Source organism: Sphingobium sp. Leaf26, assembly GCF_001421665.1.
In the GTDB taxonomy this organism is placed as follows: Bacteria; Pseudomonadota; Alphaproteobacteria; order Sphingomonadales; family Sphingomonadaceae; genus Sphingobium.
In genome coordinates, this window is the sequence record NZ_LMKV01000031.1 from 115344 (window position 1) to 173014 (window position 57671).

50 protein-coding genes (2 of these 50 cut by a window edge) are annotated in these 57671 nt (G+C 64.0%); 16 read left to right on the forward strand and 34 right to left on the reverse strand.

Going from position 1 to position 57671, the window contains the following annotated elements; genetic code table 11:
• The 3 genes in view from ASE85_RS20100 to ASE85_RS20110 are tightly spaced (each overlapping or abutting the next) and all read right to left on the reverse strand, a layout consistent with a single transcriptional unit that may run on beyond the window.
• Positions 1–117, reverse strand: partial view of an enoyl-CoA hydratase/isomerase family protein gene (locus ASE85_RS20100; protein ID WP_056692956.1) — the beginning only. Its footprint begins 654 nt before the window's first position; the window shows 117 of its 771 coding nt (coding positions 1–117); the start codon lies at positions 115–117; its stop codon lies beyond the left edge, outside the window.
• Positions 114–536, reverse strand: coding sequence for an ester cyclase (locus tag ASE85_RS20105; protein ID WP_056692959.1), 423 nt, complete (start codon positions 534–536; stop codon positions 114–116). Before ASE85_RS20105 ends, ASE85_RS20100 begins: the two co-directional genes overlap by 4 nt.
• Positions 533–1657: an acyl-CoA dehydrogenase family protein gene (locus tag ASE85_RS20110; protein WP_056692963.1), complete on the reverse strand. Its 1125-nt coding sequence runs from the start codon at positions 1655–1657 to the stop codon at positions 533–535. The genes ASE85_RS20105 and ASE85_RS20110 overlap by 4 nt, the downstream gene beginning before the upstream one ends.
• A gap of 149 nt (positions 1658–1806) precedes the next feature.
• Between ASE85_RS20110 and ASE85_RS23245 the strand changes: the two genes are divergently transcribed.
• Genes ASE85_RS23245 through ASE85_RS20135 form a run of 6 tightly spaced genes read left to right on the forward strand, consistent with a single transcriptional unit; the run spans position 1807 to position 6569 of the window.
• Complete coding sequence (locus ASE85_RS23245; RefSeq protein WP_200928413.1) at positions 1807–1950, forward strand: hypothetical protein; 144 nt, start codon at positions 1807–1809, stop codon at positions 1948–1950.
• Positions 1947–2402, forward strand: coding sequence for a YybH family protein (locus ASE85_RS20115; RefSeq protein WP_056692965.1), 456 nt, complete (start codon positions 1947–1949; stop codon positions 2400–2402). The genes ASE85_RS23245 and ASE85_RS20115 overlap by 4 nt, the downstream gene beginning before the upstream one ends.
• On the forward strand, positions 2399–3232 hold the full coding sequence (locus tag ASE85_RS20120) for an oxidoreductase (protein ID WP_056692968.1): 834 nt from the start codon (positions 2399–2401) through the stop codon (positions 3230–3232). The genes ASE85_RS20115 and ASE85_RS20120 overlap by 4 nt, the downstream gene beginning before the upstream one ends.
• A gap of 3 nt (positions 3233–3235) precedes the next feature.
• Positions 3236–4207, forward strand: coding sequence for a hypothetical protein (locus tag ASE85_RS20125; protein ID WP_056692971.1), 972 nt, complete (start codon positions 3236–3238; stop codon positions 4205–4207).
• Positions 4204–5400, forward strand: coding sequence for a phosphotransferase family protein (locus ASE85_RS20130; RefSeq protein WP_056692974.1), 1197 nt, complete (start codon positions 4204–4206; stop codon positions 5398–5400). The genes ASE85_RS20125 and ASE85_RS20130 overlap by 4 nt, the downstream gene beginning before the upstream one ends.
• The gene (locus ASE85_RS20135) at positions 5397–6569 is read left to right on the forward strand and encodes an epoxide hydrolase family protein (RefSeq protein WP_056692976.1); all 1173 of its coding nucleotides are present in this window, start codon (positions 5397–5399) and stop codon (positions 6567–6569) included. The genes ASE85_RS20130 and ASE85_RS20135 overlap by 4 nt, the downstream gene beginning before the upstream one ends.
• Before the next feature lie 81 nt (positions 6570–6650).
• Here the strand turns inward: ASE85_RS20135 and ASE85_RS20140 are convergent, their stop codons facing one another.
• Genes ASE85_RS20140 through ASE85_RS20155 form a run of 4 tightly spaced genes read right to left on the reverse strand, consistent with a single transcriptional unit; the run spans position 6651 to position 10940 of the window.
• On the reverse strand, positions 6651–7835 hold the full coding sequence (locus tag ASE85_RS20140) for a CaiB/BaiF CoA transferase family protein (protein WP_056692979.1): 1185 nt from the start codon (positions 7833–7835) through the stop codon (positions 6651–6653).
• 1 nt (position 7836) lies between these two features.
• Positions 7837–8637 carry an enoyl-CoA hydratase/isomerase family protein gene (locus ASE85_RS20145; RefSeq protein ID WP_056692981.1) on the reverse strand — a complete coding sequence of 267 codons (801 nt, stop codon included), beginning with the start codon at positions 8635–8637 and terminating at the stop codon, positions 7837–7839.
• Positions 8624–10141, reverse strand: a complete 1518-nt coding sequence (locus tag ASE85_RS20150) for an acyl-CoA synthetase (protein WP_156358440.1) — start codon at positions 10139–10141, stop codon at positions 8624–8626. The genes ASE85_RS20145 and ASE85_RS20150 overlap by 14 nt, the downstream gene beginning before the upstream one ends.
• Positions 10142–10145: 4 nt before the next feature.
• Positions 10146–10940, reverse strand: coding sequence for an enoyl-CoA hydratase/isomerase family protein (locus tag ASE85_RS20155; RefSeq protein WP_056692987.1), 795 nt, complete (start codon positions 10938–10940; stop codon positions 10146–10148).
• Between the two features lie 97 nt (positions 10941–11037).
• Between ASE85_RS20155 and ASE85_RS20160 the strand changes: the two genes are divergently transcribed.
• Both ASE85_RS20160 and ASE85_RS20165 read left to right on the forward strand, forming a co-directional pair.
• Complete coding sequence (locus tag ASE85_RS20160) at positions 11038–11799, forward strand: glucose 1-dehydrogenase (RefSeq protein ID WP_056692990.1); 762 nt, start codon at positions 11038–11040, stop codon at positions 11797–11799.
• Positions 11800–11812: 13 nt separating this feature from the next.
• On the forward strand, positions 11813–12553 hold the full coding sequence (locus ASE85_RS20165; protein WP_056692993.1) for an antibiotic biosynthesis monooxygenase: 741 nt from the start codon (positions 11813–11815) through the stop codon (positions 12551–12553).
• Between the two features lie 15 nt (positions 12554–12568).
• On the opposite strand, the gene ASE85_RS20170 is transcribed toward ASE85_RS20165, so the two are convergent.
• Positions 12569–13480, reverse strand: a complete 912-nt coding sequence (locus ASE85_RS20170) for a LysR substrate-binding domain-containing protein (protein WP_056692995.1) — start codon at positions 13478–13480, stop codon at positions 12569–12571.
• A gap of 246 nt (positions 13481–13726) precedes the next feature.
• On the opposite strand from ASE85_RS20170, the gene ASE85_RS20175 reads away from it, so the two are divergent.
• The 4 genes from ASE85_RS20175 (at position 13727) to ASE85_RS20190 (ending at position 20558) form a co-directional block, all read left to right on the forward strand.
• Positions 13727–16924 (forward strand): efflux RND transporter permease subunit, encoded by a 3198-nt coding sequence (locus ASE85_RS20175; protein WP_056692998.1) that lies wholly within the window; start codon positions 13727–13729, stop codon positions 16922–16924.
• Positions 16917–18110, forward strand: coding sequence for an efflux RND transporter periplasmic adaptor subunit (locus tag ASE85_RS20180; RefSeq protein WP_056693001.1), 1194 nt, complete (start codon positions 16917–16919; stop codon positions 18108–18110). Before ASE85_RS20175 ends, ASE85_RS20180 begins: the two co-directional genes overlap by 8 nt.
• Positions 18100–19512: an efflux transporter outer membrane subunit gene (locus ASE85_RS20185; RefSeq protein ID WP_056693005.1), complete on the forward strand. Its 1413-nt coding sequence runs from the start codon at positions 18100–18102 to the stop codon at positions 19510–19512. Before ASE85_RS20180 ends, ASE85_RS20185 begins: the two co-directional genes overlap by 11 nt.
• Before the next feature lie 293 nt (positions 19513–19805).
• Entirely contained in the window at positions 19806–20558 is a 753-nt protein-coding gene (locus ASE85_RS20190; RefSeq protein ID WP_056693008.1) for a MucR family transcriptional regulator, read from the forward strand.
• A gap of 40 nt (positions 20559–20598) precedes the next feature.
• Here ASE85_RS20190 and ASE85_RS20195 read toward each other — a convergent pair whose 3' ends face one another.
• The 11 genes from ASE85_RS20195 to ASE85_RS20245 form a co-directional block, all read right to left on the reverse strand.
• The gene (locus ASE85_RS20195; RefSeq protein ID WP_056693010.1) at positions 20599–22470 is read right to left on the reverse strand and encodes a bifunctional sugar phosphate isomerase/epimerase/4-hydroxyphenylpyruvate dioxygenase family protein; all 1872 of its coding nucleotides are present in this window, start codon (positions 22468–22470) and stop codon (positions 20599–20601) included.
• A gap of 21 nt (positions 22471–22491) precedes the next feature.
• On the reverse strand, positions 22492–23364 hold the full coding sequence (locus ASE85_RS20200) for a shikimate dehydrogenase (protein ID WP_056693014.1): 873 nt from the start codon (positions 23362–23364) through the stop codon (positions 22492–22494).
• Positions 23365–23435: 71 nt separating this feature from the next.
• A complete protein-coding gene (locus ASE85_RS20205; protein WP_056693018.1) occupies positions 23436–26387 on the reverse strand; it encodes a TonB-dependent receptor domain-containing protein in 2952 nt (983 codons plus the stop codon).
• Positions 26388–26485: 98 nt separating this feature from the next.
• Positions 26486–27784 carry an MFS transporter gene (locus tag ASE85_RS20210; protein WP_056693020.1) on the reverse strand — a complete coding sequence of 433 codons (1299 nt, stop codon included), beginning with the start codon at positions 27782–27784 and terminating at the stop codon, positions 26486–26488.
• Positions 27781–28239 (reverse strand): type II 3-dehydroquinate dehydratase, encoded by a 459-nt coding sequence (locus tag ASE85_RS20215; RefSeq protein ID WP_056693025.1) that lies wholly within the window; start codon positions 28237–28239, stop codon positions 27781–27783. The genes ASE85_RS20210 and ASE85_RS20215 overlap by 4 nt, the downstream gene beginning before the upstream one ends.
• Before the next feature lie 98 nt (positions 28240–28337).
• A complete protein-coding gene (locus ASE85_RS20220; protein ID WP_056693147.1) occupies positions 28338–29423 on the reverse strand; it encodes a hypothetical protein in 1086 nt (361 codons plus the stop codon).
• 11 nt (positions 29424–29434) lie between these two features.
• Positions 29435–29965 carry a DUF3237 family protein gene (locus tag ASE85_RS20225; protein ID WP_056693030.1) on the reverse strand — a complete coding sequence of 177 codons (531 nt, stop codon included), beginning with the start codon at positions 29963–29965 and terminating at the stop codon, positions 29435–29437.
• A 4-nt stretch (positions 29966–29969) separates the two neighbouring features.
• The gene (locus ASE85_RS20230) at positions 29970–31574 is read right to left on the reverse strand and encodes a carboxylesterase/lipase family protein (protein WP_056693033.1); all 1605 of its coding nucleotides are present in this window, start codon (positions 31572–31574) and stop codon (positions 29970–29972) included.
• Positions 31574–32554, reverse strand: a complete 981-nt coding sequence (locus ASE85_RS20235) for an alpha/beta hydrolase (RefSeq protein WP_056693036.1) — start codon at positions 32552–32554, stop codon at positions 31574–31576. Before ASE85_RS20235 ends, ASE85_RS20230 begins: the two co-directional genes overlap by 1 nt.
• 256 nt (positions 32555–32810) lie before the next feature.
• Positions 32811–33467, reverse strand: coding sequence for a TetR family transcriptional regulator (locus ASE85_RS20240; RefSeq protein WP_082462946.1), 657 nt, complete (start codon positions 33465–33467; stop codon positions 32811–32813).
• A gap of 294 nt (positions 33468–33761) precedes the next feature.
• Complete coding sequence (locus ASE85_RS20245) at positions 33762–34634, reverse strand: Rossmann-like and DUF2520 domain-containing protein (protein WP_056693040.1); 873 nt, start codon at positions 34632–34634, stop codon at positions 33762–33764.
• 95 nt (positions 34635–34729) lie between these two features.
• On the opposite strand from ASE85_RS20245, the gene ASE85_RS20250 reads away from it, so the two are divergent.
• Positions 34730–35368, forward strand: coding sequence for a hypothetical protein (locus ASE85_RS20250; RefSeq protein WP_056693043.1), 639 nt, complete (start codon positions 34730–34732; stop codon positions 35366–35368).
• Between the two features lie 22 nt (positions 35369–35390).
• Here ASE85_RS20250 and ASE85_RS20255 read toward each other — a convergent pair whose 3' ends face one another.
• Genes ASE85_RS20255 through alr form a run of 3 tightly spaced genes read right to left on the reverse strand, consistent with a single transcriptional unit; the run spans position 35391 to position 38120 of the window.
• Positions 35391–35735, reverse strand: coding sequence for a RidA family protein (locus ASE85_RS20255; protein ID WP_056693046.1), 345 nt, complete (start codon positions 35733–35735; stop codon positions 35391–35393).
• 16 nt (positions 35736–35751) lie between these two features.
• The gene (locus ASE85_RS20260; protein WP_056693049.1) at positions 35752–37008 is read right to left on the reverse strand and encodes a D-amino acid dehydrogenase; all 1257 of its coding nucleotides are present in this window, start codon (positions 37006–37008) and stop codon (positions 35752–35754) included.
• Entirely contained in the window at positions 37005–38120 is a 1116-nt protein-coding gene (gene alr, locus ASE85_RS20265) for an alanine racemase (RefSeq protein WP_056693152.1), read from the reverse strand. The genes ASE85_RS20260 and alr overlap by 4 nt, the downstream gene beginning before the upstream one ends.
• Before the next feature lie 121 nt (positions 38121–38241).
• Here alr and ASE85_RS20270 point away from each other — a divergent pair, with 121 nt between their 5' ends.
• Positions 38242–38706, forward strand: coding sequence for an Lrp/AsnC family transcriptional regulator (locus ASE85_RS20270; protein ID WP_056693052.1), 465 nt, complete (start codon positions 38242–38244; stop codon positions 38704–38706).
• 291 nt (positions 38707–38997) lie between these two features.
• Here the strand turns inward: ASE85_RS20270 and ASE85_RS20275 are convergent, their stop codons facing one another.
• The 11 genes from ASE85_RS20275 to ASE85_RS20325 form a co-directional block, all read right to left on the reverse strand.
• Entirely contained in the window at positions 38998–39996 is a 999-nt protein-coding gene (locus ASE85_RS20275) for a 4-hydroxyproline epimerase (protein ID WP_056693055.1), read from the reverse strand.
• A 12-nt stretch (positions 39997–40008) separates the two neighbouring features.
• Positions 40009–40923 carry a dihydrodipicolinate synthase family protein gene (locus ASE85_RS20280; protein WP_056693058.1) on the reverse strand — a complete coding sequence of 305 codons (915 nt, stop codon included), beginning with the start codon at positions 40921–40923 and terminating at the stop codon, positions 40009–40011.
• 89 nt (positions 40924–41012) lie between these two features.
• Positions 41013–41411 carry a hypothetical protein gene (locus tag ASE85_RS20285; RefSeq protein ID WP_156358441.1) on the reverse strand — a complete coding sequence of 133 codons (399 nt, stop codon included), beginning with the start codon at positions 41409–41411 and terminating at the stop codon, positions 41013–41015.
• A gap of 28 nt (positions 41412–41439) precedes the next feature.
• Positions 41440–41979, reverse strand: a complete 540-nt coding sequence (locus ASE85_RS20290) for a hypothetical protein (protein WP_056693062.1) — start codon at positions 41977–41979, stop codon at positions 41440–41442.
• Entirely contained in the window at positions 41976–42545 is a 570-nt protein-coding gene (locus ASE85_RS20295) for a hypothetical protein (protein ID WP_156358442.1), read from the reverse strand. Before ASE85_RS20295 ends, ASE85_RS20290 begins: the two co-directional genes overlap by 4 nt.
• Positions 42546–42624: 79 nt before the next feature.
• A complete protein-coding gene (locus ASE85_RS20300) occupies positions 42625–45351 on the reverse strand; it encodes a TonB-dependent receptor (protein WP_082462947.1) in 2727 nt (908 codons plus the stop codon).
• 206 nt (positions 45352–45557) lie between these two features.
• Positions 45558–47123 carry a family 43 glycosylhydrolase gene (locus ASE85_RS20305; RefSeq protein WP_235523628.1) on the reverse strand — a complete coding sequence of 522 codons (1566 nt, stop codon included), beginning with the start codon at positions 47121–47123 and terminating at the stop codon, positions 45558–45560.
• Positions 47113–48819, reverse strand: a complete 1707-nt coding sequence (locus ASE85_RS20310; RefSeq protein WP_056693157.1) for a DUF885 domain-containing protein — start codon at positions 48817–48819, stop codon at positions 47113–47115. Before ASE85_RS20310 ends, ASE85_RS20305 begins: the two co-directional genes overlap by 11 nt.
• 62 nt (positions 48820–48881) lie before the next feature.
• Complete coding sequence (locus ASE85_RS20315; RefSeq protein ID WP_056693073.1) at positions 48882–49907, reverse strand: Ldh family oxidoreductase; 1026 nt, start codon at positions 49905–49907, stop codon at positions 48882–48884.
• Positions 49904–52273 (reverse strand): glycoside hydrolase family 127 protein, encoded by a 2370-nt coding sequence (locus ASE85_RS20320; RefSeq protein WP_056693076.1) that lies wholly within the window; start codon positions 52271–52273, stop codon positions 49904–49906. The genes ASE85_RS20315 and ASE85_RS20320 overlap by 4 nt, the downstream gene beginning before the upstream one ends.
• 108 nt (positions 52274–52381) lie before the next feature.
• Positions 52382–53269, reverse strand: coding sequence for a LysR family transcriptional regulator (locus tag ASE85_RS20325; protein ID WP_056693078.1), 888 nt, complete (start codon positions 53267–53269; stop codon positions 52382–52384).
• A gap of 103 nt (positions 53270–53372) precedes the next feature.
• Between ASE85_RS20325 and ASE85_RS20330 the strand changes: the two genes are divergently transcribed.
• On the forward strand, positions 53373–54869 hold the full coding sequence (locus tag ASE85_RS20330) for a CoA-acylating methylmalonate-semialdehyde dehydrogenase (RefSeq protein ID WP_056693079.1): 1497 nt from the start codon (positions 53373–53375) through the stop codon (positions 54867–54869).
• A 42-nt stretch (positions 54870–54911) separates the two neighbouring features.
• On the opposite strand, the gene ASE85_RS20335 is transcribed toward ASE85_RS20330, so the two are convergent.
• Positions 54912–55679, reverse strand: coding sequence for a FadR/GntR family transcriptional regulator (locus tag ASE85_RS20335; RefSeq protein ID WP_235523629.1), 768 nt, complete (start codon positions 55677–55679; stop codon positions 54912–54914).
• Positions 55680–55809: 130 nt separating this feature from the next.
• Here ASE85_RS20335 and ASE85_RS20340 point away from each other — a divergent pair, with 130 nt between their 5' ends.
• Positions 55810–57671, forward strand: the 5' portion of a protein-coding gene (locus ASE85_RS20340; RefSeq protein WP_056693081.1) for a S9 family peptidase. 490 nt of this gene lie beyond the right edge of the window; the window shows 1862 of its 2352 coding nt (coding positions 1–1862); it begins with the start codon at positions 55810–55812; the stop codon falls past the right edge of the window.

A 57671-nucleotide genomic window follows, 5' to 3' on the forward strand; every position in this document is an offset into this window, starting at 1 on the left:
ATCCTCGAACGCTTCCCATAGCTGGCGGCGCATGGCGTCGGTGATCGCATTCTTAGCGTGCGGCCGATCCAGCATCACCAGCGCCACCGCGCCCTGTCGCTCCACCCGGACCGTCATGCCAGCGCCTCCGCATTCAACTGCGTCTTCACCGCGCCGCTGTCATAATAGTCGATCACCGACTGGATCAGCCCACCGGGCGCAAGGCGGATCAGCGCGACGCCCGGCCCGGAAAAACCAATGCCGGTAGGCGGGCGGCCATGATAGGTGCCGGTCTGCCGTCCGCTGAATCGCCATTCCAGACAGACGTCGTCGCCCGCCTGGAAAACGCGGGGGAAATCCATGCGAATGTCGGAAATGGCGGCGACGAAATGGGCGTGAAAGGCGCGCAATTGCGCATGGCCCTCATTCAGGCGGCCGACCTGATCGTCGCGATAGACGGCATCGGGCGCGAACATGGCAACGAAAGCGTCGCTGTCCGGATCGGCCCAGGCATCGCCATAGCGGCGCGCGAAGCTCTCGACCCTTTCCCCGCTCATGCCAGCATCCCGCGCGCGATCGCGACCTTCTGCAATTCATCGGTGCCGGCATAGATCCGCTGGATGCGCGCGGCGGTCCACATGCGGGCGATCGGGTTTTCGTCCATCAACCCCGCGCCACCGAACAACTGGACGCAGCGATCCAGCACCCGCCCCTCCATCTGCGTCGCCCATAATTTCAGGATCGCGCCATCCTCGAACGTGAATTCCTTGTTCCGCAACCGGATCATGGCGGTGTCGACCATGGTTTCGGTGATGCGAATGTCGGCGCGGCAATCGGCCAGCATGAACTGGCTGTTCTGGAAATCGATCACCCGCTGGTCGAACACCTTGCGCTGCTTCACATAGTCGAGCGTCAGCTCCAGCGCCTTCGATGCGGCGCCCAGGCAGCGGGCTGCGATCTGGATGCGATCCTCCAGGAACGTATCCATCAGGATCTTCATCGCCCCGCCCTCGACGCCGACCAGATTGGTTACAGGCACGCGGACATTGTCGAAATTGAGCGCGCCGGTGTCCCCCTGCCGCCACCCGATCATCGGGATTTTCGACTGGGCGACGCCGGGCGTGTCGGATTCCACGATGATGACGCTCATGCCGCGCCCGCCCTTGGCCGGATCGGTCTTGGCAACGACGTAGAGCAGGTTTGCGCCAGCGCCGTTGGAGATGAAATATTTCTCGCCATTGATGACATAGTCGTCGCCGTCGCGCTTCGCCGTCGCCGCGATGGCGGTGGCGTCGCTGCCCACGCCCGGTTCGGTCAGCGGCATGGCCTGCGTCCATTCGCCGGACAGGACGCCGGGCAGATAGCGATCCTTCTGCCCCTGCGTGCCATGGCCGATCAGGATATAGGTCGCGACGTCCGCCATCAGGGAGCTGCCGGTCGTGGCGCTGCCGGCGGTGCGGCCCAGTTCCTCCGCCATGATGGCGTAATAGGTGAAATCCCCCTCGCCCGTGTGCGCCAGCCCCAGAAGGCCGGCCGCACCCGCCTTCTTCCAGAAATCGCGGTCCAGCCCGCCCTTCGCTTCATATTGGCGCAGATAGGGCTCATGTTCCCGGTCGAGGAAGCTGCGCACCGTATGCCGGAACGCCTCATGTTCTTCGCTATATCCCATGCGCGCCATAGTGCAGCCATCCTCCCATCATCATGAATATCGTTATGTAGAGCATTATATGCTTGCGATCTAATCTGGTCGAGACAAAAATCACGACCGAAAGATGATTCGATGTCGCTCCTCGATCGCGGGCGTCGAACGGCAGGGGAGTGGAGGAAATGAGCAACCGCTTCTGCGAACTGGTGGGCGTGAATTTCCCGCTGGTCGCATTCAGCCATGGCCGCGATGCGGTCCCTGCCGTCAGCCGCGCGGGCGGTTTCGGCCTGTTGGGCGCCAACAATGGCAAGGAGACAGGCGCATGAACGACGCCCCCGATCCCCAGATCGCCGTGCTGGCCGAACGGCTGGAGGCATATCGACGCCAATATGACGGCAGCGGCGGTGCGCTGGATCGCGCTTCGGTCGAGCATCTCTACCTGATGGACGAGCGCTTCACCGCCTATGACGTGGCGCCGCCGCTGGAGGGCTATATCGGCTGGGACGCCTATGCGGTCGGCTGGTACAAGGTGCTGGAGAAATATGGCAGCATCCGCTTCATATTTCGCGATAGCCCGCGCATCTTCCGCAAGGGCGATGTCGCCTGGATATCGGTTGCGGCCGACTGGTTCGGTACGTCGAAGGGCGGCGACGATTTCGCCAAGCAGTTCCGCCTGACGCTGATCTGGCTGCGCGGCGAGGACGGGCAATGGCGGATCACCCATGAACATGGTTCCAGCCCGCGCAGCTTCACCCTGGCCGGGGGAGAGATTGTGTGAGGACATGGTTCGTCACCGGGGCTTCGGCGGGCTTTGGCCGGGCGCTGGCGCGGGATATCGTTTCCCGCGGCGACAGAGTCGTGGCCGCCGCGCGCAGGCCCGAGGATGTGGCCGATCTTGTCGCGCTGGCGCCCGACCGGTGCATGGCCGTACAACTGGAGGTGACATCGGCAGCGGCGATTGACGCCGCCGTGGCGGCCGCGATCGACCGCTTCGGCGCGATCGACATATTGGTCAACAATGCCGGCTATGGCTTCCTGTCCACCATCGAGGAAGCGGATGCGCAGGCAGTGGAAAGGCAGTTCTCGACCAATGTGCTGGGGCCGGCGGCGCTGATGCGGGCGGTGCTGCCCGGCATGCGAGCGCGGCGGAGCGGCTTCATCGTCAACATATCCTCCACCGCCGGCGCGCGTGGTTTTGCCGGGTCGGGCTATTATTCCGCCAGCAAGGCGGCGCTGGAGGCGATGACGGAAGCGCTCGCAGCCGAGGCGCGCGATCTGGGCATAAGGGCGATGATCGTCTGCCCCGGCCCGTTCCGCACCGATTTCTTCGGTCGCTCGCTCGACCTGCCGGGCACGGAGATCGCAGACTATGCCGGCACACTGGCGCAACGGCGCGCCTATGCGGCAGCCAACGGCACGCAAAAGGGTGATCCGGTGCGCGGCGCGCAGATCATCGTGGATACCGTGTTGGGCGAAGCGCCGCCGCTGCGGCTGGTGCTGGGCGCGCAGGCGCATCCCACCATCGTCGCGGCCCATGAGGCCAAGATTGTCGATCTTCAGTGGAGCGAGACGGTCGCACCGCTGGCCGATTTTCCGGAAGGCGAATGACGCATGACAAGCATCCATGACGACCTGCCCCACCCCGTCCCGGCTTTTGCGCAACTGCGCTACAAGGAGAATTATTTCTTCATCCTGATCGCGCCGGAAAGCGACGCCTTCGGCGTCTTTCACCTCAATCATGAACCGGGCCATGACCGGGCGCGCTACACCGCCAATCTGGAAGTGGCGGGACAGTCGATCCGCTATGCCAATATTACCCCCTTCCCCACCGATTTCGAGCATCAGCGACGGATCGGCGATGGCGCGCTGTCGCTCCATTTCGCCGAGCCGCATCGCCGGTTCGAACTGGCGCTGAAGACCGACGAGGTCGACCTGACGCTGGCCTTCACTGCGCGGCGGGCAACGTTCGATTATGCCGCCTGCCGGACCGTCGGCAACCCCGCGCCCTCCTTTCAGGAGGTGATGACGCTGGGCCTCAACCTGCCCTATAATCACCAGCAGCAGGCGCTGGACGCACAAGGGCGCATCCGCTTTGCCGACGGCCAGGAGCGGGCGATCGGCGGCAGCGGCTATCGCGACCATAGCTGGGTGATGCGGTCCGATTCCGGGGGGCTGACCCACAATTGGTGCGGGCTGAATTTCCCCGGCCGCAGCTTCGGCATCAAGACCATTTCCACCACCCACCGGCCCGGATTCGTCGCCAAGGAAGGCTATGTCGTGGACAGCGATGGTCCGCGCGCGCTGCGGCGGATCGAGGTGCGGACGGAAGGCGAGATGGCCGATGGCCTGTGCGCCAGACTGATCCATGAAGTCGAGGATGTGTTCGGCGCGCGCTATACGATCGAAAGCGACATAGCAGGCCGGTTCGCCCATGTGCCGCTGGTGTCCGAAGCGCCGACCGGCAAGGCGAGTTTCCACATAGTCGAGAATTTCTGCCCGTTGCGCCTGATCGAAACCGGCGAGCGGGGCGAAGGGCTGGTGGAAATCGGCCGCAGTTCAACCTTGGGAGGGCCTTATTCATGAGCATCGGCACCGCCAATCAGTTGCGGCTGGTCCGCGACGCCGTCGGACGGCTGGACGCCGACGCGGCGGCCAAGGATGCCATCGCCATGCTGCTGGGCGACATCATCACGCAGGAGGCGCTGATACTGCCGCGCGGGTCGGTCGCGGACGAGATGGCCTATCAGCGCACTTTCGAGCAGGTAGCGAACAGCGAAAGAGGCAGCCGAAAGCCTGGCTCGACCGATGAGGCGCTCGATCGCGCCGCGCTGGCCGACTTCCTCAATCGGGCGATACCGCACGAAGGCGACATCACCGTGCGATCGGCACAGACGGTATCGCGTGGCATGTCGAAAAAGACGGTGCTGGTGACGCTGGACGGTGCGAAGACATTGCCGGCCGACCTCGCCCTGCGGGTCGATCGCACTGCCAATAATTATCTGGGCACGACGGTGATCGACGAATGGGGGCCGCTGCGCCTGCTATGGGATCATGGGGCGCGCATTCCCCAGCCCTTCGTACTGGAACCGAGCGGCACGGTGATCGGCGATCCCTTCATCGTCTTCGCTCGCGCATCCGGGGCGCCGGTAGGCAGCATCTATGTCCCGCCCGGTCCCAATGCAGCATTGCTGGCCGATACCGCCGGCTGCATGGCGAGGATTCATGCCGTCCCGGTGACCGACTGGCCCCGCGCCGACCAGCCGCAGGGCGACGCCTTTTTCGACGCGCAATTCTTGGAATATCGCGCGGACTGGCACGCTCTGGGCGCAGGCAATGCGGTCATGGATGCCTGTTTCGACTGGATCGACCGGCATCGCGCGCAGGCCTATGGCCCGGCGGCGCTGACCCATGACGACTTCAACTATAACAACATGTTGGTCGAAGGCGACCGGGTGGCAGCGGTGCTGGACTGGGAGTTCGCTCATGTCGGAACGCCGGCGGCGGACCTCGCCTATCTCTGGTATGCGGCGCAAAGCATGGGCAGCTTCGGCGATTTCCTGAAAGCCTATGCGGATGCCGGCGGCTGGCTGCCACCGCAGGAGCAACTGGATTTCTATTTGCTCTGGGGCCAGTTGCGGCTGGGCGTGATGGGACACAAGGCGGTGCGCAATCTGGAGGAAGGGCATTTTGACGATGTCCGGTTCGGCATGGCGCGCTGGCATCGGCGACAGGCGCTGTTTCGTCTCGGCGACCTGCTGGATCGGCTGGGGGCATGAGCATCTATCCGCCGCCGCTCGACGCTGCGCAGGGCAATGCCATCCTGCCCTTCACCCTCGACGTGCCGCAAGCCGCGCTGGACGATCTGGCGGCCCGACTGGCACGGATACGCTGGCCGGACCGGGAGACGGTGGACGACTGGTCGCAGGGTGTGCCGCTGGCGCGGATGCGCGTGCTGGTCGACCATTGGCGGGGCGCCTATGACTGGCGGCGATGCGAGGCGGCCGTCAATGGCTGGCCCAATTATCGCACGGCGATAGACGGCCTCGGCATCCATTTTCTGCATATCCGGTCGCCGCATCCAGACGCCATGCCGATGATCTTGAGCCACGGCTGGCCCGGCACGTTCCTGGAATTTCTGGAGGTGATCGGACCATTGACCGATCCTACCCGTCATGGCGGCCGAGCGGAGGATGCCTTCCACATCGTCATTCCATCACTGCCTGGTTATGGATTATCCGATAAGCCTATCGCGACCGGCTGGACGGTGGAGCGGATCGCGCGCGCCTGGGGCACGCTGATGCAGCGGCTGGGCTATGATCGCTACGTCGCGCAAGGCGGCGACTGGGGATCGGCGATCACGCGGGCGATGGCGGTGCAGCGAGTACCGGGACTGGTCGGAATCCATCTCAACATGGTGGTCTGCTTCCCGCCGCCGGACGAGGATTTCACCGACGCGGAGGCGCAGGAGGCTCGCGACGTGGCCGAAGCGCACAAGCAGACCGGACTGGGCTATTCCACCCAGCAGAGCACGCGGCCGCAGACATTGGGCTATGCGCTGGCGGACTCGCCGGTCGGGCAAGCGGCGTGGATCTACGAGAAATTCCAGGCATGGACCGACCATGATGGCGATCCGGAACAGGCGCTGGATCGTGATGCGATGCTCGACACGATCATGCTCTACTGGCTGACCGACAGCGCGGCGTCCTCCGCGCGGCTCTATTGGGAAAGTTTTCGCAGTGCCTTCGGCAATGCGCCGATCGACCTGCCGGTGGCGTGCAGCATCTTCCCGGCGGAAATGCGCCGCCCGCCGCGCCGCTGGGCGGAGCGGGTCTTTTCCGACATCATTTACTGGAACCGCGCGGCCAGAGGCGGGCATTTCGCCGCCTTCGAACAGCCCGCGACCTTCGTGGAAGAGGTCCGGGCCGGACTGCGCAGCCTCCGCTAGACTGCGGTGACTTTGCGTTGACCCACACCGTCATTGCGAGCGCGGCGAAGCAATGACGATTCAACCTCACGTCATCCCGCTCTAAATCACCCCGGCGGCGCGCAGGCCGGCAATTTCCTCCGGCGCAAACCCAGCCTCCGCCAGAACCGCGTCGCCATCCTCGCCGGGGCGCGGCGGTCCCTTGCGGATTTCGCCCGGCGTCTTGCTGAAGGTGACGGGCGGCTTCACATAAGGAAGCGGCCTGGCCAGCCCCTCCACCGGTACTTCGACCAGAAACTGGTCCCGCACATGGGGATCGTCCAGCGCCTCCTGCGGCGTCAGCAATGGACCGGCGGGAATGCGGTTGACCTCCAGGATCGGCAGGATTTCGGCATTGCCATATTGCCGTGCCCAGTCGGTCACGATGGCGCTCAAGACCGCGCCATTTTCGGCACGCAGTTCGTCATTGGCGAAGCGCGGGTCGTCCACCAGATCCTCCCGCCCGATCATGCGCATGAAACGGCGGAACATGGGGTCGCCCAGCGCCACCATATAGACCCAGCCATCCTTCGTCTGAATGAGGTCCGCCGGGCCACCCGACTGCGCGCGGTTGCCGGTGCCGACCCGGTTGGTCTGGTTGCAATATTGGTCGAACAGGAAATAATTGCCGACGGTCAGCGCGGTCTGGAGCAGGTTGGTTTCGACCTTCTGGCCCTCCCCCGTGCGGTCGCGATGGTGCAGCGCCGCCATCGCCCCGAACGCGGCGAGGAAGCCGGTGCTCATGTCGACCCAGGCCGAGTTGTGCTTCATCGGCTTGCCGGGATCGCCGCTGATATGGGTGAGGCCGCTCATCACCTGCGCGATCGCATCGAAGCCCAGCCGATCGGCATAGGGACCGTCATTGCCGAAGGTCGTCATATGGACGAAGATGATGTCGGGCTTGATCGCCGCCATCCGCTCATAGTCCAGGCCAAGCGATGCGGCCGTCCGGCGAGGCAGGTTGGCGACGACGATATCGGCGGTCGGCAGCAGGCGATCGAACACCGCCCGCCCCTCTTCCTTCGACAGGTCGAGCGAAAGGCCTCGCTTGTTACGACCCAATTGGGTGAAGCCGACGCCGCCATGGAACCCGTCCTTGAAGGGCAAGGTGCTCCGGTCCTCCGCGCCGCCGGGGGTTTCGATGCGGATCACGTCCGCGCCCAGATCCGCCATCAGCACCGTGGCAGCCGGCCCCGCGACGAAGCGGGTGACGTCCAGTATCCTGATCCCGTCCAGCAAGCCTGTCATGTCATCGTCCTTTGAAATTGGGGGCGCGCTTTTCAGTGAAGGTGGTGACGCCCTCCGCGAAATCCTGCGTGGCGGCGCACAGGCCGGCGGCCCGCCCCTCCAGCGCCAGTTGATCGGTCAGGGCGTTGCCCGACGCGGCGTTGAGCAAGAGCCGGGCCTGCCCCAGCGCCACGGTCGGCGCGGCGGCAAGGCGACGAAGCAGCGCCTCCGTCGCCATGTCCAGTTCAGCATCGGGATGCAGCCAGGTGGCAAGGCCGCAATCCAGCGCCTCCTGCGCGCTCAGCCGATCGCCCAGCAGGCACATCTGCTTCGCCTTGCGCATGCCGACGATGCGCGGCAGGTGCCAACTGGTCGCGCCGTCCGGGCTGGTGCCGATCCCGGCATTGGCCACCATGAAAAGGGCGGTGTCGGAAATGATCGCGAAGTCGGCCGCCGCGACATAGCCGATGCTGGCCCCTGCGCAGGCGCCACGCACCTTGGCGACGATCGGCTTTGGCATCCGCTCCAGCAGGGCGAAAAGCGGCAGCGTGTCGAGAGCCAGCGTTTCGAACAGGGCACCGCGCTCTTCGGGCACGATATCGGCACTGCGCGCGAAGGCCTTCACGTCGCCGCCGGCCATGAAATGATCGCCTGCCCCCGTCAGCAGGATCACGCGCACATCGTCGCGCCGCTCGCACTCCCGCAGGAAGGCGATCATGCCCTCGACCATGGCCGACGTCAGCGCGTTGCGGGCGGCAGGACGATTGAAGATGATGCGGGCGATGCCCCCGTCGATGTGCGTGAGCAGTTCAGGCTCTGACATGCGCTTCTCCTGATGACGCCGGCCAGTAGCGCGCCTTCAACAGGCGTTTCAGCAACTTGCCGGTGGGTTCGCGCGGCATGTCGGCTTCGAAGTCGATGCTGCGCGGGCATTTGTTGGTGGCGAGCCGTTCGCGGCACCAGCCGATGAGTTCATCGGCCAGCGCCGGACCGACCAAGGCGAGATCGCGCGGCTGGACGACCGCCTTCACTTCTTCGCCATATTCGGGGTTGGGAATGCCGAAGACGGCGACGTCCTGTACGGCGGGATGGGTACTGAGCAGGTTTTCCGTTTCCTGCGGGTAGATGTTCACGCCGCCCGCATTGATGACATAGTCGCGCCGGTCGGTGAGGAAGAGATAGCCGTCCGCATCGACATGCCCGATATCGCCGAACGTCGCCCAGCCGCGCGCGTCATAGGCGCGGCCAGTCTTGTCCGGATCATTGTGATAGGCGAAGCCACCGCAGCCTTCGAACATGACGAGGCCGGTCTGCCCGGCACCGAGTTCGCGCCCGTCATCGTCTACGATATGCAGGATGCCGCGCGTGGCCCGCCCGACCGACCCTTTCCTTTGCAGCCATTCCTGCGGGCCGATCGCGGTCTGCCCGACGGATTCGGAGCCGCCATAATATTCGTGAAGGATCGGTCCCCACCAATCCATCATCGCGTCCTTGACCGGTACCGGGCAGGGCGCGGCGCTGTGGATGGCGAAGCGGTGGGCGCTGTCATCGAAACGGCGCTGATCGGGGTCCAGTTGCAGCATGCGCACGAACATGGTGGCGACCCACTGACTATGGGTGACGCGATAGGTTTGAAGCGCACGCAGGGCTGCGGCGGCGTCGAATGTCTCCATGATGATGGCCGTGCCGCCGGCCTGCTGCACCGCCATCGTCCATTTGAGCGGCGCGGTATGATAAAGCGGCGCGGGCGACAGATAGACGGTGTCGCGATCCAGTTGGAACAGATCGACCAGCGTGGCGGTGAGCGGGTGCGGCGCCCCGATCGGTGCGGGGATCAGATGGGGCGTGATCCCCTTGGGACGCCCGGTCGTGCCGGCGGAATAGACCATGGCGCTGCCGCGCGTTTCATCCGGGATCGGCGTGGCAGGCAGCGGCGCGATGGCGCGATCGTAGCTGTCGCCGAGGAGGAGCAGTTCGACGTCGGCGCCGAGCAGCGTGGCAATGCCGTCATGATCGACCGAGGGCGATGCGAACAGCAGCGTGGCCCCGCTGTCGCGGACGATATAGGCGGCCTCATCCGCCTTGAGCCGCGTGCTGATGGGGACGAAGAGCAGGCCGGCATTATAGGCGCCCCAGGCGATCTCATGATAATGGGGGCTGTTGTCGATCCAGAGGGCAACGCGGTCGCCCGGTCGCAACCCGCGCGCGCGCAGCAGGTGCGCGACGCGATTGGCGCGCTCGTCCAGTTCGGCGAAGCTGACCGCCTGCCCGCTGCCCGCCATGATGATCGCGGGGCGGCTGTCCTGTCTGTAATCGCGCGGGTGCATGGGTTCAGCGATTGTTGAAGCTGGCCTGGCGCTTCTCCTTGAGCGCGGCGAGGGCTTCCTTCAGATCCTCGCTGGTCATGGCATATTGTTCCAGCGCCATGGCGAATTCGAAATGGTCGAGCGCGGCGCGCTGCATGCTGTGGTTGAGCGCGCGCTTGGTATATTGGACCGCGAGCGGCGGCAGCGCGGCGACCTTCGCCGCCAGTTGCTGCGCCAGTGGCAGTGCCTGTTCCGGCTCGTCCACCAGTTCGCTGATCGCGCCAAGACTATGCGCTTCCTCTGCGCCGATCGGGTCGCCGGTCAGCAGATGACGCTTGGACTTGAGCAGGCCGAAGGCAGCCGGCCAGACCAGCGTGCCGCCATCGCCCGCGACCAGACCGACCTTCACATGCGGATCGCCGATCCTGACATTGCGTGATGCGACGATGATGTCCGCCGACAGCGCCAGCGACGTGCCGAGGCCATAGACATCGCCTTGCAGTGCGACGATCACCGGAACGGCGATTTCCGCCATGCCATGGATCACCCGGCGCCCATTGTCATAGGCGTCCATGCGCGCGTCATAATCCTCGATCAGGCGATGAATCTCGTCGAAATTGCCGCCGGCCGAAAAGCAGCGACCAGTGGACGCGATAACGAGCGCGCGCAGCTTGCCGGGACGGCGCAGCCTTTCGATCACCGACACGATTTCGCCGGTCATCACCTCGTCCATGGAATTCAGCACATCGGGGCGATTGAGCGTCAGCGTCGCCACATGGTCCTGCTCTGCATAGATGATGGACGTGAAATCGCTGGCCATGTGCCCTCCCCAAATTTTGATTGTCTGTGTATGATAATCTTGCGAACTTATTTTGCAATCCGTATCGTTACCTTAAATCGGATCGTGGAGAGGATATATGGCAAAGCGGTTTGACGGGCGCGTCGCGCTGGTCGTGGGCGGTACATCGGGGATCGGTTTGGCGACGGCGCAGGCCTTTGCGACGGAAGGCGCGAAGGTGATGATCGCCGGGCGGCGCGTGGCGGAGGGTGAGGAAGGCGTCTCGGCGATCCGCGAGGCCGGCGGCACGGCCGGTTTCGTGCAGGCGGATATCACGCAGCCCGAATCGGTCGCGGCGATGGTGGCCAGGACGGTCGAAACCTTCGGCGCCCTACATGTCGCCTATAATAATGCCGGCATCACCGGCACGGTGAACCTGTTCGTGGAGGATGCCGACCTTGTCATGTTCGAACAGGTGATGGCGATCAACGTCACCGGCACATGGCTGGCGATGAAATATCAGGTGCCCGCCATCCTGGCGTCCGGCGGCGGCGCCATCGTCAATTGCGGATCGGTGGCGGGGCTGCGCGGCAGTCCGGGATGCAGCGCCTATTATGGCAGCAAGCATGCGGTGCTGGGCATGACCAAATGCGTGGCGCTGGAAAATGCGGCGCGGGGCATTCGCGTCAATGCCGTCTGTCCCGGTCTTGTGATGACCGATCTGGTCGAAGCGGGCTTTGCCGGCGCGGAGGCCAAACTGGCGATGCTGACCGCGAGAATCCCGATGCAGCGACCCGGCCTGCCGCAGGAGGTGGCGGGCGCGGTGCTATGGCTGGCGTCGGAGGAGGCGAGTTTCATCAACGGTGTCGCTTTGCCCGTCGATGGCGGCACGGCAATCTGAAGGGGAGTAGAAGATGGAGAAAATCTACGGCTTCGTGCCGATTGCCATTCACGACGGCGATACCGCCGCATTTGAGGCGGCGGCGCGCGCCTGCCACGATGCCATCCTGCCCGACATCACCGGCACACAATATTATGAATGGTATTTGAGTGCCGACGGGCGGCAGGCCTATGTCATTGAGGTCTATGACGATCCGGCCGCGCTGGCGCTGCATGGAAAGATGCAGAATGGCCGGGTGGCGGAGGTCATGGCCCATGCCGACCTGTCGATCAGTTTCGCCGGGCAGGTGCCAGATGCGGTACAGGATCGAATGCGGCAGAAGCTGGGTCGCGCGGACTATTTGGGACCGCTAGCCTTCGGCCGGATGACCGATCCGGCGCCGCATCGCGTTCCGCCACCGGGCGACGAACGGCTCTGCGCGCTCGCCTGGTTCCGGCCGCATGGGGGTCAGGCCGAACGGTTTCGCGATCTGGCGCGGCAGGCCTATGATCAGGCTAGCACCCTCGATCCCGGCACGTTCGGCTATGAATGGTTCTTCGACGCGGATGGCAATTGCGTGGCGCTGGACGTCTATCGCGATGCCGATGCGATGCTGGCGCATATGCGCAATTGCGGACCGATCATGGCGCAGATGCTGGAGATTGCCGACGCGCGCACGATCCTGTTCGGCGCGCTGCCGCCGGAGATCGAGGCGCGACTGCGGCCGGAACTGGGTATCACCCGCTATCCCCGCCGATTGCACGGGATCGGTTGACGCATGCCTGCTGTTTCAGGCCATCGGAACGGACGGCCCCGCGCCTGACCGCCGGATCGCATCCTGAAAGGCACGCGCGGTCGGCGGAAGCTCGCTCTTGTGTATCATCCACAGCCGGGTGCGAAAGGCCGGGACGAGCGGGCGCAATATCACCTTGTCGACATGAAGACGCGAGAGCGAGCGCGACAATATGGTGGCGCCAAAGCCAGCTGCGACTAAGCCTAGCAGGGTAGCGAAACTGCCGACCTCCAGCGCGATGCTGGGGCGGAAGCCGGCCTGTTCGCACAGGGCGAAGAAATGGTCGTTGAAGTCCGTGCTGCTGGTGGTGGCGTAAAGGACGAAGGGAACACCGGCGAGATCGGCGATGGACGGATCCGCCTCGCGCCGGGCGAGATCATGATCCTGTCGCATGGCGAGCAACATATCCTCCTCCAGCAACCATGTGGCGCTGAGTCCATCGGGCACGGTCGGCGGCGCGACGCCACGAATGATGCCGATGTCCAAATCCCCCCGTTCGATCAACGCGATCTGATCGTCACGCCCCAATTCCTGCACGCGCAGGTCGACATGGGGAAAGCCCTGGCGGAAATCATAGAGCGCGTCGGCGATCTGCGGCACGAAGGGGGCAGAGGCGGTAAAGCCGAGCGCGAGCCGGCCGAGATGGCCGTTCTGGGTCCGTCGCGCGACCTGCGCCGCGTGATCCGCCTGTGCCAATGTCTTGCGCGCCTCGGGCAGGAACAGCCGGCCCGCCTCCGTCAGGGCGACGCGGCGGCTGGTCCGGTCGAACAGGCGCGCGCCCAGTTCATCCTCCAGCGCGCGGATCTGTTGGCTGAGTGGTGGCTGCGACATGCCCAAGCGACGGGCCGCCCGGCCGAAATGCAATTCCTCCGCCACGCAGAGGAAATAACGCAGGTGCCGCAAGTCCATAAGATCAGGTCGCCATAAATATCAATCATGCTTTACTAGATATTGGACACGAAATAGACAACTGCCCATAGGCCGCTTCAAGGGTGGCGTTTTGAAACCATAATAGATGCCTTCGCACAGCATGACGCAGGACATGGCGGTTCGACCGCCTGTATGCGTTGTTCCCCGTGCGGCCCTGGTTAAACGGAGAGGCGGATATGCACGACCGGCGGTTCTGGCCGGCGTGACGAGTGCGGGAGTCCTGGTTTGATCGGTATCGTCAAGGTTGCGCTGCATCGGCCGTTGACCTTCATCGTGATGGCGATCCTGATCGCGATCGTCGGGATCATGGCGGCGGTGCGCACCCCGGTCGATATCTTCCCCAATATCCGTATCCCGGTCATCGCCGTGGCCTGGCAATATTCAGGCCTGCCGCCGGAGGATATGAGCAACCGGATCGTCACCCCCTATGAGCGGGTGCTGACCACGACGGTCAACGATATCGAACATATCGAAAGCCAGTCGATGCAGGGCATCGGCATCGTGAAAATCTACTTCCAGCCCGGCGCCGACATCCGCACCGCCACCGCGCAGGTGACGTCGGTGTCGCAGACGGTGCTGCGCCAGATGCCGCCAGGCGTCACCCCGCCGCTCATCCTGAACTACAGCGCGTCGACCGTGCCGATCCTGCAACTGGCGCTGTCGGGGCAGGGCCTGTCGGAACAGCAATTGTTCGACCTCGGCCAGAACCAGGTCCGGCCGCAGCTCGTGACCATTCCGGGCCTTGCCATGCCCTTCCCGTCGGGCGGCAAGCAGCGACAGATTCAGATCGACCTCAATCCGGTCGCGCTCCAGTCCAAGGGGCTGACCGCGCAGGATGTCGGGACCGCGATCGCCGCGCAGAACCAGATCAATCCGGCCGGTTTCGTGAAGATCGGCGCGACGCAATATAGCGTGCGGCTGAACAATGCGCCGGGTACGATCGAGGCCCTGAACGATCTACCTGTGAAGGTGGTGAACGGTGCCACCATCTATATGCGCGACATCGCCTATGTCCGCGACGGCAACGGCCCGCAGACCAATGTGGTCCATGTGGAAGGCCGCCGGTCGGTGCTGCTGACCGCGCTGAAGAACGGCGCGACGTCGACGCTGGCGATCGTGGACGGCGTGAAGGACACGCTGCCCAAGATCAGCGAGACATTGCCCGATAGCCTGAAGATCCTGGTGATCGGCGACCAGTCGCTGTTCGTGAAGGCGGCGGTCGAGGGCGTGATCCATGAAGGCGCGCTGGCTGCGGCGCTGACGTCGCTGATGATCCTGCTATTTTTGGGAAGCTGGCGGTCGACCGTCATCATCGCGCTGTCCATACCGCTTGCCATCCTCGCGGCGGTGGCGGCGCTGGCGATGTTCGGCCAGACGCTGAACGTCATGACGCTGGGCGGGCTGGCGCTGGCGGTCGGCATCCTGGTCGATGATGCCACGGTGACGATCGAAAATATCAACTGGCATCTGGAACAGGGCAAGGGGGTGGTGGAATCCATCCTGGACGGCGCGGCGCAGATCGTGACGCCGGCTTTCGTATCGCTGCTGTGCATCTGTATCGTGTTCGTGCCGATGTTCTTCCTGCCGGGGGTCGCTGGCTTCCTGTTCGTGCCGATGGCGCTCTCTGTCGTGTTCGCGATGATCGCCTCCTTCATCCTGTCGCGGACGCTGGTGCCGACCATGGCCATGTATCTGCTGAAACCCCATGTGGAGCATGGCGATGCACATATGGCGGGCAGCGCCATGTCGCGGAACCCGCTGGTTCGGTTTCAGCGCGGCTTCGAACGGCAATTCGAAAAGGTCCGCAGCAACTATGTCAGCTTGCTGCGCGGAGCGCTGAATGCGCGCAAACCCTTCCTGCTGGGCTTCATGGGGATCGTCATCCTGTCCTTCGCCCTGTTGCCGATGCTGGGCAGCAACTTCTTCCCGGCGGTGGATTCGGGCCAGATCGCCATGCATGTCCGCGTGCCGGTGGGCAGCCGTATCGAGGATACCGCCGCCCGCTTCGAGCGGATCGCCAGCGCGGTGAAGGATATGGTGCCGGCGCAGGAACTGGGCGCCATCACCGACAATATCGGCCTGCCGGTCAGCTCCATCAACACCGTCTATAACAATAGTGGCACGATCGGTCCGCAGGACGGCGACATGATGATCGCGCTGAAGCACGGCCATCGCCCGACCGACGAGATCGTCGGCAAATTGCGCGAGGAATTGCCCCGTCGCTTCCCCGGCACGACCTTCGCGTTCCTGCCGGCCGACATTACCAGCCAGATCCTGAATTTCGGCGCGCCCGCCCCGATCGACATCCAGATTGCGGGCAAGAATGCGGCGGCCAACCGCGCCTATGCGCAGAAGCTGCTGGCCAAGGTCGCGACCATCCCCGGTCTGGCCGACGCACGGATCCAACAGCCGGGCCGGTCGCCGCAGCTTAACGTCGATGTCGATCGCAGCCGGGCGGGCCAATATGGCCTGACCGAACGGGACGTGACGACCAGCCTTGCCAGTTCGCTGGCGGGCACCGCGCAGACCGCGCCGGTCTTCTTCGTCGATCCCAAGAGCGGCGTTTCCTATCCGGTGGTGGCGCAGGCGCCCGAATATCTGATGGGGTCGATCAGCGACCTGTCGAACGTGCCGGTGTCGGCAGCCGCCAGCGCCAATGGCGCGGTGCAGCCGCTCGGCGGCCTTGCTACGATCGAGCGGTCGAACACGGTGCCGGTGGTGTCGCACTATAATATCGCGCCGGTGCTGGATATCTATGCCACGGTGCAGGGTCGTGACCTGGGCGCGGTGGCGGGCGACATCAATGCCGCCATCAAGTCGCTGGAGAAGGAAGAGCCAAAGGGCGCGACCATCACCATGCGTGGTCAATATGCGACCATGAACACTGCCTTTTCTGGCCTGGGCTTCGGTCTGGCGGGCGCGATCGTGCTGATCTACCTGCTGATCGTCGTCAATTTCCAGAGCTGGGTTGACCCGTTCGTCATCATCACCGCCTTGCCCGCTGCGCTGGCCGGCATCGTATGGATGCTGTTCGTGACCGGCACCACTTTGTCCGTTCCAGCCCTGACCGGTGCGATCATGTGCATGGGCGTCGCCACCGCCAACTCGATCCTGGTTGTCAGCTTCGCGCGGGAGAAGCTGGCCGAGCTGGGCGATGCCACCGCCGCCGCGATGGAAGCCGGCATGGTCCGCTTCCGCCCGGTGCTGATGACCGCGCTGGCGATGATCATCGGCATGGGTCCGATGGCGCTGGGACTGGGCGAAGGCGGCGAGCAGAATGCGCCGCTGGGCCGGGCAGTGATCGGCGGCCTGATCTGCGCGACCATCGCCACCCTCTTCTTCGTCCCCGTCATCTTCAGTTTCGCCCACCGCCGCCACAAGGCCGCCGACCCCCAGATGGAAATGCAGCCCAGCCATGTCTGATATCATCCCGGAACAGAATCAATCCGTCACCGGCCCGGACAGCCGAACGCTCAAGCGCATCGGGATCGGCGCCGCCGTGATCGCCATCGCCGTCGTGGGCATCGGCATGGCGACTCGGATCAGCGCGACCAACGAACTGCGCGGCACCGCGGAAAAGGCCGCCATTCCTTCCGTCGCGCTGGTGTCGCCGAAACAGGATGCGAAGGGCGGCGCGCTGGTGCTGCCGGGCAATGTTCAGGCCTATAACAGCGCCGCCATCTATGCCCGGACCAACGGCTATGTCAGCCGTTGGCTGGCCGATATCGGCGACAATGTGCGTGCCGGCCAGTCGCTCGCCGTGCTGGACGCGCCGGAAATCGACCAGCAACTGGCGGCTGCGCAGGCCGATTACCAGACCGCACTGGCGCAGCAGCGACTGGCCGGCACGACCGCCAAACGCTGGGCCATGATGCTGGCCAAGGATGCGGTGTCGAAACAGGAATCGGACGAGAAAAATGGCGACCTGGCCGCGCGATCGGCCGTCACCAACGCCGCGCTGGCCAATGTGAAGCGCCTGCGCGCCTTGCAGGGCTTTACCCGGCTGGCGGCGCCGTTCGACGGCGTCGTGACCAGCCGCTCGGCGCAGATCGGTGCGCTGGTGGTGGCCGGCAATGCCGCGTCGCAGCCCCTGTTCACGGTGTCCGACGTGCATCGCGTGCGCATCTATGTCCGCGTGCCGCAAGGCTATTCGGCGCAGGTGACGCCGGGCATGGCCGCCACGCTGACCCTTCCCGAATATCCCGGCCGCACCTTCACCGCCAGGCTGACCAGCAGCGCCGGCGCAGTCGATGCGCAATCGGGCGCGGTGCTGGTACAGTTGCAGGCCGACAATCCCGATCGGGCATTGAAGCCGGGCGCGTTCGCGCAGGTCAGCTTCAATGTCGGCCAAGGCGGTGGCAATGGGATGTCCCTGCCGGGCAGCGCCATCCTCTATGGCAATGACGGCCCGACCGTGGCGCTGGTAGGCCGCGACAATCGCGTGACCGTGCGCGCCGTCACCATCAGCCGTGACGAGGGCGCGACCGTGCTGGTATCGGGCGGCATCAAGCCGGGCGACAAGGTGATCGATTCCCCGCCGGATTCGATCCAGTCCGGCGATAGGGTGAGCGTGGCGTCAGGCGGCAAGGGGACGGCGCATGCGGGGTAAGCGGGTACGGCGCGCGCTGACCGGTCTGAGCCTTGGCCTGTTGGGCGCCTGTTCGATGGCCCCGGCCTATCAACCGCCGCAGATCGCCGCGCCGGAAATCTACAAGGAAATGGCAGGCTGGACCCAAGCGAAGCCGATGGACGCCGCGCCACGCGGGCCGTGGTGGAGCATGTTCGGCGACCCGGTGCTCGACGATCTGGAAGCACGGGCGGAAGCGGCCAGCCCGACGCTGGCGGCAGCGCTGGCCCGTTACGATCAGGCGCGCGCGGTGGCGCGGGTCGAAACGTCGGACCTGATCCCGACCATCAATGTCGGCGTCGATGGCAGTCGCCAGCGCGTATCGGGCAATCGCTTCCAGGGCAATGGCGCCCCACGAACCTATAATGACTATTCGGTCGGTGCGGCGCTGGACTATGAACTGGACCTGTGGGGCCGCGTCCGCAACAGCGTGAACGCCGCGCGGGCCGACGCGCAAGCGAGCGAAGCCGATCTCGCTGCCGCACGGCTCAGCCTCCAGGCGTCGGTGGCCGATGCCTATGCACGGCTGCGGGGCCTGGACGCGCAGGCGGACCTGCTCCGCCGGACGGTCGAGGCGTTCGATCGCGCTTATCGACTGACAGACACGCGCCATGAAGGCGGTATCGCATCGGGCATCGACGTCAACCGAGCGCGCACGACACTGAGCAATGCCAAGTCGCGGATGTCGGCGGTCGCCAACGAACGGGCGGCGACCGAGCATGAACTGGCGGCACTGACCGGGACGGTCGCCTCCAATTTCTCGATCGCGCCAAAGGTGCAGCCACTCGGCGCGCCCGATGTGCCGGCCGGTGCGCCCTCTACCCTGTTGCAGCGGCGGCCGGACGTGGCGGCTGCGGAGCGGCGGATGTTCGCCATGAACGCCCGCATCGGCGTGGCGCGCGCGGCCTATTTCCCGTCGCTGACGCTGGGACTGAGCGGTGGCTGGCAGACGACCCATGGCCAGTTGCTGACGGCGCCCAACAATGTCTGGGGCCTCGGCCCGCTTGCCGCCGCGCTTACCCTGTTCGATGGCGGCCGACGCAAGGCGCAGGTCAAATTGTCGCGCGCCGAATATGAGGAACAGGCGGCCAGCTATCGCGCGACCGTGCTCGGCGCCTTTCGCGAGGTGGAGGACGGGATTGCCGCGCTACGGCACCTGTCGGTCCAACTCGTTGACCAGCGCGACGCGGCGCAGGCCGCGCAGCGAACCAGTGACCTGGCCCTCACCCGCTATCGCGATGGTGCGTCCGACTATCTGGAAGTCGTCACAGCCCAGACCGATGCTCTCGATGCCCAGAGCGCTTTGCTGAGCGCGGAAATTTCGCGAATGCGTGCCAGCATAGCACTGGTCAAGGCTGTAGGCGGTTCGACCAGTCCGGCCTGATCGGGACGGAAGGTGGACGGCGACATGGCGGTTGCCGTCCGCTCTCGACACTATTCCGCCCCTTTCTTCTATCCTGCATCCTTGCAGACTGCGGTCGTCCGGCACGACAATTGATGACATGCAGCAATCGTTGCGATGCAGCAATCATCACCCGGATGTCTATGCCACGAATAGTCCGAAAAACCTCTCTCGACGCCACTTTGACAACTGGCCGAGATCACGGCACAAGAAGCGCTGGCCCATTCGATAAGGACGCACAATGCTGGGCCATTTTGTCTGGATAGGATATTATCATGGCCGACGCCGAACAGCCCGATTATACGAGCCTGACCGTCCAGTTGCTGAGCGCTTATGTCGCCAACAACATAGTCGCCAGTGAAGATCTGGCCACATTGATTCAATCGACGCGCGCTGCATTGATCGCCGAAACTGCACCAGCCGAACCGGAAACGGTCGAACATGTCCCTGCGGTCAGCGTGCGCAAGAGCATCGCCTCGCGCGACCATATATTGAGCCTGATCGATGGACGGCCGTACAAGACGCTGAAACGGCACCTGGCAACGCATGGTCTGACCCCGGCCGATTATCGTGCCCGTTATGGCCTGCCCGAAACCTATCCAATGGTGGCGCAGGCCTATTCCGACCAGCGCCGCGCCGTGGCGCAGAAGCTGGGCCTGGGCCAGCGCGGTACGCAGGCGCGCATCGCGGCTGCATCCGCCGCCGCTCCGGTTGCCGAGGCCAAGGCTTCCGCGCCGGAGGCCAGCACCGACAAGGCGACAAAGCCCGCCACCACTTCCCGGAAAAAAACCAGTGCCAAACCCGCTGCTGCCCCGACTGCCAGCGTGCCGGCCGTGAGCGAAGCGCCGGCAGCCAAGCCCGCCGCGAAAACAGCCGCGCGCAAGCCCAAGGCCGCAACGCCGGCAAAGTCCGCGCCGGTTGCTGCGGAACCGGCCAAGGCCAAAAGCGCCGACATGGCACCCGCCGCGACGAAGGCACCGCGCAAGAAGCTGGGTATCAAGGCAGCGAAGGCCAGTGCCGCATCCTGATCGAATGCAGGCGCCGCACCCACGCACGGTGCGGTGCCCGTCAGGCCGGATCGGTGGCGGCCAGCTTATAACGTTCCTGCGACGCCAGCCGAATGCTGGCATTGGGCGCGCCATAGCCTTCATAACCGTGGCGCTCGACAAATTCGAAGAAGAAGCGCTTGTGGAAGGCACGGCTGTAGAGTTGGAGATAGTCGCCGCCGGTACCGTCCGCATCATAGAAGATGTGCGCCCCCGCCAGTGCTTCGCGCCGTTGCTCGTCAAGGCCGAAACGCGCCGCGACATCATCATGATAATTGGCAGGGATCGGCAGGATTTCCGCACCGCCGCGTACCATATCGGCGGCACGCGCCAGCAGGTCGGGGCTGGCGAGCGCAATATGCTGATAACCGCCGCCGACATTATGTTCGACAAAGCGCGACGACAGCGTACCGACCGCTTCGGAAGCGTTGAGGGTGATGCGCAGCGCCCCGTCCGCCGATTGCAGCGGCTGGCTGAGCACCAGTCCCGACGGGTCGATCACATCCGCCTGGAAACTTTGCTGCAAGCCGAACAGCGAGCGCCAATAGAGCTGCCAGGACAGATATTCCTCGATCCGCACGACGGCGGCGAGATGGTCGATACTGAGCGGTGCCGCGTCCACCATGGCACCGGTCGGGCGGAACTCACGGTCCCACATGGCGTCGACTTCGTCTTCACCGATCAGATAGACCAGACTTCCGCCAATACCGCGCAGGGCAGGGAAAGCGAGGTTGCCCGGTGCGTCACGATCATCCGCCGCGGCAATGCCAAGATGATCCGCGCGCGTGGCGACCGCATCGCGATCCGGGACCACCAATCCGACAGCACAGATGGACGGACCATGGGCGACCCGGAAGTCATGGCCAAAGCCCTTTGGCTGAGCGTTGATGACCAGATTGACCGATCCCGCCTGCCAGCGGCTGACCGCCTTGGTCGGGTGAAGGCCGGTACGCACGAAACAGAGCGAGCCGAACATCTCCTCCAGCGCGGCGACATCCCCGTCGTCGACCGCAAATTCCACGAATTCGGGGCGCGCATAGGCCGGCGGCGCTGGCGTAGCGGCGGGCCGGTCCAGCAGGCGCAGCGCCGCATCCTCGACATGGCGCAGCGAACGCAACCCGTCAGCCGCGATCAGGTCGGCGGACCATCCACGGAAACGGTCGTTGAAGATTTCGAGCGAGAGTGGCCCGGTATAGCCTGTCGCCAGTATCTCGGCGACATAGTCTTCCACCGGCAAGCCACCCTGCCCCGGAAAATTGCGGAAGTGGCGGCTCCAGTAGAGCAGGTCCATGTCCAGTTTCGGCGCGTCGGCCAATTGCACGAATGCGATCTTTTCGCCCGGAATGGCGCGGATGCTGTCGCTGGGAATGTTACGCGACAAGGAATGGAAACTGTCGAGGATGATGCCGACATGGGGATGGTCGACCGCCTCCACGATCGACCAGGCGTCCCGATGGTCGAAGACATGACGACCCCAGGCAAGCGCTTCATATCCCACGATGATATCGTAGCTGGCGGCCAGTTCGCCCAGTTGCTGGAAGTCCGCGACGATGCGGTTGCGCTCCCCCAGCGCATGGGGTGAACAGTTGGAGCAGACGAGGATGTGGCGGGCGCCGAGGTCGCCCATCAGGTCGAATTTCGCCGCCGCCCGGTCGAAGGCGCGCTGGCGCATGGCGCCGGGCATGCCCTCAAAATCACGAAACGGCTGGTAGAGCATGCAGGACAGGCCAAGATCGTCCAGCATCGCCCGCACTTCGCGCGGACGCAGCGGTGAAGCGATCAGGTCATTCTCGAAAATCTCTATCCCGTCGAAGCCGGCGGCGGCGGCGGCGCGCAATTTTTCTTCCAGCGTCCCGCTCAGCGATACGGTGGCAATGCCGAATGGCAGGGTCATGGCAGGCCTCTCCTTCTGTCTTCAACCTTGCAGCGCGGCGTGGAAATTGGCCCGCATGCGCACGGGATCGGCGATCAGGCCGGTAAAATGGTGGAAAGCGCCGACCGCCTGAAAGATGGTCATGCCGCTTCCGTCGAGCGTGGTGCAGCCGGCTTCCCGCGCTTCCCGCAGCAACTGGGTTTCCAGCGGGAAATAGACGATGTCCGTGACCCACCGCCGGGGGTCGAGCAACGCACGAGGGATGGCCGATCCGGGATGGACCGCCATGCCCATGGGGGTAGCATTGACGATGCCGTCAGCCCAGCCGATCGCCGTGCCCAAATCCTGCCCCACGATCGCACGGCCAGCGCCATGGACGGCGCACAGCGCATCGCAAAGCGCTGTTGCGCGATTGTCGTCGGGATCGAACAGGGTGAGTTGCGCGACGCCCAGGCCCATCAATGCATGGGCCGTCGCCGCCCCTGCCCCGCCCGCGCCCATCTGCACCACGCGGTCGGTGGCGGCGCCCAGCGGCAGGCCGGAGCGGAGATTTTCGGCAAAGCCGGTGACGTCCGTATTATAGCCGATCCGCCGGCCATCGCGGAAGACGACGGTGTTGACCGACCCGATCTGCGCCGCCTGTGGTGACAGTTCATCCAGATGGGCGATCACCGCCTGTTTGTAGGGGTGGGTGACGTTGACGCCTGCGAAGCGGGCCAGTTGCAGCGCGTCGAGCAGGCGCGGCAGGTCTTTGCCGTCCATGCCATCCGCCGCAAAATCGAACAGGCGGTAGATCAGGCGCACGCCCTGCGCATCCGCTTCGCTTTCATGCAGGCGCGGCGTCAGGGATGCCTGGATATCCCGCCCGATCAGGCCGGTCAGATAGCGGGCGGGAACGGAGCGAGGCTGGGTCAATGTGGAATCATCCGATTGGGAGAAAATGTCCCCGCCGCCCGATGAGCCGGGCGGCGGAGCAGGCGGAGAGATCAGAATTTGAACTTCGCGCCGACATAGAAGGAGCGGCCCACCATGTCGTAAGTGCCCGCATCCGTGCCGTTCTGCGAACTGGCGACGAAGGGGATGGCCTTGTCGAACAGGTTGGTGATGCCACCGCGCAACTGCATATTGTCGTTGATGTCGAGCGTAGAGAAGACATCGAACAGATTATAGGGCTTCACCCCGACCTGTTCCGCCGCCGGCGTCGTGATCGCGCTGATGTCGCGCAGCTTGCCCTGGTAGCGCCAGCGCAGGCCGATGCCGAAGACGTCGGAACTGTAGCCGACGGTCGTCAGCGCCTTCCACTTGGGCAGCGGGCGTCCCGGCGTGCTGGTGCCGACGAAGTCCTGCGATGCAGAGCCGGGCAAAGTCTGAACCTTGTAATGGTTCAGCCAGCCGATGGCGGACGAGGCGTAGATTTTGCCCGAACCGTCACCGATGCCGGCCTCCGACAGTTTCAGCGACCAGTTGACCTGTACATCGACGCCGTCCGTATCGAGCGCGCCAAGGTTCAGATAGGGCTGGGCAATGGCGACGAGCTGACCTGTCGGATCGCGCTGGACCAGTTGGCAGAATTCGTTGCTGTTGGAGTAACTGCTGTTCGATCCATCCAGATTATAGCATTTGGCCAGGACGGTCAGGCCATTGATGGTCGAAATGACGTTACGGATCTTGATGTTGTAATAGTCGACCGAGAAGGAGAAGCCCGACAGCCAGGGTGACGAAAATTTGGGATTGAGAACGAAGCCGACATTGAAGGTATTCGCCTTTTCCGGGGTCAACGCGCTGTTGCCCTGGATATTGCCGCCGGTGGCGGTGGTGGCGAATTGATAGGCGTCGATCGCGGCGGCCGGAATGCCCTGCGCCAGGCAGAGATCACGCACCTGAGCGCCATTGGCCCCGGTCCGGGCCGAGGAGCGGACGTCGCACGGATCGCCGATGGCGGCGGGCGGCGTACCGATGGCGAGCTGCGATCCCGTCACCGGCGAGAAGAGTTCGCCGATATTGGGCGCGCGCACCGCACGCTGGTAACTGCCACGGATCAGCAGCGCATCCACCGGTTGCCAGCGAGCGTCGAATTCGTAGCTCTTCACGCTGCCGGTCGTGTTGTAATCCGAATAGCGGAAGGCGGCGCCGACACCGAGTTCATGGAAGAAGGGCGTGTCAGACAGCAAAGGCACGTCGATCTGCGCGGCGAACTCCTTGACGCTGATCTCACCCTGCGCCGGGTTGGAGCCGACGACGGCCTCGATATTGTTCGACACCAGATCGGGGCTGGGGTCATATTTATACGTATTCTTCCGATAGCCGGCGAGCAGGGCAAGCTGGACCGGGCCGGCGGGCAGATCGAACAGCGGACCATTGACCTGACCCTGCACCTGCGTCTGGGTCAGCCGTTCGCGATTTTGGACGGTCGCGGTGATATATTGCTGGCATTCGCGCGACAGGCTAGTGGCGTTGGTGATGCCGAAGGGATTGAAACCGCCGGCGCAGAGCGAAGCACCGCCATCGGCCGCATTGAGCAGGGTCTGGACACGCGATTTCAGCACCGCATTGAACATCGACTGGTTGTGGACCGTCTCGTCATAGGAGACGAAGCCGTCAAACTTCCACGACCCGGCGATCGTGCCTTTCAGGCCACCCAGATATTGCTGGACCCGGTAATTCTCCTCCCAGCCCTTGTCGCCGACACCGACATAGCGGCCGCTCCAGCGGAAGGGTGCCGTCGGATCGCCGCGAGAGGCCAGCAGCGTGCGCAGGTCGGTCGGGATGAAGGGATTGGTGACCGGAATGGTGGTGAAGGGCGCAAACTGCGTCAGGCTGCTGCCGCTTTCCGTGGTGACGGTGGAATCGACATAGAAGAACTGGCCATAGGCGGTCAGGGATTCCGTCAGGTCGAACTCACCCTTGGCAAAGGCCGACTTGCGTTCGAAGGCGTTGAGAATCTGAAGCTGCGGGCCGACCGGCATGCGGACATTGCCGCCGACCACGGCATAGGCGCCGTCGGTCGGCCCCTTGTAATTGATCGCCCCGGTCTGGGCGAAGAGCGAACCGTCATTGTTGAAGCCAAGGTTCAGCGTCGGATTGATCGCGCTGGTCGCGCCATAGCTGGCGAACAGGCCATTGAGCACCGCTTGGTTCGGCAGGTTCAGCGCATTGGGGACGAAGGCGCCGGTGCCAATGAAGGAGGACGGCACCTTGTCGGCGAAGAAGTCACGCTGCGAACCCGAAAGCGGATCGCGCTGGCCATAGCTGAGCGCCAGCATCAGGCGGCCGCGATCGTCGGCGAATTTCGTGCCCAGCGCCAGCGAGGCATTGAACTTGTTATAGTCGCCGCGGAAGCTGTTGCCGTTCTGGATGTCGGCGCGGATGCCGTCGAAATATTTGTCGGTCTTGAAATTGACCACGCCCGACATCGCGTCCGACCCGTAGATCGCCGATGCGCCACCGGTGATGACGTCCACCGATCCGATGATGGATTCCGGCAGGATGTTGATGTCGACATTGCCGTTGATGTCCGACAGCGGAAGGCGGCGGCCGTCGAGCAGGACGAGATTGCGGTTGGACCCAAGGCCGCGCAGGTTGAGCGTGGCGCGCCCACCGCCCCCCTGACCACCGGTGCCGGCGTTGCCCGACGGGGTGAAGCCGGGCAACTGGTTCAGCGAATCTTCCAGCGTGATCTGCCCGCTTTGCTGCACCAGCTCGTCAGACACAGTGACGATCGGGCTGACCGCGACATTGTTCGGGCGAGCGATCAGCGATCCGGTCACGACGATGTCGGCGGTCTGCTGCGCGTCGGCGGCGGGCGGGGCCAGCGCGGTGGCGGCTTCCTCTGCCGGCCCGGCCTGATCCTGCGCCCAGAGCGGCGCGGCAAAGGCGCCCAGCGTCAGTGCGGCCAGCGATCCGCCGACGCGAAGCTGATTGGTGAAACCTGTCTTCATTCCATCCTCCCATTATTATTACTAACTAGTTCGTACATAATTTCGCGCGACCCGAGGCTCTATTGGCCCTTCGGGCTATATTCTGAACTGTTTGCCGGTCAGTCCATGTCCACCCGGCGCACATCCCCCACGATGAAGATGTAGGCGGCGGCCCCGATCAGCGCGAGCACCCCGATAAAGGCGAGCGCGCCGTAGAAGGAGCCGGTCTGCCCCACGATCACGCCCACCACGATCGGCGTCACGATGCCGGCCAGGTTGGCGCAGAGATTGAAGACGCCGCCGGTCAGGCCGATATATTGGCGCGGCGCGACGTCCGATATCAGCGTCCAGCCCAGATTGACCATGCCCTGCCCGAAAAAGGCGATCGACATGATGGCGATGACCAAAGTGTTGCTCTGGACGAAATTGGCCGCGACGATGGTGGAAGCCAGCAGCAGGCCCGCGACGATCGGCAACTTGCGCCCGATATTGGCTGAACCAGTGCGGCGGATCAGCATGTCGGACACCTGCCCGCCCAAAAGCACTCCGGCCGACGCGGCAATATAGGGCAGCACCGCGAACGTGCCGGACTTGAGCCAGTCCATGCCGCGCTCGGTCGCCAGATAGGTCGGGAACCAGGTGAGGAAGAAAACCAAAGTCGAGTTGCCGCAGAATTGGCCGATCGAGGCGCCCAATATCTGGCGCTTGCCCATCAGCTTGCGCACATTGGCCCAGGAAAAAGGGATTTTCTCGTCCGCCTTGGCTATCGTCAGGCCACCGCCCGCCTGGATATGGGCGAGTTCGGCAGCGTTGATGCGGCTACTCTCGCCCGGATCGCGATAGCGGGCGTACATGAGCAGGCCGAACGCCATGCCCAGCACGCCGGCAATCACGAACAGGGCGCGCCAGCCGAAGCTGCCCACCACCCAAAACAGGACCGGCGCGAAGAAGGCAAGGCCCGCATATTGCCCCACGGCATAGACGGAATTGGCCCGCGCCCGTTCATCCTGCGGGAACCAACTGCTGAGAATGCGGCTGTTGCAAGGGTAGCAAGGTGCTTCCGCAACGCCCAGCGCAAGGCGGAAGCCGAACAACATTGCCACATTCCCGGCTAAACCGTGGAGCAAAGTGAAGAAGGACCAGAGGATCAGCGACCCGGCATAGGTGATGCGTGTGCCGAGCCGGTCGAGCAGCAGCCCGCCCGGAATCTGCGACGCGGCATAGGTCCAGGAAAAGGCCGAGAAGATGAAGCCCATCATTTCGGGCGAAATATGGAGTTCCGCTGTCAGCGATGGGGCGGCCACGCCCATGACGGCGCGGTCCATATAGTTGAGCAAGGTGGCAACGCTGATCAACGCCAGCACGCCGATGCGCGCGCGGGTGGGCCGCAACAGCGTGGCGGGATCGGCCACCCTCATGCCGCGTTCCGCCGCTGCCCAAGGTGCAGCAGATGGCGCACGGCGAGCGGATAGCCGTCCGTGCCCATGCCAGACAGCATCGCCGTGGCGGTGCGAGTCACGATGGAACGAGTGCGCCATGCCTCGTCCCGGCGGTGAATATTGGAAATATGAACCTCCACGATCGGGCAATCGCACATTTTGAGCGCATCGAGCATGGCATAGCCGGCATAGGAAAAGGCCGCCGGGTTGATGACGATGCCCATCGCACCGACGCGCGCCTCATGCAGCCAGCCGACCATGTCATGTTCGGCATTGGTCTGGCGGAAGATCAGGTCAACGTCCCAGCCCTGCGCCTCAAGGCGACAGGCGGCCTCGACATCGGCAAGCGTCTCGGCCCCATAGATATGCGGTTCGCGCACGCCCAGATGGTCGAGATTGGGACCGTTCAATATGTAGATGCGCTGCTGGCCCATGACTGGCCCGATCCTCCCCGTCTGCCGGAATATGTTTCCCGATCTTGCAGAATCACATCTACGCCAGTCCGAATATTTCGGCAAGCGAAATGTACGAACTAGTTCATACGATGTTTTGGCAAACGAAGGACGGCGATCCGATCAGCCTGGTAGGAGCCGAGCCACAGGTCGTCGCCCAGCAACACAGCCGCCGACACGCCGTTGAAGGCCGGGTCGGGCATGCCATAGGCGATCAGCGAAAAGCGCCGGCTTTCCGGGTCCAACTCCGCCACGACATAGCCGCGAGGACAGAGCATGCCATCGGCGATGCCGTTGACGATCTTGCGCAGGCCGCCGCAGGCCGGTTCGTCCCGCACCATGCCGGCGAGCAACAGCTTGTCGCCGTCCCAATGGATATTGTCGGGCATGAATTCGGGCGCCTGCGCACGCCAGAGCGGCTGGCGCGTGTCGTTGCGGGCATAAGCGACAACCTCGCGCAGACCAAAGCCGATGACGTAGAAGCCGCTGTCGTCACGCGCCGTTTCCAGCCCGTTATTACCGGGCAGTTCGGTGCCGGGCAGCAGGCGGAAGGCGCGCTCCTGCGGGCCGCGCTGATAGACGCCGCCGGTCGTCCGGCCGAGCACGAAGTCGGTGATGCTGGTGCCGGGGCGCGTCAGCACCGTGGCGAGGACCGTGCCGTCGCTATAGGAGGCGACCGCATTGGCGACATGACCTTGGGGCATGGCAAGGCAGCCTTGCCAGCGCAGCGTCGGCGGCGCGGTGTCATTACGCGCGTCGATGGCGAATACCTCGATCGCTTCACGCCCGCCATGGTTGACGACCAGCAGCCGCCCCTGCCCCGCCCCCGTCATGCGCAGGCTGAGGCCGCGCGCGGTGAAGAGCGTGGGATCGGGCGGGGTCGCGCAATCGGGATAGGCCGGGTCGGGCGCAACCTGATCGGCGGCGGCGGTGAACCAGAAGCGCGCCTGCCGGGTGCGGCTGTCCACCAGCTTCAGCCCCGCGCCGGTCGCAAAGCCGCTAGCGACGATCCAGGGCGTGGCAGGAATATGGGCGAGGTCTTCCGACTTGTTGGCGCCACAGACGAAACTGAACTGCGCGGTCGGTGTGCAGGCATCGGCAGATGGCCGACCAGACGGCGATGTCGCGCAACCGGTGAGAGCCAGCATCGCGAACCCGCCAAGCATGGAAAGCCATTTCATGTGACGCGATAGACCCGGATGCGCACTGCGGGTTTCGGCGCATCGTCCGGCGGTGGCCCGATCGTGCCGATGAAGATCGCCTGATTGAGCCAGTCGTGCGGGCCGATCGGCGCTTCGAAACTCGGCACAGTGCGCAGATAGCGGCTGGCCGCGCCGGGCACCCGGCTATTGGTCAGGCCGACATTGCGGACATGAATGAGCGTGCCATCGTCGGCGCGCATCATATAGTCGGCCTCTATCACGGTCCAGTTGTCAGCGCGCTGCAACTGCCAGTCCGCCCCGCCTGCGACCACTGTGCCACGGATGCGCGGCCCGGCGAAGGTGCCGCCGATAATGGGTACCCTGCGGCGGGTGCCGATCGGGGTCCGGCCGATCTCCTCGGTCGGTTCGAGCGTCACGATCGCTTCATAGACGAATTCGAGGCCGGGCACGTCCGGCGTGGCGGCCCATCCCCTGCCCGCCCATGTCGAGGCCGCGACGATGCCACCCATCGCGGTCAGAACCGCCCGCCTGCCTTGATCCGCCATACGTTCAATCCCTGATCCGAGGCTTGTCGGTCGGCGGTGGCGCGTCCCCGAACAACGACCAGTCGGCAAAATGCGGCCATGGAATCGGGCTGCGGGTTTCGCCCAGTTGCAGGACCACCGGCTTGCGCGGTGTAAAGGCGGGCCAGTTCGCGTTCGGCTTGCCGCTGCGGGCAAAGGCGACCAGATGATCCATCATCTCGCCCGACAATGCCTGATCCACCGGAGTCCAGTCACGGGTGGTGCGGAACAGGTTGAGGCTGTCCAGCGTCCCCAGCCAATAGGGGATGTCGGCACTATGATAAGCCCCCACCGTTGCGGGATCATGATCGGCGAAGGGCACGCCGGGGCGATAGGGATGGACGCGCGTGAAGAAATAGGCGCGCACCGGCGCCTTGCCGGTAGCGCTTTGCGCCAGCGCCCATTGCGCCATCTGCGCATTGAGGGTGGAATCGCGCTCGATATCGCGCGCCCGCCGCCGTGCTTCCTCCACCGTGCCGGCGGGATAGCGTTTCAGGATCGCCTCAGCCTTATCCGGGAAGGCGCGGCGCACGGCCGCTTCATAGTCAGCGGCAGACGAAATGGGGCCAAGCGAACGGAAACTTTCGTCGCGGGTGAAGCCCAGCAGCAACGGCACGTCATTCTGCCGCCCGGCGGCGAAGGCAGCGGCCGGGGTCTGGACCACCACATCGCCGTCGATCACGATCGGGCGGCGGCGCACCGGCGCGGCGAGCGCGATCAGCTTGTCGGCGGGCATGTCGCGCATCTGTTCGATCGACTGGACGGCCAGAGCTTTCTGCACGGCCAGCCCTTCAACCTCGGCCTCCTTGAGCGGGGCTGGCGTTCCGATGCCGCCGAATGCGCCGCCGCTCATGCCGACCGCGCGCTGGAACAGACCCTTCGTCGTGGGGCTGGCTTGTAGCAGGGATACGGACATCGACCCGGCCGACTGGCCGGCGATCGTGACATTGGCCGGATTGCCGCCGAAACCGACGATATTGGACTTGATCCAGCGCAGCGCCGCGACCTGATCCTTCAGTCCATAATTGCCCGACTTGCCGCCATTTTCGGCACTGAGTTCAGGATGCGCGAGGAATCCCAACGGCCCGACGCGATAGGCGATGGCGACATAGACGACGCCCATGGCCGCCAGTGCCTCTCCCGCATAATTGGCCATGGAGGCAGAGCCGATGTTGAAGCCGCCGCCATAGATCCAGGTCACGACCGGATAGCCGCCCGCCGGTGCGGGTCCGGGCGGCGCCCAGATATTAAGGTAGAGGCAATCCTCGCTGGTCGGCTCTTCCCCGAAATAATGGTTCAGATTGCGAGCGCGCAGCGGCTGGATACATTCGGGCGCGGGGCGATCGGCATGCCAGACGCCATCCCAGCGCGCATGCGGCTGCGGATCGCGCCAGCGCAGGTCGCGCACCGGCGGCGCGGCGAAAGGTACGCCCAGCCAGGCGCGTACACCCGATGGCAGCGTCTTGCCATCGACCAGACCCGCATCGGTACGCACCGGATCACCGCCCGATTGCGCGACGATCTGCGCCGGTGCGGCCGATGAGAGTAGCAGGCTCAGGACCAAGCCGGGCGCCAGCAGCAGCCGGCGCATTATTTGTCGCCCTTGAGCTGCGTGTCGAAGAAGCGGAAGGTCAGGTCCAGCGCGCGGAGGGACGCATCGCGGGTCGCAGCGGCATCGGCACCGATCCAGCTATGGCCGACGCCGTTGATGATCTCCAGCGTGACCGGAACGCCGGCAGCCTTCAATGCGGCGGCGAGCTGGCGCGACTGGTCGGCCGGCACCACCTTGTCGTCCGTGCCGTGGATCAGCAGCATTGGCGGATCTTTCGCATCGACATGGGCGGCGGGGCTGGCGGCCTTGATACGATCGGCCGGGCAATCGGGCTTCACGCAGTCGAGATAGGCATTTTCCGCACCGGCAATCGCCTGCGGCATGGTCGCGAAATCATAGACGCCATACCAGCCGACCCCGGCCTGTACGCAATCGCTCTGGCCCGCATTGCTCTTGTCGTCGCCGGACGGGGCGCTGCCGCATTGCAGTGCCGCCAGCGCAGCCAATTGCCCGCCGGCCGATCCGCCCCAGACCGCGACATGGCTGCCATCCAGGCCGAAGCGCGCGGCATTGGCGCGCAGATAGCGGATGGCGGTACGGACATCGTCGATCGCGGCCGGGAAAGGCGCTTCCTTCGACAGCCGATATTCGAGCGAGGCGACGACATACCCCCGTGCCGACAGGTCGGCCAGCACAGCGGTAAAGTCGCTGAAAGCGCCCGACTGGCGGGTATGCCCGTTCGCCCAGCCGCCGCCATGGATATAGATGACCAGCGGCAGCGGCTTGCCCTGCCGCGCCGGACGGTAGAGGTCGAGAATGATCGGCCGATAGCCCGAAATGGTCGAATAGGCGATGTCGGCATCGACCGTGACGCCGTTCGCCAGCGTCAGGATGCGGTCGGGCATCGGATCGCCCAGCGCAGGTTCAGGAGATGTTGCCGGCGATGCCGGCTGGGCATGGGCCGGCATGGCGGTCGTGAGCAACGCCAGACCCAAAGATAGCGTGATCCGCTTGCGCATAATCCTCTCCCGTTCGCGATTCTTGTGCTAACTATTTCGTACACTGATAACATCGGAGATGCGCAAGGCAAGCCCGATGATGTGTGTCAGTAAAACACGTGGTTGCGGGCAGCCGCAAACCATGTCCCTCAACCAACGTCATCCTGAACTTGTTTCGGCATCCATCTATCCCGACGAGTGGACGCTGCATGGCAATGCGATGGATCCTGAAACAAGTTCAGGATGACGGGTCTTCAAGAGAGTTGCCGCCCGTCCTTCAGGCGCGGCACCAGCTTTCGACGATATCGATCACATTGCCCCGTCGCCGCGCCAATATCTTGGGCGCCGTCACATCCCGTTCGAAACCATAAGAAACGGTATAGCGGTTGGAGACATTGTAGAAGCAAAGCGCGCTGATCGTCATATGCAGTTCCAGCGGGTCGATCCCCTCGCGGAAATGGCCGCTGGCGATGCCGCGCGCCAATATGTTGCGCAACTGCTCCACCACCTTGCGATTGCGTTCACGGATGCCGGGAATCTCCCCGATATGCGCGCCGCGCAGGATATTCTCGTTCATCACCAACCGGACGAATTCGGGATGCTGGTGGTGATAGTCGAAGGTCGCGCCGACCACGTCGCGCAACGCTGCGTCAGGGGCCAGGTCGCTACGGGTATTGTCCGCGTCAATCTCGCGCACCGCCGTATAGGCGCGTTCCAGCACGGCGCGGTACAGCCCTTCCTTGCTGCCGAAATAATAATAGATCATCCGCTTGGACGCATCGGTCCGTTCCGCGATCTCGTCGATGCGCGCGCCGCTCAACCCCTTGTCGGCGAATTCCAGCGTGGCGACGTCCAATATGTTGAGGCGGGTTTCCTCCGCCTCGCCGGCCCGTCCACTCGCCTTATTCTGTAAATTCGTCGGCGATCTGGCCACGCATCCATCCTTCTCTGTCTATCCCCGGCATAGCTTGCCAGCGCCGCGCCATACAAGAGAGGATGCACGGGAGAAGGCAAGGTGGCGCGCGCCCTAGAGCATCGTGCGGAAAAGTGGGAACCGGTTTTTCGCTTAAAAAGATGCGAAAACAAAAAACCAGAGCGCGCGACCTGCATCGGATTTAACGCAGCGCGCCCTAGAATGCAGGGCGTGGTCATGCATCAGAAGCGGACGCGATATGGATTGTGATTTGCTCATATCAGCCAGTACGCAAAAGCGGGTCGAGGCATGCGATCAGTCGAGCATGGTTCGCAACACCGTAGGGACCGCCCCGCCATGCTGCTCCAGCGCATCCAGCGTCGCACCCGCCATCGCCCGATAAGCCGGCAGAAGTTGCGGCTGATCGGCAGCAAGCGCCGTCAGGTGCCGCCCGATACTCTCCGCATCGCCGCGCAGCAACGGACCAGACAGCGCCGCCATGCCGCGATCCAGGCTGTTGTCCAGCGCAGCACGGACCAGAGGGCCGAGCAACGCCGCCGGATCGGCAACCCCCGCCGCCGCCAGCGCATCGCGCGATCCGGCGATCAAAGTAACCAGATGATTGGCCGCATGGCAGAGCGCGGCATGATACAGCGCCCGCTGTCTCTCCCCCACCTGCTCCGCCAGGCCGCCGAGCCGGGCGACCATATCCCGCGCCGCCGCCACAGCTTCGCCATTGTCGGCGGTGATGACGAAGGTAGCACCAACCATGCGAGCGACCTCCTGCACCGGGTCTCCGGTAAAGGTCATGGCCGGATGCACCGCTGCGGTCAGCGCACCATGCTGCTGCAACGGCGCCAACAAGGCCGCACCACTACGCCCGCTCAGATGCAGGATGAACGGAGCAGCGCTATCGGCCATGCAGGCGGCAAGATCCGCAACAACAGGCGCAATGGCATCGTCCGACACCGCGATCAGGATCAGGTCGCACTTGCGCGCAACCATCGCCATGTCGGATACGGCCTGACAGCCGACGGTGGCCGCGACCAGCGCTGCGCGCCGAACGGGGTCACGGCCCCAGATCAGCAAGGGCGAAACCGAATAGCGGGCCAGAGCCAGCGCCATCGCACCAGCGACGCGACCGGTGCCAATGATGCCGATCCGGTGACAAGGGGGTAAGCCAGTCATCGCAGTGGCGTAACCGCTCGCCCGCCCAAGTGCCAGCACCGCGTTAACGACGTCTCATAAGGGGATAGGCAGGATTATGGGGTTAGCCTGTCCCCATGCGCACCCTCCTTCTCGCCGCCGTCGCGATCGCCCTCAGCCCGGCATCAGCCTTTGCGGCGGATGTGCCCCTCTCTCCCATCGGCCTGCCATTCAGCCCCGGCGCACCCAGGCCGGTGGCGCCGGACCACCCGCTCTATCACCGCATCGCACTCGACCCGGTGGCGGATATGCCCGGCGTGGTCGGCACCTCCGCCACCGCCGGAATCATGGGCGCAGCCAAGCGCAGCAGTTTCGAGAAGGCCCTGCGCGAGACGCTCGACAAGCTGAACCTGCTCGCGCCCAGCGAGGCGGAAGCAAAGGCGCGGCTGTCGCCCCGCTGGATCAGCATGGATGCCCCGTTCAGAATCTCCTTCTCCAGCGACGCGACGGTCCGCATGGGATGGAGCCTGACGCGCATCGACAATGGCCAGCGCCTGTTCGACCGGGAGATTGCGACGACCGCGGAATCGAAAGGCGGCAGCGGTAGTGAGCGCGCAATCGGCGTCGGCCGCGTCGCGCTGATGACCAACATCGCATCGGCCATGCGCTGCATCGACCTCGCCGCCTTTGGGCAGGCGCCGCAGGATTGCGCGCTGACGCCCGGCTTCACCTACCACGCGCCGACCTATAAGTTCCTGTTCGTGCCGGCACGCTAAATCGCGCGACGGCACCGTCCGGTCAGGCGCGGGCCGCTATGATGATGATCTCCACCTTGTAATCCTGCGTCGCCAACCTGGCTTCGCCCGTCGCGCGGGTCGGCGCGGGCACGTCGGCGATCCAGCCGTCCCAGACGGCGTTCATTTCCTCGAAGTCCGCCATGTCCGCCAGCCAGATGGTCGCGCGCAGGATATGCGCCTTGCTGCTGCCGGCCAGACCCAGCAGCCGCTCGATCTCCTCCAGCGCGCTCTTCGTCTGCGCGGTGACGCTCTCGCCTTCCCCTACTTGCCCTGCCAGATAGACGGTATCGCCATGGATGACCACTTCGCTCATGCGCGGGCCGGTTTCGATGCGGGTGATGGTCATGCTGTCTCCCTGTGTATCAGTTGCGATAACGCGACAAGGCCAGATCGTCGCTCTCGATCGCTGGCTCCCTGCCGCTGATGATATCGGCGATGACATGGCCCGATCCGCAGGCCATGGTCCAGCCCAGCGTGCCATGGCCGGTGTTCAGGAACAGATTGTCGATCTTCGTCGCGCCGATCACCGGCGTCGAATCCGGCGTCATCGGCCGCAGTCCGCTCCAGAAGGTCGCGCGCGACAGATCACCCGCGCCGGGGAAGAGCGTACCGACACTATGGTCCAGCGTGTTGTGACGCGCCTGCGGCAGATCATTGGTATAGCCCGACAGCTCCGCCATGCCGCCGACCCGGATGCGGTCCCCAAGCCGGGTGATCGCCACCTTGTAGCTTTCGTCCAGCAGGGTCGACACCGGCGCGCGCTCTTCTTCCACGATCGGCACGGTGATCGAATAGCCCTTCACCGGATAGACCGGCAGGCGCAGGCCGAGCGGCGCGACCACCAGCGGCGAATAGCTGCCCATGGCGACCAGATAGGCGTCGCCGCTCACCGGGCCTTCCGCCGTATCGACATGGGCGATGCGACCGCCCTGCGTCGCAAGACCGCGAATAGTGCGCCCCATCAGGAACTGCACGCCGCGCGCCTTCGCCATCTCCGCCAGCGCATTGGTGAATTTGAAACAGTCGCCCGTCTCGTCATGGGGCAGGCGCAGGCCACCGACGATCGACGCCTCGCTGGCCGCCAGTCCCGGTTCGGCGGCCAGGCATCCGGCGCGGTCCAGCACCTCGAACGGCACATTATCGGCGCGCAGCACCTCGATATCCTTGGCGATGCCGTCCATCTGCTTGTGCTCGCGAAACAACTGCAACGTGCCACGACTGCGCTCGTCATAGCTTATACCGGTCGCCTCACGCAGCGCGATCAGCCGGTCGCGACTATGTTCGGCCAGCCGCACCATCCGCCCCTTGTTGATGCGATAGTCGGTGGCGTTGCAATTGCCCAGCATCGCCACCAGCCAGCGCAGCATCGCCATGTCGACCTTTGGCCGCAGGATCAGCGGCGCATGCTGCATGAACAGCCAGCGCAGCGCCTTGGCCGGAATGCCCGGCCCTGCCCAGGGGGAGGCATAGCCCGGCGAAATCTCGCCCGCATTGGCGAAGCTGGTTTCCTGCGCCACGCCGCTCTGGCGATCGACCACGACCACCTCATGCCCGGCTTCGGCCAGATACCATGCGGATGTGACGCCGATCACGCCGCCGCCCAATATGACGATCTTCATGGCTCGATGCTCTCCAAAATCGCGGGCAGATAGGTGCGTTCATATCGGCTGCCGAGACGGGTCAATATTTCATAGCTGATGGTGCCGGCCTGCGCGGCAACATCGTCGATCGTCTGGTGCGGGCCGAGCAGTTCGACCGGCGCACCGGGATAAAGCAGGTCTTCGGGCAGGTCGGTGACGTCGATCGCCATGCTGTCCATCGACACCCGACCGATGACGGGAACGCGGATGCCACCGATATAGACGCTGCCCCGGCCGCTGACATGGCGCGGCCAGCCATCGGCATAGCCGACCGAGACGGTGGCGACATGCGTCGGCCGCTCGCAGCGATGGGTCAGGCCATATCCCACGCCTGCGCCGGCCGGCACCTGCCGCAACTGCATGATATAGGCGTCGAGCGCGACCACGGCCGCCATCGGATTAGGGCCATCATGCGGCGCACCGCCATAAAGCGCGATGCCGGCGCGCACGATATCGCCATGCCGTACATCCGGCGCCATCGCCCCGCCCGAATTGTCGATCGAACGCGGCACGCCTGGGAATTGCGCCGCAATGCTGTCGAACAGGGATCGCTGGTCCGCGTTGGTCTGGTCCGATGGATCGTCCGCGCAGGCCAGATGAGTCATGACCAGCCGGATATCGACCCCGTCCAGCCTTTCAGGCTCGTCCCGCAGGATCGCCAGTTCGTCGGGCGTCAGGCCAAGGCGGGACATGCCGGTATCGACCTGCACCACGGCCGGCAGGCTGCGCTTCAGTTCGCGCGCCAGAGCTGCCCAGCGATCGATCTGCGCCAGCGCGTTGAGCACCGGCACCGCCCCGATTCCCGCGCATGCCGCCTCTGCGCCGGGACGCAGGCCATTGAGCACATACAGGGTGGCATCCTGTGGCATGTGGGGCTTCAGCTCGACCGCTTCGCACAGATGGGCGACGAAGAAGTGGCGGCATCCCGCGTCCAGCAATGCCCGCGACACCGGCACCGCGCCAAGCCCGTAGGCATCCGCCTTGACCACGCCGGCCACCTGCGCGGGGGCGACCCGCTGCGCAATCAGGCGATAATTGGCCACCAAGGCGCCCAGGTCGATGCGCAGGTCAGCCGCCGTTCCACATTCCATCGCCATCCCCTTCCGATAACCATCAGGCTATCCGACGTTTCTACGAATAGGCTACCGAAATACGCGACTTTATTCGAACATATCGGCATATGAGACGGTATATTTCAAGAGAATCGCACAAATGACCAATAGCCTCGACAATGCCGATCGCGCGATTCTGCGCCTGCTCAAACTCAACGCCCGCCGTTCCAATGCAGAGATCGCGGCAGCGATCGGCCTGTCGCCCTCCGCCTGCCACCGACGGATCCGACAGCTGGAAGCGGAAGGCTATATTCGCGGTTATACGCTGGTAACCGGCGGGCGCGAAGAGGGCATGATCGTCAATGTTCTGGTGCAGGTCACGCTGGAACGCCAGACGGAAGATTATCTGTCCCGCTTCGAACATGCGGTGCGACAATGCCCCGAAGTGCGCGAATGTTTCCTGATGACCGGCGCGGTCGATTACTGGCTGCGGGTGGAGGTGGACAGCGTGGACGCCTATGAACGCATTCATGGCGAGATATTGTCCCGCCTGCCCGGCGTGACCCGGATCAACAGCAATATCGCGATGCGCGACGGCCTGCGCCCCCGGCGCGGCAAGGGGTAAAGCATTTTGAAGCTATCTGGAACAGAAGCCGGTTCGCAAAATGCGCAAAACAAAAGAATCCTGGGGCCGTTCGACATTCAGAAGATGGCGAGCCGAGCCGCAGGCCACCGCAGGTAAAATGGTGTTTTTTACGTGACCCGGAGCGCAGCCTACTCAAAGTAGGTGAGCACCGGAAGCACGGAAAAGCGCCATTTGCAGGCCGTCAGAACTGAATGTCGATCGGCCCTGGGGCATGATGCGGTTCAATCTAATCACACCATGCCCTAGGCGGGGGACCACGCCCCCGCCGGATCACTTCACCTGGAAACCCGACCAGAAGCTGTCGGCCTGGTCGATCCAGATGGTGTTGAAGCCGGTTGCGATCGCCGATCCCTCGATCGACGGGATGATCGCGGCTTCCCCACCCAGTTCGACCGCTTGCTCGACCCGGCCGATGAAGCGGCTGCCGATATAGCTTTCATGGACGAAACGGTCGCCCACGCTCAGCCGGCCGGACGCGGCCAGATGCGCCAGCCGCGCCGACGTGCCGGTGCCGCAGGGGCTCCGGTCGATCGCCTTGTCGCCGTAGAAGACGGCGTTGCGGCCATCGGCGCCTTCGCCACGGGGCTTGTCGGCCCAGAGGATATGGCTGACCCCCCGGATCGTCGGATCGAGCGGATGCACCGGTTCGTACTTCTCCCGGATCGCCTCGCGGATGCGCCCGCTGAGTTCGATCAGGCGTGCTGCCCCCATATCGTCGAGGCCGGTATATTGGCCCTGCGGTTCGATGATCGCATAATAATTGCCGCCATAGGACACGTCGACGCTGAGCGGGCCTATGCCCTCCACATCGACCGCGATCCCCTTCGCCGCGACATAGGCGGGGACGTTGGTGATGCGCACCGCCGTCACTTTCTGCCCCTCCGTCTCATAGGCGATATCGATCACGCCGGCGGGCACCTCGACCTTCAGCCGACCCGGCGTCGTCGGCACGATCAGCCCATGCTCCAGGCCGAAGGTGATGATGCCGATCGTACCATGGCCGCACATGGGCAGGCAGCCGCTGGTTTCGATGAACAATATGCCGATATCGGCATCGGGCAGGGTCGGCGGATAGAGGAAGCCGCCCGACATCATGTCATGCCCGCGCGGCTCGAAGCACAGGCCGGTGCGGATCCAGTCGAAGCGGGTCAGGAAATCCTGCCGCCGTTCCGACATGGATGCGCCCTTGAGCAGCGGCGCCCCGCCCGCGACGAGGCGGACGGGGTTCCCGGCCGTATGGCCGTCGATGCAGAAGAAAGTGTGACGCATCGCCGCTCCCTATCAGGCCGCCGCGGCGACCGACAGGTCCGGGCGCGTCGCAGCGGCCTTTTCCACCATGGCGATCACCTGCGCACGCCGTTCGCCCTGCAACACGTAGCGCGGCGGCAGCACGCGCTCCGACCCGCGACCCATGACCTGCTCGGCCAGCTTGATCGACTGGACCAGATCATGGTCGGCATCCAGATGCAGCAAGGGCATGAACCAGCGATAGATTTCCATCGCCTTGGCATGGTCGCCCCGCTCGAAAGCGCGGACCAGTTCGACCGATTCCTTGGGGAAGGCGTTGGTGAGGCCCGATACCCAGCCCTGGGCACCCAGATACAGGCCTTCCAGCGCGACGTCGTCCAGACCCGCGAACAGCGTGTAGCGATCGCCGAACGCGTTGCGGAAATCGGTGAAGCGGCGGGTATCGGGCGCCGATTCCTTGACCGCGACGATATTCTTGACGTCGATCAGGGCGGTCAGAACCTCCAGATCAATGACGGTGCGATAGGCGGGCGGATTGTTATAGAGCATGATCGGCAGACCGGTCTGGTCAGCGACGCCCTTGAAATGGTTGACCAGTTCATGCGCCTTGGTGACATAGACCATAGGCGGCAGCAGCATCAGGCCATCGGCGCCGGTCTTTTCGGCGGCCTGCGCGTAGCGCACGGCACGGCGCGTATCATATTCCGACACGCCGGTAATCACCGGCACGCGACCGTCCACGACTTCGACGATGGCGGAAAGGACGCTGACCTTCTCTTCATAGTCCAGCGAGTTGTTCTCACCCACCGTACCCAGCGCAATCACGCCGGTAACGCCGTCCTTGACCAGTTCGTCGACCACGCGCTGCGTGTCGGCGAGGTCGATCGACAGATCTTCACGCAACTGCGTGGTGACTGCCGGGAACACGCCCTTCCAACCAATTGCCATATTCGTTCTTCCTGCCTTTTCGCGATTAATCTAAATATCGTATACGATATTACGTTGAAGCTTGCAACGGACTTTTTGCGCTGCGGCAATCATTTGTTACCGCTAGCATCCGGCACCGGATCATCGACGTCCCCGGCAAAGGGCATCAGATGGTCGATCACGCAGATCGGTCCGGGAATTGTATTGGGCAGCATGACCGCACGCACCTTGTCACCCTCGCAATAGCCCGCGCCGGTCGTCTCCACGGCCGCCGTGGCAAAGGGGGTCAGACCGGGACAGAAGCCACCCTTGAAGACTGCGATATAGGATTGCTTCCGGTCGGGCTGCCCCCGGAAATAGAGACGGCCATCATCGCGCACCACAGGGGCGGCGACCCGGCTTTGCACGACGCAGCGCCGGTCGGGCACCGCTTCACCGGCCGTGGCGACCGATATAGTGGCCAAACCGATACCCAGTAAAAACAGGGCGGTGATTCCGGATCGCGTCATGATGTCGTCCTTTCCTGCCTTGCCCCGATCAATCATCGGGCAATGTCACGGTCACGGCCAGCGCGCCGCTGTTGCCGGCGAAGCCGACATCGTTGAACCCCATCACCAATCCGGCGGCCTGATCCGGGATCGTGACCCGCGCGCCCTTCCCCACCGCAAAGGGGCGCCCCATCAACACGCCCTGCGCATCGACAAAGGCCGCCATCAGCGCATGGCGATGATTGGGGTAGAGGATCTTGGGCGCATAAAGGCTGGGATAATATTTGCCGCCCTCGCCCGGCTGGTCATCGACCGCCTTATCCTCCAGCCCCTCTGGCCCGACATCCTGCCCGTCGACCTTTGTCGTCGCGCCATCGGCCACCATGATCGCGATCTTTTCGGCGGTGTCGTTGACGAAGCCACCGACCATGGCGGGCGGCAACTCGTCGCCCTTGCCATAACGCATCTTCTTGTTGGCCTTGTTCAGCCAGGGGCCGGACCGCGCATCGACGCTGAGGCTGACCTCCCTGGCCGCCACCGGGCCGGCGGCCATGAACAGGGCGGTCGCCAGCAACAGGCATTTCATCATTGCGCCTCCTTATCCTCCACGATCACGCGGGCTTCGGGAATGTCGACCGTCACCGACAGGCTACCACCATTGTCCGCATAAATATCGTCATTGACGCCCAGCGAAATGCCCATCGCCCCGGCCGGCACGCTCTGCACAGCCTCGCGTCCGACCAGGAAGGGCGTGCCGACGACCCGTCCGTCCGCGTCGATAAAAGCGCCGACCAGCGCGTTCAGCTTTATCGGCCGGGTCGCCCGGTCGATATAATGGCCGGGAAAGACGACGCCCGAATTGCCGATATTGTCGTCGGCCACGAAATCCGCCTGCCCGTCCGGTCCGATGGCAATGCCGCCCGGAATCGTTGTCGTTTCGCCGGTCGCGGAAAAGCGGATCTTCGCGCCCTCGAACAAATGCTGGCCCGCGATCATCACCGGGCGGCTGCCATCGCGGCGGCCGAAGCTCATCTTGCCATTGACGCCGGGGTTCCACGGCATCGCGGTCGCCGGCACCGTGACCGCGACCTCCTTCGCCTGCACCTGACCCGTCATCATGACGGTCAGCGCCAACACTATCGGGACTGCACGCACACCCTTGTCCTTCCAGGAAAAAACGGCCGTGACGACTATTCGCCACGACCGCCTGTATCTGTCTAGCTACGCATCAGGGTCAGAAGCGGAAGCGGACGCTGCCCTGCACCGTCCGCGCCAATGTACGAACACCCAGCGGCAGCAGATTATCGCTCCCATGATAGCGGAACACGTCGCTGCCCAGGATGTTCGTTGCCTCCAGCGACAAGGTCATGAACTTGACCGGGGTAAAGTTGACGGCCGCATCCAGCCGTTCCGTCGCGTCATTATAAGGCGAGTAGGTGGCGTCATGATCATTGCCGCTATTGGGATCGAGCCAGACGCCGTTGCGATAGGAGGAGCGGTAATTATAGGCGACACGGGCGCTGAATTTGGGCGTGTCGTAGAACAGCTCCATATTGGCGGTCCATTTCGACGTGTTCGGGGAATCGAACTCGCCAGGAAAGTCCTCCTGATCGTCATATTCGATGCGCGCCTTGAACATGTGCGATCCGTTCACCTTCACGCCGAAATTGCGCAGGGCACCCGGCAGGAAGTCGAAGAAGGTCTGAAACGTGCCTTCGATGCCTGTAAAGGTGCCGTCGCCCACATTGCGCAACTGTTCGATATAGCCGGAAGGAGCATTGACGCCGTACAGCGCCAATTCCGCCGCCGTCACCAACTCACGGCTGTAGAAGAGCGAGCCGGTCGTCTTCTTGTGATAGCCGGCCAGCGAAATCTGACCGCCCCGTCCAAAATAATATTCGGCGCTGATGTCGAACGCCTGATCGCGTTGCGCCTTGAGGTCCGGGTTACCGGCGAAAATGATCGGCGGATTGGCGCGCGTCTCGGCAAAATAGAAGGGACGCGAGTCGTAGAAGCTGGGGCGCTGGACATTGGTGCTATAGGCCAGACGCAACTGCATCTTGGGCGTGAAGTGAATGATCGCCGTCGCGCTGGGCAGCACATCATAATAATTGCCGCTGCCAGGCGATTCCTGAACGATGTCCTGGAACCCGTTGGTCACATCGCCCGGACGGTAGTTGAAGCTGGTCGAATTGCCCCATGTATTGGTGTAGCGCACACCGGCCACGCCATCGACGGGGATGTTCCCCAGCTTGAAACCCCAGTTGAACTGGGCATAGGCGGCAAAATTCTTTTCGTCGGAGCTGAAGGTCTGGCCGCGGTCGCTGTTCGGATAGACGGTCGAGAAGGTCGTGGCGTTGCCGGGATCATATTGCTGGATGAAGGCGCGAATGTCGTCGATATTCGCCAGTAGCGTCGCCCCCGGAATGCGATACCATTCCATGGTGGAGCCGCCAATGTCGGGACCGACCAGCGACGCATCGCCAAAACCGGGGAACAGGCTGAGCGGCGCCGGCGCGCCGTTCACACGTGGGAAGCCGTCACGATAGCCATAATAACGACTGGTCTTGCGCTGATTGTAACGACCGCCGACTTGCAGGCTGCGCAGGAAAGACTCCTCGCTCAGTTTCAGGGTCAGGTCAGCCTGAGCCGCGAACTCCTTGTTCTTCGATCCGCCCCGATTGTCCTGAAAGCGATCGACGCCATAGCTGGACAGGTCGTTCAGATCGACGCCGTTGAAGGTGATCGACGGCACGCCTTTGCTATACAGATCGGATGCGAAATCGACCGTAGCGGAATTGAGGTTGTTGGGGCGCAATATGGTTTCAACGAAATAATTGCCTTCGCTCGACCAGTTATATTGCGCGCTGACGTTCAGTTGGGCGCGGTCATTATGCCAGTGCGCTTCCAGATTGCTGGTGTAGAGGTTCGAATGGATGCTGTTATATTGCGTATCGATGCCTGCCGGGATGCCATTGGGGTTGGTGACGGTCAGGGATTTGACGGTCTTGCCGTCGGGCATCAGGACGATATCGCTGTAATTGGCGGCGAACGGCAAATCCTGCGCATACAGGCGCTCGACCGACCGCTTCTCGCGCGATCCCAGATAGCCGCCCTCCAGCACGAAATCGAGATTGTCGCTGGCCTTCCACTGGAGCACCGCGTTGATGGAGGGCCGCTTCACGCTGCCCTGCTCGATGCCATATTGCGCGCGATAGGGGATGACGATGTTGGAATCGCCAACCTTGGTCGTGAAGGGCGATTCACTGTCGATGAAATTTTCACGATAATTGGTCTTGGTCATCGACGCATTGATCAGGAAGCCAATTTCGCCGATCCCCGTCTCGAAGCGGTTGGCCACCAGCAAACTGCCATAGGGGCTGACCTTTTCGGAAATATCGTCATAGGAGCCACGGACACTGCCCGCGATGGTCCATCCTTTCTTCAGATCGAACGGACGGCGCAGTTCGACATTGACGGTGCCGGCGATGCCGCCTTCCACCTGATCGGCGGAGCGGGTCTTGTAGACGTCGACCGACTTCAGCAGTTCCGCCGGAATATCGGCCAGGTTCAGCGAACGGCCGTCGCCCAGATTGGTGTTGTTGCCGTTCACCGTGGTCTGCACCTCGGACAGGCCGCGGATCGTCACGCCCTGCCCTTGGCCACGCGCGCGGTCGATCTGCACGCCGGTCACGCGGGCGAGCGCTTCGGGGACGTTATTGTCCGGCAACTTACCGGCGTCCTCGGCGACCACCGAGTCCACGATCTGCTTGCTGTTCTGCTTCTTGGTCGATGCCGCCGCGACGCTGCCACGCACGCCGGTGACGATGATGTCAGACTTGGCGGCGGCCGCTTCGTCCGGGGATTGCGGCGCATCCTGCGCCATGGCCGCGACCGACAAGGACGCGAAAGTCAGTGCGGACAGAGCCGCCGACATGTTGAGTACCGTACGAGACTTCATCCACTTTCCCCTTTTCCCCGGCGGATTGCCTGACTTTATATCGTATACCAACTACATTATTTAGTCGGAGTCAAGGCCAATGCAATCTTTCGGCAACAAAGTTGCAAATAGAGCGCAGGCCGCGATCAAATCTTTGAAAAGCAAGAAAAAGGGGCGCTGGTTGCCCGCGCCCCTTATCCCGATCAACTGTCCAACTCGGTGTCGCGTCAACTGCAACCCTGCGCCGGTTTCGAGTCCCGATCGCGTATCACCGGCTGTGCGGCGCTGGGCGCCAGCACTTCCCATTCCTGCACGGCCAGCCCCGCATGGCTCTTGCCATCGCCAGACGCATCCAGCACCGCGCGCAGGCAGCGGGTGCGGATCGGCGGGAAGCTGACAGCCTGAAACGCGCCTGATGCCGTGCCATAGCCGCTCGCGCCGGGCACCGGTATCCAGCCGCCTTTGCCCTGCCGATATTCCAGATGCCAGGCCGCCGGCGGCGCGACGCCCACGCCAGACCCCGCCGGCTGGTCGTTCCAGAACCAGATGCGCGATCCGTCGATCGTCACCGGCTTGTTCCAGCGATATTCGATCCATTGGCGCGGCGGATTGTCGGGCGACCAGCTGCCCCACATGTCTGGCGGCAGAGGCGCGGCCTTGGTGATGCCGTCGTTCAGCGACTTGATCCAATATTGCACCGGCAGCGGATCGTTGGACGCCGTGGCCGACGCCGTCCGCGCAATGTTGCGCGTCGGGGCCAGAGGCGGTTGCCCTCGCAAAGTCGGCACCACGGTCCGGATGCGCGCGGGCGTCACGCTGTCATCCCACTCTATCTTGTCCAGTGCCACGCTCCGGCGAAAATGCCCGCCGCCCTTCGCATCCGCCGTATGATAGGCCAGATACCATTGCCCCTTATACTCGACCGCGCCCGAATGGGATGTGGTCGACGATACAGGCTTGAGCGCCACGCCACGATATGTCCATGGTCCCATGGGCGATGACGCCGTGCCATAGGCGATGCAGGCATGATAGACCGCCGGTGTGCAATCCGACGTCGGCCCCGCCTTGTTCCCTGCATAGAGCATATAATAGATGCCCTTGCGCTTCATGATCCAGGGCGCCTCGAAGAATCCGGTCAGCCCCTCGATCGTGCGTTCCGGTCCCTTGGGCGTGATCATGTCACGCCCCAGTTCCATGCCCCGCAACTGGCCGAACGTGCCCCAATAGAGATAGACCCGCCCGTCATCGTCGATCAGGATGGTGGGGTCGATATTCTGGATGTCGTTCCTGACCGGCACCCGCTGCGAGATGATCGGTCCCGAAGGATGCGCATCGCGCCACGGTCCGGTCGGACTGTCCGCCACCGCTACGCCGATGGCGAAGCGGTCCTGCGCGTCGCTGTCCTTTTCCAGCACCGGGGCGTAGAAATAATAGCGCTTGTCCGGTCCCTGCACGATCTGCCCGGCATAGGCCCGCGCTTCCTCCGCCCAGGCGAAGACATTTTCCGGCTTGGCGATGGCGGGATAATGGGTCCATTGACCAGACTTCGGATCGTCGGTCTTGAGCAGTTGCCATTCGCCCATGATGAAATCATTGACGTCAGGCGGCGCCTGATCCCGACCCGCGAGGATCCACAGCGCCCCATCCGCGACGAAGGGAGCGGGGTCGGTCGAATAATAATCGCCATCGGCTAAAATCGGATTGCCCGGCACGCTGATCTGGCGGGCTTCCTGCGCGTCAGCCGACGCAACCGCCATGACCAGCGCGATACCGGCGAACAGTTCATTCTTCATCTGGATAAGGCCCCTTGCCGCCATCGGCGATCAATTGGTCGACACGCTGGTCGATGACCGGTAGCGGCACCGCACCCAGCGCCAGCACCGCATCATGGAAAGCGCGAATGTTGAACTTCGCGCCCAGCGCCTTCTCCGCTTTCCTGCGCGCATCCACGAAGGCCAGCTCCCCCATATAATAGGACAGGGCCTGACCCGGCCAGGCGATATAGCGGTCCACTTCCGTCTCGATCTCGTGATCGGACAGCGCCGTATTCTCGTGCAGATAGTCCTGCGCCTGTTTGCGGGTCCAGCCCATCGCATGGATGCCGGTGTCCACCACCAGCCGCGACGCGCGCCACGCCTGATAGCTCAGCATCCCGAAACGGTCATAAGGCGTTTCATACATGCCCATATCCTCGCCCAGCGCCTCGCAATAGAGCGCCCAGCCCTCGCCATAGGCGGAGAGATACGTGTCGCGGCGGAAGGCGGGCAGCGCTTTGTTCTCCGCCGCCAGCGGCATCTGCATCGCATGGCCCGGCGCGCTCTCATGCAGCGTCAGTGCGACCTGCGAATAGAAAGGCCGCGAGGGAAGGTCATAGGTGTTGACCAGATAGATGCCCGGCCCGCCGCGCCCCCCGGTGTAGAAGGGCGCGATATCGTCCGGCACCGGCTTGATCGCAAAGCGCATCCGCGGCATCCGCCCGAAATATTCGGACGCCTTGCCGTCGAAAGTCTTGGCGATCCAGGCTGCGCGGTTCAGCAGTTCCTGCGGCGTCTTGGCATAAAATTGCGGATCGGTCCGCAGGAAGGTGAGGAAGGCCGGCAGGTCGCCCTTGAACGCGACCTGTTTCATGACCTCGCCCATCTGCCCCCGGATGCGCGCCATTTCATCCAGGCCGATCTGGTGGATCTGCGCCGGGCTCCTGTCCAGCGTCACGAATTCGCGAATCTTGGACTGATAATAGGCTTTGCCGTCGGGCAATGTATAAGCCGCCAGATCCTTGCGTGCGCCCGGAATATAATCCTGCCGCAGGAAGGTCAGCAGCGTCTGATGCGCCGGCACCACCGCCTGCGCGATCGCGGCCTGCGCCTCTCCCTTCAACGCCGCCTGCACATCGGCGGGGATGGTCGCGGGCAGCGCCTTGAACGGCGCGTAGAAGGGATTCTTCTCGACGCTCTTTGCATGCACCACCTGCGCGACGCCGATGTCGCGGCCTTGCAGCGTAATCTGCGCCGGGGTGAAACCACGCTTCAGGCCCGCGCGCATATTGGCGATCTGCTGGTCATAATAGCGCGGAATGTCGCGCAGCATCGCGATATAGCGCCGCGCGCCAGCCTCGTCCCGCAGAGGCTCGCGTGCCCAGCCGGCCAGATCGCCCCAGAAGCTGGTGTCGGCGTTCAGCGGCTTCTCATAGTCGCGATAGCGCTGCTCGGCGACCATCGCGTCGATCTGCCCCTTGTAGACCGCAAAGTTGATCTTCTGCTCCGGTGAGAGTTGATCGACCTTGATCGCCGCCAGTTGCGTCTCCACCTGCTCCCAGCGGGCGAGCCGCGCGGCCTGCGCCTTGGCGCCGACGTCGGGCAGGGCCAGCGCCTGATCCTTGGGACCATCCTCGCTCGGCCCCGACTGTTTCTGCCGCCAGTCATATTCGGCTGTGTAGATCGCTTCGAACGCCTTGTCCGCTGCCTGTGTATCGGGCTGGGCCTGCGCCATGGGCGCTGCCAGACTGACGAAAGCCGCACCGCCGAGCAGCCAGGTCCGGCCGCCAAAGATCGTCACGCCATTTCCCCTTCCAACAAAGCCAAAATATCGCTGTGCAACGCCGCCGGGATGCGGACGCCTTGCGCATCCGACTGCGCCCGCGCGACATAGCGCCGCGCGCCTGGCAGGCGGGCGCCTTGCCCGGTGATCGCATCGAACATCGCCTCGGCCCGGCCCAGATGCTCGTCCACGCTTGCGCCCAGAAAGCCAGCCGGGTCGATCGCGATCACCAGTTCGCCGCCAATCGGCGATCCCATGCGCCCCTGATCGGCGGTCATGGATTCCGCGCTGGTCATGTCGCCGATCAGCGGCCCGGCGATCAGTTCGACCATCGCCGCCAGCGCCGATCCCTTATGCCCGCCAAAGGTACGCATCGCGCCGTCCAGCACCGCCTTGGGATCGATCGAGGGATGCCCTTCGCTATCATAGCCCCATTCGGGCGATATGGTCTTGCCCGCGCGCCGATGTAGTTCGATCTCGCCCCGCGCCACCGCGCTGGTGGCGAAGTCGAACACGAAAGGATTCCCGCCCGGACGCGGCCAGCCGAAGGCGATCGGATTGGTCCCGAACACCGGCTTCGTCCCGCCTTCGGGAGCAACCCAGGCATGACTGGGGGTGAAGGCGAGGCCCACCAGACCCGCGTCGGTCAACGCCTCGACCTCCGGCCACAGCGCCGCGAAATGCACGACATTGTTCAGCGCCAGCGCCGCGATGCCGAACTTGCGCGCCTTCTCGATCAGCAGCGGCAGGCCGCGCTCGAACGGCAGTTGGGCAAAACCGCCCTTGCCATCGACACGCACCAGCGCGGCGGCCGGTTCGCTCACCACCGGCACCGCATCGGGCACGACCACCCCGCGCTCGATCGAATTGGCGGCGACCAGCAGGCGATAAAGGCCGTGCGAGGCGCAGCCATCCCGCTCGCCCGCCACCATCGTCCGGGCGACGGCGGCAGCATGATCGGGCGCCAGGCCCCGACTTTCCAGCACCTTGCGGGCGAGCGCGTCGGCCTCCGCAAGGGTCATCGCAACCATGTCACTCATGCCGACGTCGCCGGCTTTGCCGTGAACAGCCGCACGCCGAACACCGGCCCGGCCGAACTGCGGTCATGCGGTACAAAGCGCACCTTTACGCTGCTCTTGCCCTTGGTCAGGGCCTCCGGGATCGGATAGTCGACGTCCAGGAACTTGCCCGGCTTGTCATTGTCCAGGCTTTGCGTCGCCAGCTTCACATTGTCGACCAGGATATCGAAGCTGCGCTTGCGCTCGCCACCCCAATAGGTCGCCTGCAAGAGCAGCGGGCCGGGCTTCACCTTCATGGCGAATTCGAAATAGCCCCCCGACCGCGCATCGCGACCGTTCCGCCCGCGATAGGAGACGGGATAGCTGATTTCGGACGTCAGCGCATGGTCGCGCTCCGGCTGCATTTCGCCCAGATGCATGATGTCGATCGACCGGGCTGCCAGATCCTTCTGCCGCGCCTGTTCGGCCAGGAAGGCTGCTTCTTCCGTCTTCCACGCAGCTTCGGAGAAGCGCTTGAAATAGACTGCGCTGCGCCGCTCATATTGACTGTAAAAGGGCACGAAGGACAGATTCGCCGGACGGATGATGTTCTGCGTCCGGTAACGCGGGCGATCCGATATGATCGGGGCGAAGGCGGCTAGCGGATCTTCGCCGACCATCGCCGGTTCGACCCCGGTCCAGTCCATTTCGGAAGGGCCAAGGTCAGCCGCCATCACCATCGGCCCGCGCACCACGGCCACCACATCGGGCGCACCCGGCGCCGCCTCCAGCCGCAGGTCGAGCGGCAGGCTCAATGCCACCACATCGCCCTTCTTCCAGCGGCGCGTGACCACCGCATAACCATTGGCGGGCTTCACCGACACCGGCGCACCATTGACGGTCAGCCCAAAGCGGCCATTGGCCCAGCCGGGAATGCGCAGCGCCAGCGAGAACGCGCCCTGCTTCACCGCGTCGATCGTCAGCTTGATGTCGGGTTTGAATGGATATTCGGTGTCCAGCGTCAGGCCGACGCCCTTCGTCTTCCACTGCGCTTCCGACGGGATGTAGAGATTGACGAACAATGTGTCGTCGCCCTCCCAATAGATGGAATCGCCATGCTTGGCGTGGCTTTCCATGCCGGAACCGACACAGCACCAGAAGGCGTCTTCGTCCGGCTGCGAATAGCCGCGCGGCGCGCCGCTCATCATCGGCGTCATATAGGTGAAGCCGGCATTGGCAGGATTCTGCGCCGACATGACATGGTTCAGATGCGCGCGCTCATAATAGTCGAACAAGGCGCCGTCTGGCTGCCAGCCATAAAGATGCCGCGTCATCTTCAGCATATTATAGCTGTTGCAATGTTCGCAGGTGGATTCGGTCAGGTGCAGCGCGACCGTGTCCGGTTCGAAGAAATATTCGCGGTCTGCATTGCCGCCGATCACATAGCTATGATGCTGCGTCACCCGGTCGAAGAAGAAGCGCGCGGCCCGGCCCGGCTCTTCCTTGCCCGTCAATTCATGGATGCGGGCAAGGCCGATCAGCTTGGGCACCTGCGTATTCGCATGGAAATTGGCGAGCTTGTCCTCCTGCGCCACCAGCGGATCGAGAACCTTGCGATCATAGATCCGCTCCGCCACCGCCAGCCAGCGCGCATCGCCGGTACGGGCGTAAAGCTCGGCATAGCTGTCGTTCAGGCCGCCATATTCGCAGCCCAGCAATTCCTGCATCTGCGCATCGTTCAGCGCCGCAAACACCGTCTCGAAATAGCTCGCCAGGCCGATCACGACCGTCAGCGCCTTCGCATTGCCCCAGGCGCCATGGACGTCGAGCAGGCCGGCGAAATATTTGTGGACGGTATAGAGCGGCGACCAGCTACCGTTGAGGTCGAAGCCGCCCGACTTGATCTGCCCCTTCATCACTTCGGGGAAAATCTGTTCGCCATCGACGATCTGGCCGTCCTTGGTCTTGCGACCCAGCGCACCGATATAGCCATCCTTGCGCTGCGCCTGACACAGCGCCAGTTCATCGACGATATAGTCGGCGCGGCGGCGACATTCCGCATTGCCCGTCTGCTGCCAGCCCAGCACCAGAGCGGTGATATAATGGCCCAGCGTATGGCCGGCGATCGTGTCCGATTCCCAGCCGCCATAAATCGGCGCCTTGGGTTCCAGCCCAGCATATTTGCGGAAATTATGCAGGAAGCGATCGGGACTGAGCGAGAGGAGATAGGCGATGTTCACCTCCACCGCCGTCGCATAATCGGAAGGGCGCAAACGCACATCGGTCAGCGGCAGCGGCCTGGCCCGCAGCGGAATTTTGGGCGCGATCGCGGCCAGCCCCTTGAACGGGACGGCGCAGACGGCAAGGGCAGCGACCCCTGCCAGCCACTCGCGACGATTGGCTTTCATTGCTAAACACTCCTACCGAATATCGTATACTATACGATAGAGTGCAGGGTCTTGCTGTCAATCCTTATTGTTGGCCATGTCCTGTGTTGCCGCATAGAAACGACCCGCTCAAAATCGCCGACGCGCCTCTTCCACCATAGCGTGGAGAAAATCGACCACTGCGCGGACGCGGGGCAATCGCTGCTGGTCGGCATGGATGGCCAGCCAGTAGCTGCGCCGGATCTCGACCGTTTCCGGCAACAGCCGCACCAGATTCGGGTCATCCTCCGCCGCAAAAAGATGCAGGACGCCCAGCCCCAGCCCACCGGCCACGGCCGCATGCTGCGCAGCGATGGAGGTTGAACGGAACACCGGGACCGCGTCCGCCGACACTTCGGACAGGAACCGCAGTTCGGGAATGTCGATCCGCGCGTCGATATACCAGGCGAAGGGGTGATCGGACAGCCGGTCTGCATGGATGGGGCCATGCGCATTCAGATAGGATCGCGACGCATAGAGGCCCAGCCGATAGTCGATCAGGTGCCGGGCGACGATGGGGCCGCTGGTCGGCCGGTTCAGCAGGATGGCCACATCCGCGTCCCGGTTGGCCAGGCTGACCAACTGTGGCTCCGGCGCCAGTTCCAGCCGCAGGTCGGGATGGGCCTGATGCAGGCGATGGGCATAGGGCGCGACCAGATAGGTGCCGAAGGCTTCCGGTGTCGCCAGCCGCACGGCGCCGGAAATGCGCGCATCGCTGCCCCCCAGCGTCGCGGTCGCCGCAGCCACCTCGCCCTCAATCCGTTCGGCATGGTCGACCAGCTTCTGGCCTGCCTCCGTCAGTTGCACGCCACGCGGCCCACGATCCAGCAGCCTGCTGCCCACCATCGCCTCCAGCCGGGTCAGCCGGCGCGCGACCGTGCTATGGTCCATCCCCAGCCGACGCCCAGCACCTGCCATACGCCCCGCGCGGGCCACGGCCAGGAAAAGACGCAGATCATCCCAATCCAGTGTAGACATTTTTGCACAACCCTATCGGCAATTTGGCGGGTTTCTGTGTCAATTTGCATGGACTAAAAGCCATGTCAGCGCAACTAGACCATGATAGCCCAGGAGAGCAGCGATGCGTTTGATCAGCCATTTCATCAACGGTGAAACCGTATCCGAACCCGGCCGGCTGGGCGATGTCTACGCCCCCACCATCGGCCAGGTACAGGCGCAGGTGGAACTCGCCGAAGTCTCGCTGCTCGACCGGGCAGTCGCCAATGCCAAGCAGGCGCAGGTCGCTTGGGCCGCCACCAACCCGCAACGCCGCGCCCGCGTGATGTTCGCCTTCAAGGGGCTGATCGAGGACAATATGCAGGAGCTGGCGGAACTGCTCGCATCCGAACATGGCAAGGTCGTGTCGGATGCCAAGGGCGATATCCAGCGCGGTCTGGAAGTCGTGGAATTTGCCTGCGGCGTCCCGCATCTGTTGAAAGGCGACTATACCGAGGGCGCCGGCCCCGGCATCGACGTCTATTCGATCCGCCAGCCGCTGGGCGTGGTCGCGGGCATCACGCCGTTCAACTTCCCGGCCATGATCCCCTTGTGGATGTCCTCCGTCGCCCTGGCCTGCGGCAACGCCTTCATCCTCAAGCCCTCTGAACGTGATCCTTCCGTGCCGGTGCGTCTGGCGCAACTGCTGGTCGAGGCCGGCCTGCCCAAGGGCGTGCTGAACGTCGTCCATGGCGACAAGGTCATCGTCGATGCGATCTGCGACCATCCGGATATCAAGGCGGTCAGCTTCGTCGGCTCGTCCGACATCGCCAACTATGTCTATCAGCGCGCGGCGGCAGCGGGCAAGCGCGCCCAGTGCATGGGCGGGGCCAAGAATCACGGCATCGTCCTGCCCGATGCCGATCTCGACCAGACCGTCGCCGACATATTGGGTGCGGCCTACGGCTCGGCCGGCGAACGCTGCATGGCGCTCCCCGTCGTGGTGCCGGTCGGCGCACAAACCGCAGAAACCCTGCGCGAACGGCTGGTCGAAGGAATCGAAAAGCTCAAGGTCGGCATCTCGACCGACGAAGAAGCCCATTATGGCCCCGTCGTCACCGGCCAGCACAAGGCCCGGATCGAAGGCTATATCGATCTAGCCGTGGAAGAAGGCGCAGAACTGGTCGTCGATGGCCGCGACTTCTCGCTCCAGGGCTATGAGGAGGGCTATTTCCTCGCGCCGACCCTGCTGGACCGCGTGACGCCCGACATGAAGAGTTATCAGGAGGAAATCTTCGGCCCGGTGCTCCAGATCGTGCGCGCCGACACGTTCGAGGAGGCGATCGGCCTCGCCAGCCGCCATCAATATGGCAATGGCGTGGCGCTGTTCACCCGCAATGGCGACGCCGCCCGCCAGTTCGCCGCTCAGGTGGAAGTCGGCATGGTCGGCATCAACGTGCCGATCCCGGTGCCGGTCGCCTATCACAGCTTCGGCGGCTGGAAGCGGTCGGGCTTCGGCGATCTCGATCAATATGGCACCGATGGCGTCCGCTTCTACACCCGCACCAAGAAGGTCACGCAGCGCTGGCCGAGCGGCGGGTCGGTCATCGACCAGAGCTTCGTCATCCCGACGATGAAATAAGGACAGGGTGGGGGGACATCGCTCTCCCCCCCCTTTTTTTGCCTAACGGCGCAAGGCGACGTGCATGTCCGCCAGCGCCAGTTCGATCAGCGTGCGCATCGCCCTTTGCGCCTGACGCGAATTCTGCGCGGCAATTTCCCGATAGAGCGCACGATGCTCCGGCATCGGATCGCGCGGTGCGTCCTGCACCCGCTGCTTGGCCGCCGTGGTCCAGGCAATGGCCGACATGATCGAACTGGACAGGGAAAAAAGCAGCTCATTCTGCGCCGCTTCCATCAGCAGGCCATGGAAACGCTGGTCCGCCGCCCGCCCCTTCTCCGTCGCCAGCGTGTAGCGCTCCATCGCGTCCAGCGCATTGGCCATGTCGATCAACTGCCCTTCGCTGCGCCGGGTCGCGGCCATCTCTGCGGCATGCGGTTCCACCATCATGCGCAGCTCGAACAGGTCGCGCAGGAACTGCTCTGACGGCTCGGACTGGATCTGCCAGGCCAGCACGTCGGGATCGAGCATGCTCCACTGGCGCCGTTCATTGACCTTGGTGCCCGCCTTGGGCCGGCTGCTCACCAGCCCCTTGGCGGTCAGGATGCGGAATGCTTCGCGCAGAACAGATCGCGACACACCCAATGTTTCGGCATGGTCCACTTCGGCCGGAAAGACATACCCGATGGGCAAGGTGCCGCTGACGATCTGCGTCGCCAGCCGGTGCGCCACCACATGATGCAAGCGGCCCATGACGATCGGCGTGCCGATCCCACCGCCCTGATCCTGCCGCCCGTCCTTCATGCCTGCCATCCAATCCACATCGTTCATCGCACGCTACACCGATAACGGTGACGGGAAAAGACCGATCTTATATCGTATAATCTTGTTGACGGCCAGCGTCGTTACGGCCATGACTGCGCCCTCTTTCATGACAATATAGGTACGCGCCGCCGTGGGCATGCTCCCTTATCCCGTATCGAAAACCGTCAGCCTGCTGGCTTTGACCTGCGCTATCGCCCTGTCGATACCCGCCGCCGCGCGCCCCGTCGCGGCGACCGTAGCTCAACCGACCATCAGCGCGCGCTATGCTCTGTCCGACAAGTTCAACAGTCAGAGCCTGGGCGACCTGATCGACAATGCGGACGTCGCCCCGCGCTTTGTCGGCGAGGGCAAGGGCCTGCTCTACCGCACCGGCAATCGCCTCGTGCAAAGCTATGTCTATGTCGATCTTGCCACGCTGGCGAAGGCGCAGGTGGCAACGAACGCGCAGTTGCTCGCCGCATTGAGCGCCGCAACCGGCAAGAACATCGACACGGACGCCGCCCATATCGCCGAAGTCGATTATGATCCGGCGACCAGGACCCTGCGCTTCGCCGCGCTGGATGGCCGCTGGACCCTTGCCGACAATGGCAAGGCCGAAAAGATCATCGAGGAGCAAAGGAAGGAAGACCTCTCCCTCCCCTCGCCTGACGGTCGCTTCCGCATCGTTGCGCGCAACTTCAATCTGATCGCGGTGGACATAAAGAGCGGCAAGGAAGTCGCCCTCACCACCGATGGTACCCGCGAGCAGCCCTATGGCCGCTCCATCCCGCAACTGGCCGACATCTTGCGCGCCGGCACCGAGGAACCGGACATGCCCGTTTCCGGCGCCTGGTCGCCCGATGGCCGCTACTTGCTAAGCTGGCGACTCGACACGCGGGACGTCAAGAAGCTGTCCATCACCCAGCAGAACCCGCCGGGCGAATTCTATCCGCGCAGCTTCTCCTATGTCTATCCGCTCGCCGGCGCGGAGAAGCTGCCGCAGGCGACCCGCTTCGTCATCGACATCGAACAGGCGATGAAGGCCGGCAAGGCTAAGGTGGTGCCGCTCGCGATCCCCTCGGAATCCATCCTCTATCCCTCGCCGCCCGACATGGGCTGGATCAAGGGCAAGCCGCGTATCCTCTGGACCGAGCGCGGCTACAAGCAACAGGCCGTCTATCAGGCCGATCCCGACACCGGCGCCGCGCGCATCGTCGCGCATGAGGCGGTCAAGCCGCTCGTTACCGTCACCTCCAGCATGATCCTGCCCGCGCCCGATCTGGGCGGAGAACTCTCCATCTCCGAACGGTCCGGCTGGGCGCAGCTCTATCTCGTCACCCCGGATGCGCCCGATGGCGGGAAACCGCTCACACAGGGGGAGTGGGAAGTCCTGTCGGTCGACCATGTCGCCGCGGACAAGGCATCGCTGGTCGTGACCGGCGTCGGCCGGGAAAAGGCCCGCAATCCCTATTGGCGCGCCCTCTATCGTGTGCCGATGAGCGGCGCCGACCCGACCGAACTGACGCCCGAACCGCTCGATCATGACGCCACCCTGTCCGACGACGGGCGGTGGATCGTGGACCAGATGTCCAGCCCGACCAGCCCCACCCGCGCCGTGCTGCGCGACGGGCAGACGGGCAAGATCGTCATGGACCTCGCCACCGCCAACGATAGCCGCCTGCGCGCGGCCGGCTACACATCGCCCGAACCTTTTGAGGGTGTCGCGGCGGATGGCCATACGCCCATCTACGGCATGATCTTCCGCCCGGCGAACTTCGACGCGAAGCGCAGCTACCCCATCATCGACAATGTCTATACCGGCCCGACCACGACCGACGTCCCCGCCACCTGGAACGACGCCCACCGCGTGTCGGGCAATGCCGTGGCCCAGATCGGCGCGATCGTGGTGATGATCGACGGCACCGGCACCTCGCGCCGGGGACAGGCCTTCCGCCTGCCTGCCTATCAGAATCTGGGCGAAGTCGGGCTGGACGATCATATCAGCCTCATCCGCCAGAT

What these genes read in the sequence shown, in the direction of transcription:
- ASE85_RS20105 (WP_056692959.1), bottom strand. Translation starts at nt 536, where the DNA reads ATGAGCGGGGAAAGGGTCGAGAGCTTCGCGCGCCGCTATGGCGATGCC.
- ASE85_RS20110 (WP_056692963.1), bottom strand. Translation starts at nt 1,657, where the DNA reads ATGGCGCGCATGGGATATAGCGAAGAACATGAGGCGTTCCGGCATACG.
- ASE85_RS23245 (WP_200928413.1), top strand. Translation starts at nt 1,807, where the DNA reads ATGAGCAACCGCTTCTGCGAACTGGTGGGCGTGAATTTCCCGCTGGTC.
- ASE85_RS20115 (WP_056692965.1), top strand. Translation starts at nt 1,947, where the DNA reads ATGAACGACGCCCCCGATCCCCAGATCGCCGTGCTGGCCGAACGGCTG.
- ASE85_RS20125 (WP_056692971.1), top strand. Translation starts at nt 3,236, where the DNA reads ATGACAAGCATCCATGACGACCTGCCCCACCCCGTCCCGGCTTTTGCG.
- ASE85_RS20130 (WP_056692974.1), top strand. Translation starts at nt 4,204, where the DNA reads ATGAGCATCGGCACCGCCAATCAGTTGCGGCTGGTCCGCGACGCCGTC.
- ASE85_RS20135 (WP_056692976.1), top strand. Translation starts at nt 5,397, where the DNA reads ATGAGCATCTATCCGCCGCCGCTCGACGCTGCGCAGGGCAATGCCATC.
- ASE85_RS20140 (WP_056692979.1), bottom strand. Translation starts at nt 7,835, where the DNA reads ATGACAGGCTTGCTGGACGGGATCAGGATACTGGACGTCACCCGCTTC.
- ASE85_RS20145 (WP_056692981.1), bottom strand. Translation starts at nt 8,637, where the DNA reads ATGTCAGAGCCTGAACTGCTCACGCACATCGACGGGGGCATCGCCCGC.
- ASE85_RS20150 (WP_156358440.1), bottom strand. Translation starts at nt 10,141, where the DNA reads ATGCACCCGCGCGATTACAGACAGGACAGCCGCCCCGCGATCATCATG.
- ASE85_RS20155 (WP_056692987.1), bottom strand. Translation starts at nt 10,940, where the DNA reads ATGGCCAGCGATTTCACGTCCATCATCTATGCAGAGCAGGACCATGTG.
- ASE85_RS20160 (WP_056692990.1), top strand. Translation starts at nt 11,038, where the DNA reads ATGGCAAAGCGGTTTGACGGGCGCGTCGCGCTGGTCGTGGGCGGTACA.
- ASE85_RS20165 (WP_056692993.1), top strand. Translation starts at nt 11,813, where the DNA reads ATGGAGAAAATCTACGGCTTCGTGCCGATTGCCATTCACGACGGCGAT.
- ASE85_RS20170 (WP_056692995.1), bottom strand. Translation starts at nt 13,480, where the DNA reads ATGGACTTGCGGCACCTGCGTTATTTCCTCTGCGTGGCGGAGGAATTG.
- ASE85_RS20180 (WP_056693001.1), top strand. Translation starts at nt 16,917, where the DNA reads ATGTCTGATATCATCCCGGAACAGAATCAATCCGTCACCGGCCCGGAC.
- ASE85_RS20185 (WP_056693005.1), top strand. Translation starts at nt 18,100, where the DNA reads ATGCGGGGTAAGCGGGTACGGCGCGCGCTGACCGGTCTGAGCCTTGGC.
- ASE85_RS20190 (WP_056693008.1), top strand. Translation starts at nt 19,806, where the DNA reads ATGGCCGACGCCGAACAGCCCGATTATACGAGCCTGACCGTCCAGTTG.
- ASE85_RS20195 (WP_056693010.1), bottom strand. Translation starts at nt 22,470, where the DNA reads ATGACCCTGCCATTCGGCATTGCCACCGTATCGCTGAGCGGGACGCTG.
- ASE85_RS20205 (WP_056693018.1), bottom strand. Translation starts at nt 26,387, where the DNA reads ATGAAGACAGGTTTCACCAATCAGCTTCGCGTCGGCGGATCGCTGGCC.
- ASE85_RS20210 (WP_056693020.1), bottom strand. Translation starts at nt 27,784, where the DNA reads ATGAGGGTGGCCGATCCCGCCACGCTGTTGCGGCCCACCCGCGCGCGC.
- ASE85_RS20215 (WP_056693025.1), bottom strand. Translation starts at nt 28,239, where the DNA reads ATGGGCCAGCAGCGCATCTACATATTGAACGGTCCCAATCTCGACCAT.
- ASE85_RS20220 (WP_056693147.1), bottom strand. Translation starts at nt 29,423, where the DNA reads ATGCTTGGCGGGTTCGCGATGCTGGCTCTCACCGGTTGCGCGACATCG.
- ASE85_RS20225 (WP_056693030.1), bottom strand. Translation starts at nt 29,965, where the DNA reads ATGGCGGATCAAGGCAGGCGGGCGGTTCTGACCGCGATGGGTGGCATC.
- ASE85_RS20230 (WP_056693033.1), bottom strand. Translation starts at nt 31,574, where the DNA reads ATGCGCCGGCTGCTGCTGGCGCCCGGCTTGGTCCTGAGCCTGCTACTC.
- ASE85_RS20235 (WP_056693036.1), bottom strand. Translation starts at nt 32,554, where the DNA reads ATGCGCAAGCGGATCACGCTATCTTTGGGTCTGGCGTTGCTCACGACC.
- ASE85_RS20245 (WP_056693040.1), bottom strand. Translation starts at nt 34,634, where the DNA reads ATGACTGGCTTACCCCCTTGTCACCGGATCGGCATCATTGGCACCGGT.
- ASE85_RS20250 (WP_056693043.1), top strand. Translation starts at nt 34,730, where the DNA reads ATGCGCACCCTCCTTCTCGCCGCCGTCGCGATCGCCCTCAGCCCGGCA.
- ASE85_RS20255 (WP_056693046.1), bottom strand. Translation starts at nt 35,735, where the DNA reads ATGACCATCACCCGCATCGAAACCGGCCCGCGCATGAGCGAAGTGGTC.
- ASE85_RS20260 (WP_056693049.1), bottom strand. Translation starts at nt 37,008, where the DNA reads ATGAAGATCGTCATATTGGGCGGCGGCGTGATCGGCGTCACATCCGCA.
- alr (WP_056693152.1), bottom strand. Translation starts at nt 38,120, where the DNA reads ATGGAATGTGGAACGGCGGCTGACCTGCGCATCGACCTGGGCGCCTTG.
- ASE85_RS20270 (WP_056693052.1), top strand. Translation starts at nt 38,242, where the DNA reads ATGACCAATAGCCTCGACAATGCCGATCGCGCGATTCTGCGCCTGCTC.
- ASE85_RS20275 (WP_056693055.1), bottom strand. Translation starts at nt 39,996, where the DNA reads ATGCGTCACACTTTCTTCTGCATCGACGGCCATACGGCCGGGAACCCC.
- ASE85_RS20280 (WP_056693058.1), bottom strand. Translation starts at nt 40,923, where the DNA reads ATGGCAATTGGTTGGAAGGGCGTGTTCCCGGCAGTCACCACGCAGTTG.
- ASE85_RS20285 (WP_156358441.1), bottom strand. Translation starts at nt 41,411, where the DNA reads ATGACGCGATCCGGAATCACCGCCCTGTTTTTACTGGGTATCGGTTTG.
- ASE85_RS20290 (WP_056693062.1), bottom strand. Translation starts at nt 41,979, where the DNA reads ATGATGAAATGCCTGTTGCTGGCGACCGCCCTGTTCATGGCCGCCGGC.
- ASE85_RS20300 (WP_082462947.1), bottom strand. Translation starts at nt 45,351, where the DNA reads ATGAAGTCTCGTACGGTACTCAACATGTCGGCGGCTCTGTCCGCACTG.
- ASE85_RS20305 (WP_235523628.1), bottom strand. Translation starts at nt 47,123, where the DNA reads ATGAAGAATGAACTGTTCGCCGGTATCGCGCTGGTCATGGCGGTTGCG.
- ASE85_RS20310 (WP_056693157.1), bottom strand. Translation starts at nt 48,819, where the DNA reads ATGGCGCAGGCCCAGCCCGATACACAGGCAGCGGACAAGGCGTTCGAA.
- ASE85_RS20315 (WP_056693073.1), bottom strand. Translation starts at nt 49,907, where the DNA reads ATGAGTGACATGGTTGCGATGACCCTTGCGGAGGCCGACGCGCTCGCC.
- ASE85_RS20320 (WP_056693076.1), bottom strand. Translation starts at nt 52,273, where the DNA reads ATGAAAGCCAATCGTCGCGAGTGGCTGGCAGGGGTCGCTGCCCTTGCC.
- ASE85_RS20325 (WP_056693078.1), bottom strand. Translation starts at nt 53,269, where the DNA reads ATGTCTACACTGGATTGGGATGATCTGCGTCTTTTCCTGGCCGTGGCC.
- ASE85_RS20330 (WP_056693079.1), top strand. Translation starts at nt 53,373, where the DNA reads ATGCGTTTGATCAGCCATTTCATCAACGGTGAAACCGTATCCGAACCC.
- ASE85_RS20335 (WP_235523629.1), bottom strand. Translation starts at nt 55,679, where the DNA reads ATGAACGATGTGGATTGGATGGCAGGCATGAAGGACGGGCGGCAGGAT.